The sequence below is a fragment of the Parvibaculum sp. genome, from assembly GCF_045863935.1.
Taxonomy (GTDB): Bacteria; Pseudomonadota; Alphaproteobacteria; order Parvibaculales; family Parvibaculaceae; genus Parvibaculum.
This window is the reverse complement of sequence record NZ_BTVP01000027.1, coordinates 1-54,084: the sequence shown is the minus strand read 5'-3', so window position 1 is coordinate 54,084 and position 54,084 is coordinate 1. Positions and strand designations below refer to the sequence as shown.

Sequence of the window (54,084 nt, the reverse complement as noted above, 5' to 3'; positions counted from 1 at the left end):
TCAAATGGTCACGAGACTCTACTTCCGACTGGATGAAACTTGGGGCGCAGGTCATTCCGAATGGCTACAGAGTCTACTCTGAGTCACCAAGCAAACACCAAACGATCAGAGAAAAGAATTGGCCCGGCAGCCTTCACGCCGTCGCCTCTGTATCCGCATCCAGGCGCGTGCTGTCGTAGGGAAACTAACGCCCTCCTCCGTCCTGACATTCAAGACCCCGGCTCTCGCCGGGGCAGGCGTGGATGGCCCGCATGAAGCGGGCCATGACGGTGTTGGGTGGTATTGGGCGGCGTTGGTGGCGTGGGGTTGCGGAAGCGCGGGGGTGTGGAGGCGCGCGGCTCGCGCAACCGGTCAGCGGCGGTGCGCGTCCGGCCATGACGGATGAGGGAATGGCTGGAGGGCAGCCGGGGAAAAGGATTTTGTGAAGAGGGACGGCGCGCTGGCGCGCCTTCTGGATTGCCGGGTTCCCGGCTTTCGCCGGGACAGGCAAGCCCGGCAATGACGTGTTGGGGAGAGGCCGGAGCGTGAGCGGTTTTTGCGGCGGGTGGCGCGCCCCCTCACCTGCCCTTCGGGCGTTCGAGGCTCGAAAAGGTTCCCGGCCTGCGCCGGGACAGGCCCCCGGACCTTTTCGCTCGCTGGCGCGAACCGCCTCTCACCCTCAGAGCTTGAAGACGCGGCGGGCGGTGCCGGAGAGGAAGGCTTCCGTTTGCGCCGCGTCGAGGCCGAGGTCGCCGAGGCGGGCGAGGCATTTTTTCGGCGAGAGCATGGGCCAGTTGGTGCCGAACATGACGCGGGAGGCGCCCACCGTCTTCATGTAATCGACAAAGGCGGGCGGCAGCCTGTGCACCGCGTAGGCGGACGTGTCGACATGGAAGTTGCGGAACTTGACCGTCAGCGTGGTGAGTTCGTCGATCCAGGGAAAGCCGACATGGCCGCCGACGACAGTGAGCTCCGGGAAGTCGAGCAGCACGTCTTCGAGATAGGGAATGAGGCGGCCAGTCTCGGAGCGGAGCAGCGGGCCCGTGTGGCCGATCTGCGTGCAGAGCGGCACGCCGAGCTCGACGCAGGCGGCATAGAGCGGGTAGTAGCGCCGGTCGTTGGGCGGCAGGTCCCAGAGCCAGGGAACGATCCGTACACCGACGAAATGCTCGCCGTCCACCCAGCGGCGGATTTCGCGGGCGGCTTCCGCCGGGTTCCTGATGTCGGCGCTCGCAAGGCCGCGAAAGCGCGCGGGCGCGGCCTCGATCTGCGCGGCGACTTCTTCATTGGTGATGAGCGCGCCCTGCGGCCCGTACCAGGCGGCGATGAGCGAGATGTCGACATCGGCCGCGTCCATCGCCGCGACCGTCCGTTCGACGCTCGGCACGAGGGGCTTGTCCTCCTGCCCCGTCCAGCGCAGCAGCGTGGCGAGCCATGGCTGCGCGGCCATGCGCGGCGTTGTAAGCTGTGCCCAGACATCGATCGCACCCATGGGGGCTCCCTTTCAGGTTTTCGGCCGGGACATGCCGGCTGGAAATTGATACACTAGTGTAGTATTTAGGGAGGCGGCGAAGGGCTGTCAACCCGCGAAGCAGAAGGCCAGGGGCACATGCCGGCGAAAGACGAACGCTTTTTCTTTCTCGTCCAGACGGCGGCGCATCGCCTGAAAACCGTGGCCGACCGGGCGATGCTGGAGGGGGGCGGGCTGACGACGGCGCAGACGGCCGTCATGGCGATCATCTGCGGCGAGGGGCCGCTGTCGCAGCGCGAGATCGCCGATCGCCTGAAGCAGCGCGAAAGCGCCGTGGGCGCGATGGCCGAGCGGCTGCTGAAGGCGGGCTATATCGCGCGGACGCGCTCGGCAACCGACAAGCGGGCCTGGCTGCTCGAGGCGACGCCGGCCGGGCGGCGCGCCTTCGCCTCGCTGGGCGCGGCCTTCGCGCGCGTCAACGCGGCGCTCGACGAGGCCTTTCCGGGCAAGGACATGGCGCGCGCGGCGAAGGGCTTGCGGAGGTTGATCGAGCTGCTGGAGGAAGACGGGGCGGAGTGAGTTACGCGATGCCCTGGAGGAGCGCCGTGACGATAGCTTTTTCGCGCGGCTCGCCCGTGACCTTGTCGCGGCCCGGCACGAGATTGCCCTCGATCCGCATGGAGACATAGCCATGCACCATCGACCAGAGCGCGATGGCGCGGCTGTGCGGGTCGAGCGCGTCCGATCCGTGGGCGGAGAGTTCGGCGATGAGGCGGTTATAGATCGCGTCCATGGATTGCTGGAGGGCGGCGTCCTGGCCGTCGAGCGCGTCCCAGCGCCAGATCAGCCTGTAGCGGTTGGGCGAGGCGAGGCCGAAGCGCAGCACCGCATCGGCAAAGACGCTGAGCCGCGCCTCGAGCCCCCCGCCCGCGCGGGCGAGCCGCCGCGCGATCTCGCGGGCGAGATCCTCGAAGATGCGGGCGGCGAGCGCGGTGAGGAGCGCCCTGCGGTCGGCGAAGTGATTGGCGGGCGCGGCATGGGTGACGCCGGCGCGGCGCGCCACCGCGCGAATGGTGACGCCCCCGGCGCCCTCCTCGTCGAGCAGCGCGAAGGCCGCCTCGATAAGCGCCTCCTTCAGGTTGCCGTGGTGATAGGGGATTTCGCGCGGGCCGCGGGGCGATCTTGACACTGTCTATATTTCCCTCATATTGACACCGTCAATATAACCGCAGTGGCCGCCCGCCGCCAGCATGGGAGAGAGAAATGCCCGCCCGCCTTCTGATGACCGCCGGAATTCTCGTTTTCGGCCTGCTGATCCCGATCCTGGAAGTGAACGCGACGCATCTCTTCAACCCGGACTGGCCGCAGCATGCGCGCTTCCACGACGGCTGGCAGCTGATCACGAACTCGTCGCTCGCGGTGCTCTGCCTCTGGCTCGTCTGGGGGCGCGGCCAGATCGCGCTGCCCGCGCTGATCGGCACCTGCGTGATGGGCGGCGTCGTCCTCGCGCATGCGCTGGGCGATCTCTATGAGGGCTATGCGACTTATGAAGGCGGCACGGAGCTGACACTTCTGGGGCTGCCCGCCGCCGTCGCCATTCCGCTCGCCGCCGTCATCATGTTCGCGGCGGCCGCCCTGCTGGAGCGGCGGAAGGCCTAGCGGCAGCCGCCCCGGTCGGCGCAGCATTCGCGCATCAGGAAACCGAGCGTGTGATCCATGACCGCCATATCGGCGTGGCAGATGAGCGTCGTGCCATGACGCTCCTGGACGACGAGGCCGACCTCGATGAGGCGGCGCAGATGGAAGGAAAGCGTCGAACGCGGAATGTCGACCGCTTCCTGCAACTCGCCGACGGAACGCCCCTCGGGTCCGGCCCGCACCAGCACGCGATAGACGGCGAGCCGGACCGGCTGGCCGAGCGCTTCGAGGCAGGCCGCCGTGCGGTCGAGATCGGCGGTGTTCTTCATGTCGGCTTTTTTCGGAACCGCTTTCACCGCGGCATTTCTCGCATTCATGAGGTTGCTCCCGTCGTGGCGCAGGCACATGGTTCGTCCGCGCATCCCGCTTCCACGCAGCCCGCACCGGCGGAGGAGGCGCCGAGCCAGAGGATCGGCGCGAAGCCCGCGCCCTCCCCCCGGAAGCCCGTCACCTGACCGCCATAGAGACGCGCCGCCGCGAAGACCGGCTCGAAACCATGCGTCCAGACGCGGATGTCCGCCTTGTGCGCGGCAAGCCCGGCCGCAAGCCGCAGGGCGCGCTGCGAGGGCTCGGCGAAACGCTGCGCGAGATAGCCCTCGCCCACGATCTCGCACCACTTCTTGCGCGTGATCTTGTCGCCGCGATAGACGCCGCGCGACGCATAGCCTTGCGCCGGCTTGAAAACATAGTCGCGGCGGGCCTCCCACAGGCGGTCGGCATTGCCGCAATCGACGGGTTCGGTATGGGGAACGGTATCGAGCACCAGCGCCGCATCGACGCCCGCTTCCCCGGCCAGCGCCGTAACGGCCTCGGCGTCGCTGAGCGCAACCAGCAGATGCTTGTCGGCAAAGGCGCGGTAGACATCGGGGTTCGGCGCGACCACAACCTCGCCCGCTTCCCATGCCTCAAGCAGCGGCGCACTCGCCGCCTCGCGCAAATGGAAATCGACGAGCCGGTTGTAGACCATGTCGATGGGACCGCGCGGGCCGAGAAGCGCCCCGCCCTCGCGGCGAAGATCCACGCGGTCGAGAATATCGACCTCGATGCCGCGCGCTTCGAGCGCCACTGCGCAAAGCCGCATGTCGAGATAGAGCGCCTGCGTCTCCGGCGCCTCGTCGACGATGGCGACGCGGCGCAGCGCGCGTCCGGGACGGAGCCGCGCGAAGGCCTCGATCAGCATGTCTTCCGGCGCAAAACCGTTCGCAGGCCCGCCAGGCGCGACGGCATCGAGAAGGAGCGGCTGCAGGAAGGCGCCGCCCGCATTGGTGTTGACCTCGATGAGCTTCGGGCCGGAGGCGGAGAGATGAAAATCGAAACTGTTACAGGCACCGGCGGCGAGAAGCGCCTCGCGGTCGAAGGCGCGCTGCCCGGCGCGGGCCCGCGTGGCGGCCATGGCCACAAGCAGCGCACCGACGGCACGAATGCGCGCGAAGAGATCCTCGCGCATCGAAACCGGCAGGAACATCGGCTGCCCGGCGGAAAGCGCCTCGAGTTCACCCGCCGCCCATGGCGCTTCAGCCGCACCAAGCCGCGCGGCGGCCGCCGCCTCAAGCGCGGGCCGCTCCAGCGGGAGACAGAAGCAGTCCTCGTTGAGCTGCGAGATGGCGGCGAGATCGATCGGCTGCATGGGGCACTCTGACTATATAACCAGAATTACCGTTATATAGACTTGGCCCGGCCGCCCGGCAAGGCCATCGCGAAGAAATTTGCAGATAACTCTGGAAACACACCTGCTCCAACCACCTGATGACGGTGCGTTGTGGGTCGAAGTTTCATTCCTTGAGCCGCAAGACAGAAGCCAAGCACCACAAGGTCAAGGGGAGCGTCAGCCAATTGCACACTACATCTTGCGCGAATGCTTGACGCTGCAGAACAAATCGGGAATCAATGGAGAAGTTGCGGAAATGGCCGGGATTAGGGCCCCGACCATTTCCCCTCGCAAAGCGTTAGGAGCGCCAGCGAGGCTGTACCTCGAATGTGTACACGCGAATCTGCGATGAATCGGGGGAACAGGTCAATACGGCGCTCCACTCACACAGATGGAGGCCAAAATGGCTTATCCCGGATACCCCTTCATTCCCGTTGACGAGCAGACCAAGCGTGCTGTCTGGAACAAGGGGATTGTGGTTCCCAACTACGACCCAAACAGCATCCGCAAAGACATCTGCGGAAACTGGATGGTGTACGACGAGCACGGCGGTGAAGGCGACTACGGATGGGAAATTGACCACATCTACCCGCGAGCACGCGGAGGAGGGTCTACGCTCGACAACCTTCAGCCACTTTGGTGGCGCAACAACAGACGCAAGGGCGACAACTACCCTTGGTCTTGCTGACGCGGTGGCTCGGCGGCGACTTTGAGGTAGTCAATGCCTCCTATCTCAGAGATCGCCGTCGGCCCACATCGGCTCGACGTAAAAACCGTTGAACACCAGATGCTCAGCCACACGCCGATGCTGACTCCATCTGTCCATTTGACCAATGGGTAAAGTGGAGACAAAGGCGGAATCACACATTCTTTCTCTCCCATGTTTCAAGGGGATGTATGTGCAACATTCTGCAATCTGAGAATGTGTGCGTAGCTACGATAGAGAAGTACGAAGAAACAAGGAGAGGCTAAAATCTCTTGGCCTCGACAACGTCGAATCTACCTGTAGAGCGACTGTCGACTCAACGTGCAGAACAAGTAGCCATGACATCGAAAGACACAGGAGTGTATGAGGACCGACTTCTCCTCTATGCAGATATCCTAGGTTGGAAAGCAGAAATATGTTGCGGTGATGGAGCGAGAGCTCTTCGTGCCATTCAAGAAATTCATCAGTCCTCGCGATTTTTGATGGAGAACGACAAAAACGAACTCATTCAGGGAGAGAAGGATGGAAAATTCAAAGTCAATCCCATGGCATTGGACGTCCAGTTCGGCGCCTTCTCCGATCACTTTCTCATTTCCATGCCTGCCGATTTCCATGGTCGCATTCTCGACGCAGCTTCGAATTTGATCGTCGCGCTTCTGCGACACGGTTTCCTTGTGCGCGGCGCAGTTGTACTCGGTAAACTACACCACCGAGACAGCGCTGTTTTCGGACCAGCCCTACTCGAAGCAATACAAATAGAAGAAAGAGAAGCAATTTATCCACGCATTCTGATCACAGACTCCGCACGAGAACTATGCGAGCAGAACATTTCCGATCCCAAACATCTGCCAATGATTGTGGATCAGAAGGACTCTTTTGTAGTCAATCCATTCGATCTTGGAACATCCGGCCCAGATGAGATCGTTGCGTCCATCGTCGATCTCAATTTCTCGTTTGGTGACATCAAAGCGATGCTCAACCAGCAAATCAAAAACCTCTCACAACAGAGCAATACGGCCGCTGTCGAGAAGTGGCGATATTTCAAGGATTTCATCGAGGGTAAAGTTCTTGCGACCTCAGATGTGTTGAAGCGCAAGTGGGAAGAAGCCTGAAGTGAACTGCTACGTAAGCCTTACGTAAGGCTGGAAAAATGCTTCACCATGCGGATATGCGGCGGCACGCCATGCGAGGTGGCGATCTTCGGCACATTCGTCTCGGCGAGGCGTTCGAGCCCCATGCGTTCGTAGAAACGCACCGCCGGGTTGATCGCCGCGACGTCGAGATGGAGCGAGACGCAGCCGGCAGCCTTCGCGCGCTCGAAGCAATCGAGGAGAAGCTTCTCGCCGATGCCGCGCCCGCGCGCTTCCGGATGCGCGGAAAGGAACAGGAGATACCAGGCATCTTCCGGCACCTCGGGAAAGAGCCATGGGATGTGCCCGGCGACGCTTGGCAGATGGGCGAGAAGTTCGGGCGTTCCCAACTCGGCCATCGCGATCATGCCGGTGCCGAACTCGGTGGCGTAGAGCGGCTGCGGGAAGCCGAGCGCGATGCCCGCAAGATGACCCTCGCTCATCGCCGCCCTGGCATGAACATGCGAGAAAGCGCCGCCCTCGCGCATCCACAGATTGGACGTGATCCGCAGATAGGTGTCGAAGTCGCAATTGTAGAGACAGTCGAAGACGTAGGAGCCGGTGTCGTAGATGAGGCGGGCGGCAAGCTCGGGCTCGATGGGCCTTGCCTGTTCCAGCACGATATTGTCCGCGGTCATCGGCGTCATCGGTCTCACTCCCTCTATTTCTGCCGTCGGGCTTTTTGTTGGGCGCGAGACTAGCACGGAGGGCGGCGGGAGGACGCAGGCGCGGCGCGGGACCGATTGCCGCGCCCGAAAGAGAACACGGGGGAGCCTTGCGGGGCTCCCCCGGCCTTCAACGGCCACCCAGGGGTGTGCGTCCGGGTAGACGCCTGAAGCGGCCGTCAGATCGCGGACGGGACGCCTGCGCCGACGAGCTTCAGCAGCCCTTGCCCTGGTAGAAGGCGGTGAGAACCTGGAGGCGGATATCCGCCTGCTGCGCCTGCTGCTCCGCTGCCTGCTTTTGCTGCTGGGCGAGCGAGCTTGCCGCGCCGGTCGCCTGGAGACCGCCGATCCCGAAGCCGCCGAAATGCATGCCGACGGACTGCGCAATGCCGAGGCCGACATCGGCGACCTGCGCCGTGGTGGAGCTGGAACTGGCATCCGCGATGATCTGCTGCTGCTGCGCGATTTCGGCGGCGAGCTGCTCGCAGCTCTTCTGGGCGTCAGGCACGCCCGCGGCGGCGCCCGTCGCTGTCTGCGCGGCTGCGGCGTGAGCGAAGATCTGGCCTGCAACCGCGAACCATACGCATGCGGTTTTCATGTTCATTGGAAACCCCTCCGGGTCGGGACCCGGCACCCCATGTCCGGATCTTCATGGAGGAGTCCTAGCGGGCGCGAGGGGCCGCCAGAATAGTGCAAATGGACCAAAGGTGATGGCGGGACGCGCGTCAGCCCTCAAGCAGGCGCGCGAAAATTTCCTCGTGGCGCCTGTTGACGAAGCAGTGCCCGTCGCCGGGGAACGTCCGGATTTCGGCGGGAGCGAGACCGATTTCGGCGAGGCGGCGCTTCATCTCGCCCAGCGGCACGACGCCATCCTCCTCGCCATGCCAGACGAGGACGGGCGCCGTGAGGCCGGTGAGGTCGAGCGAAACACCATCGATATAGAGCTGCGACTCGCGCAAGAGTCCTGCATAGGTATGCGCAACGGTTTCCATGGTGCTGCGGATCATCGCCGCCTCGAGCGACGGCGTCGCGCGAATGAGGGCGACATCGGCGGGCGACGGCTCGAAGAACTTGTAGACGAGCGGCCGGATGAAATTGCGCGACATCTTCGCGCGCAGGATGAAGAGCGTCGAGTCGAGCAGCCAGGGATAGCGTTTGAGATTGTTGAAGAAGGCGCCAAGCATGCCGACCTGCTTCTTCGCGTTTTTCCGGGCGTCTTCCGGAACGCCGAGACGCGCCGAGGCAAGCAGGAGCAGTTCGACGCGGCTCCCGAGCCGCGCCGCGCAGGCAAGCGCGAAAGGCGACGCGGAGGAGCGCGCGGTGAGCCGGAAACGGTCGAGCCCGAGCGCATCGGCGAAGTGCTCGAGGTCGCGCGCGAAACTCTCGAAGGTGAGGTCCGGATCGGCGGTGGACGCGCCCGTGCCCGGCCGCTCGACCACGATATAGCGAAGTCCCGCGCGCTTCGCCGCTTCCGCTTCGGCCGGCCAGAGCCAGGAGCTGCTGACGGAACTCGGCAGGAGAATGACGGGAACGCCGTCACGCGCACCGTAGTCGCGATACGCAAGTCGCCGTCCGTCCGGCAGAGCGGTGAAGGAGAGCGGCACCTCGCCCGGCTCGGCAGGAACGGCGCTCTCGCTCGCGTCGCCGGGCGCGCGCATATAGGCCGCAAGCTGCGAGAGTTCCGTCAGGTGACGGATCAGATCGCCCTGCCGGTTGACCCCGAGTTTTTCGAAGACGCTCTTGATCTGGTTGCGCGCCGTGTTGACGGAAATGTTGAGCTTCGCCGCCGCTTCCTTGAGCGCGAGCCCGTCGCGCAGCGCAGCCGCGAGCCGCGCCTCCGCCGGTGTGAGGCCGAAGGTCTCGCGATACATCCGCATCGCATCGCCGGCGGCCTCGCGGGACGGCGCAACGAAGGCGACGGCGCCGCGCCGCGCGGAGGCCGGAAGATCGAGCCGTCGGCGCAATACCTCCGGGAGGTTCTCCCCCGCGAGGAGATAGCCGAAGACGGCCTCCTCGCCATCCTCAAGCACAAGGCGGAGCAGCACGGGGCCGCCCGCGCCCGCGGCAACGGTGGAAGCGAGCGCACGAAAGCGCGCGGCGTTTTCGGGATCGGTAAAGGAAAGCAGGCTGCCCGGAGCGAGCGTCCGGCAGAGCGGCGCGAGCATCTCCGCCGCCGCGGGCGAGATGTCGAGAAGGCGGAAGTCTCGCCCGACGATCATGTGGCACCAGGTGGGGCCCGTTTCCGGCTCGGGCCGCGCCTCGTGCAGGCGCTGCGCGAGATCCTGCGCGCGGGTGAGATGCGTGCGCATGCCGTCCGCAAGCGGCGCGATATCGGCGCCCGCACCGATCTCGTCGAGAAGGGAGTTCATCTCCTCCCAGTTTTCGGGATCGGTGGCATAGCCGTAGATCGCGTCGAGCGCGACCGCGAGATCGGGACGCGGCGCCTCGCCACGCGCCGCGCCAACCGCGCGGGCTCCATCGTCAATGACTGATTCCGGCCCGGACACACTCAACCCCTGAATACAACCGCCGGCGCAATGTTAGGACGGATGGGACAGGAGACGAAGCCGCAAATGGCGGCCGCGCTCAGATCATGCCGAGCGCGCTCATATAGAGGTCGAGGATCGCTTCCTGTTCCTGGCGTTCGGCCTTGTCCTGCTTGCGCAGGCGGATCACCTGACGCAGCGTCTTGGTGTCGAAGCCGTTGCCCTTCGCTTCCGCGTAGACTTCCTTGATGTCGTTCGCGATCGCCGCTTTTTCTTCCTCGAGGCGCTCGATGCGCTCGACGACGGACCTGAGCTGGTCCTGTGCGACACCACCCGTATTCGCAGGCGTATTGCCGTCCGCCATGTTGCGCCACTCCACTTACTGAAAATTGCCGTGAGGGGCGCGACGATAGAGGCGCGCGCCCGGCCCGGCAATATGCGAGGGGCAAGAAAGCTGTGGATAGAGATGTGAATGAACGGTGGACGGTTCCGGATCAGCCGTGGCTTTTCTTTTGCGCCGCCTCGAAAGCCGCCATCTGCGCGGGCGTCGCTTCCGCCTGGTGCTTCTTCTTCCATTCGGCGAAAGGTTCGCCATAAATGAATTCGCGCGCCTCGTCCTTCGAGACCTCGATGCCCTTTTCTTCCGCCGCTTCCCGGTACCAGTCCGCGAGGCAGTTGCGGCAGAAGCCGGCGAGGATCATGAGGTCGATGTTCTGAACGTCGGTGCGGGCGCGCAAATGGCCGGCGAGACGGCGGAAGGCCGCCGCCTCGAGTTCGGTCTGCGTGGTCTTGTCCATTTGAACCTCCTTCAATTTTCCGGCGATATGGGGAGCGAGGGATCGGCATGCGAGCCGAAGAAGCGGATGTCGCGAAGTCCCGGCAGCGACGCGGCGCGGACGAGATGACGGGCGTAGCGCGATGCCCACTCGGCCTGCCCCTCCTCGCTCTCGATCAGGTCCTGCCGGATTTCGATGAGCACATGCGGAAGCCCGTGCAGCGTTGCGTGGGCGTACATGCAGTCGTTCCTGAGGCGGCCCGTATAGGGCTCGTTGTCGCCGGCGGTGAGGCCTTCCGCGCGCAATGCGGCCAGCAGCGGCCGGACGAGACGGTCGTCGCGGTCCCACAGGAGACCCGTTTCCCAGGGCCGCACGAAAGAGCGCCAGCGCGGCGTGAAGCTGTGGACCGAGACGATGACGGGCACGATGCCTTGCGTCCGCGCGCGGGCGATCAGTCTTTCGATTTCCGCGTGATAGGGCGCGTGGAAGCGGGCGATGCGGCGCGCGAATTCCTGCGGGTTCCGGTGCGGGTCGACATCACGATTGCCGGGAACGATGGCGCCGTCCGAGAGTTTCATGACGATGGTCGGGTCGTCCTCGCCGCGATTGAGGTCGATCAGGAGCCGCGAGAAGCGGCCGAGCACGGCGGGCGCGGCAAGGGCCGCGGCGAGACGGCGGGCGACGCCGGCGGCGCCGATGTCGAAGGCAATGTGGCGCTCGAACTCCCGCGCGGGCAGGCCGAGCGTGCCGTATCCGGGCGGCAAGGCGTTCGAGGCATGGTCGCACACGACGATGAAATCCGCCCGCGCTTGCGGATCGACAAGCTCGAAAGGCGGAAGATCGCCGGATACGGGGTTTGGCATATCGTGCATCGGCGCACTATACCTGAGGCATGGCAGGGAACGACCCCGAAACAAGGGCGATACTGAAGCGCCTCTACGAAGCGGCGGTGCGCGACGCCATGCCCGAACATTGCCTGCCGCCGCACCTGCCCGTGCCGCCCGCGCCGGAGCAGGGACGGCTCGTCATCTTCGCCATCGGCAAGGCGGCCGCCTCCATGGCGGCGGCGGCGGAGGACTGGTACGACCGCCACCATCCGGGCACGCATATCGAGGGGCTGGCGCTGACGCGCTATGGCCATGGCCGCCCGGCGCGGCATGTGGAGGTGCTGGAGGCGGGCCACCCGGTTCCCGATGCGGCGGGCGAGGCGGCCTCGAAGCGGCTGCTCAGGCTTGCCGAATGGGTGGGGCCGGAAGACCTCGCGCTGGTGCTCCTGTCGGGCGGCGGCTCGGCGCTCACCGTGCAGCCGATGCTCGGGCTCACGCTCGACGATGAAATTTTCCTCACCCGCGCGCTGCTCGCATCCGGCAAGCCCATCGGCGACATCAATTGCGTGCGCAAGCACATCTCGCGCATCAAGGGCGGCAGGCTCGCCGGGACGATCCATCCCGCGCGCTCGGTGACGCTGGCGATTTCCGACGTGGCGGGCGACAACCCGAGCACCATCGCGTCGGGCCCGACCGTGCCCGATACGACGGCGAAAGCCCGTGTGATGGCCGTGCTCGACAGCCTGCGCCCGCCCATCCCGGCCGGCCTGCGCGAGCGGATCGCCGCACTTCCCGAAACGCCGAAACCCGGCGCGGAAATATTCGCCCATGCGGCCTACAAGCTCGTCGCGAGCGGCACGGGATCGCTCGGCGCGGCGGCGGCTATCGCGCGCGAGGAAGGCTATGAGCCTCTTCCGCTCGGTTGCGCGATCGAGGGCGAGGCACGCGACCTCGCGGAGACGCATGCGAGCCTCGCCCTTGCCGCACGCGCCGAGGGGCGCAAGGTTGCCATCATTTCGGGCGGCGAAGCGGCCGTGACCTTCGGCGAGGGTGAACCCGGACGAGGCGGCCCGAACCAGGAATATGCGCTGGCGCTCGCCATCGCGCTTCAGGGCGCGGCGGACATCTCCGCGCTGGCCGCCGACACGGACGGCATCGACGGCGGCTCGGGCGCGGCGGACGATCCGGCGGGCGCCATCGTCACGCCGTCGACACTTGCCCGCGCCGGAGAGAAGGGCCTCAATGCGCAGACCTTTCTCGACCGCCACGATTCGGGCACCTTCTTCGCCGGGCTCGGCGACCTGGTGAGAACGGGCCCGAGTTACACGAATGTGAACGATTTCAGAATAATACTGGTAGATCAATGACTTAGAGACTTAAGTGCTCCCTATGTGCTCAAAATATCGCCATTTATTTTACATAATACAAAGAAATGATCGAAGGATTGGGGGTAAGACGGTGGTGTGGTTCGCGATAGGCGCCTCTCTGGGCGCACTCCAGCTTGCGGTATCGCTAGCAAGGCATCCTTTACATGGAGGGCATCCGGTCCAAGGGTTCGTGGCAGCGGCAGTTTTAGGAGCTGCCGTTTATGGCACCGTTCTGTGGCTGATCTTCAGCTAGCCTCCCATCTGAGGCACTACTCTCAACACCAACTTTTTGGCCGCAAGCCATACGTCGGAGCGACAGAAAAAGCCATGTTGAGATTTCTAAGAAGGAGAAAGCTTCGGATGCGAGCCATACAGTATTTGGGCAAACATCCTGAGGATGAACCAGCGGTCAAAGCTATCCTGATAGGAATTGAAGCTTTCGAAATTTCCTGCGCACGCGAAGCGGCGGAAATAACAGGAGGCCGTCCCCTCTCAGACGAGGAGTGGCATAAGTACGGCCCGCGATGGGAACGCGCCTGGGACTTCATTGCCCTTGGAGCAACTTGGCTGTGACAATGATGCCGCGAACCGCATTCGCAGTTGCTCTTTCAGGTGCGCTCTATGCGTGTGGCCAGATTAAGTAGGTAATTTGAGTCCTTTAAAATCAAAGACCTACCGAAAGTGGGCGCGCGCACATTTTCTCATATCTGCTTACTTAGCTAGCCGACAAAATTTCTCTACAGAATCAACGCACATTCGATAATCAATCAGTTATCCGTGATTCTAGGGTGGCGAAAAGTGAACGATTTCCGGGTCATACTCGTCGACGGACCAGACGCCCCGAGCGATAACGATAGCGTACCCGACAAAGACAGGAGCTCTCCCCTTTGACCCGCCGCCGCAACGTCAAGATCATTGCAACGCTTGGCCCCGCTTCCGACAATCCCGACATGATCCGCAAGCTCTTCGATGCGGGCGCGGACGTGTTCCGGCTCAACATGAGCCATCTCGACCACAAGAACCTGAAGCGGGTACACGCCGCCGTGCGGCAGGTGGAGCGCGAGGTGGAACGTCCGATCGGCATTCTCGCCGATCTGCAAGGGCCGAAGCTCAGGATCGGCGAGATGAAGGACGGCAGCGCCATGCTCGACAAGGGCGCGCGCTTCCGCCTCGACACCTCGCAGAAGGCGGGCGACGCCTCGCGCGCCTATCTCCCTCACCCGGCGATCTTCGACGCGGTGAGCGCGGGACAGACGCTTCTTCTCGACGACGGCAAGATCCGCCTCGCCGTGAAAGGCAAGGGCCGCGACCATATCGACACGGAAGTCGTGGTGGGCGGCAAGCTTTCGAGCCGCAAGGGCGTGAGCCTTCCCGACACGCTGCTGCCCCTGACGGCGCTGACGGAAAAGGACCGGAGCGACCTCGACGCGGCGCTCGACCTCGGCGTCGACTGGGTGGCGCTTTCCTTCGTGCAGCGCCCGGACGACGTCGCCGAAGTGCGCAAGATCGCGCGCGGCCGCGCGGCCGTTCTCGCCAAGATCGAGAAGCCGCAGGCGCTCGAACATCTGGAAGGTATTCTCGAAATATCGGACGCGATCATGGTCGCCCGCGGCGATCTCGGCGTGGAGCTTCCGCTCGAACAGGTGCCGGGCTGGCAGAAGCGGCTGACGCGCGCGGCGCGCCGGACGGGCAAGCCCGTGGTCGTCGCCACGCAGATGCTCGAAAGCATGATCTCCTCGCCGACACCGACGCGCGCCGAAGTGTCCGACGTCGCGACCGCCGTCTTCGAGGGCGCCGATGCGATCATGCTTTCGGCCGAATCGGCAGCGGGAGAATTCCCGATCGAGGCGGTGGCGATGATGGACCGTGTTGCGCAATCGGTCGAAAGCGATCCGACCTATCCCGGCATCATCTATTCGCAGCGCACGGAGCCGGAAGCGACGGGCGCCGACGCGATTGCGGCAGCGGCGCATTCCGTCGCCGACACGCTGAACGCGGCGGCCATCGTCTGCTGGACGAATTCCGGCTCGACGGGCCTTCGCGTCGCCCGCGAACGCCCGCTCTTTCCGATCGTCGTGCTGACGCCCGTCAAGGCGACGGCGCGCCGCCTCGCCCTCGTCTGGGGGTTGCATTGCGTGCTGACGGAGGACGCGACCGATCTCGAAGATCTCGCGGAGCGCGCCTGCCGCATTGCCTATCGCGAAGGTTTCGCCCAGCCCGGCAAGCGCATCGTCGTGACGGCGGGCGTGCCGCTCGGCACACCGGGCGCGACGAACATGCTGCGCGTGGCATTCGTGGGCAGGCACGAGGAATAGGCGCTACGCCGCCGCTTCCGGCCTCTCGACGCGACCGTCTTCGTGGATCGTCGTCTCACCCGCGCGGGGACGCTCGCCGCGCGCGAGACGGAGAACGGCGTCCACGACCGCGTCGCGCCGCGCATAATGCGGCATGTGGCCCGTACCCCTGAGCTTGACGAGTTCCGAGCCCGCGACCGCACTGTGAAACGCATAGGAATGAAGCTTCGGCGAAACGGTATGGTCCGCATTGCCGGTGACGACGATGGTCGGCACCGAAATCTCGCCATAGCGCATGCTCTGCCGGGCGAGATGCCCCTTGAGGTTCGCCGTATCCTCGCTGTTGGCGCGGAACTCGGACGGACGGAAGAGAAGCGGCAGCGCGATCGCCTCCGCATATCCTTCCGGCGCCTTGTCGGGATGGAAGTTCGCCGCCACTCCCTTCGGCATCAGCACCCGCCCTCCCGGAACGATCATGGTACGGATGAAAACGGCACCGATGAGAGGTGTGCGCACGACCGAATGATACCAGGCAATGCCGCCCGGCCAGGGATAGAGCGCGCCGGAAAGCGGCAGCAGGCCGGAAATGCCTCGCGGTTCGGCAAGCGCCCAGGCTGCGGCGACAGAGGCGCCCCAGCTATGCCCGGCCACGACCGGCTTTTCGATGCCGAGCTTTGCCGTGGCTTGCGCGATGGCGCGCGCCTGCACGGCGGGATCGGCAATGTCGGGACGCTTTCCGCGTTCGCTCCAGCCATGTCCCGGCCTGTCAAAGGCGACGACAAGCGTCTCGCGCGAGAGCGGCCCGGCAAGCCCCTCCACCATGTCGCGGAGGTTGCCGCTCGCCCCGTGAATGAGAACGACGGGCGCGACACCTTCGCGCCGCTCGCCGCAGGTGAGATAGTGGAGCCGCAACCCTTCGAATTCGCCGTCAAGCGCGATGAACTCGCCGGATGGCGGCCAGGTCGAGCCCGCCCATGCCGCCGCGCGCGCCGAATAGACGAGAAGCGAACCGAGGAAGAGAACGAGAAGGATGAAGGCCGTCAAATGCCCCTCCCCTCCACTTCGAGTTCGAGCGGCGCGATGCGCTCCTTGCCGTTCAGGAGCTGCGGGTTGATCGCGAGCGCCTTGCGATAGGCGTCGAGCGCGCCCTTCTTGTCGCCAAGCTCCTCAAGAATGACGCCGAGCCCCGCCAGTGCCTCGAAGTGGCGCGGTTCGAGGCGCAACACATGCTCGATGTCGCGCAACGCGCGCGCATAATCCTCACGAATGTAATGGACGGTGGCGCGCTTGTTCCAGCCTTCCGCAAAACCCGGCGCCAGCGTCACCACCTCGTCGAAATAGAAATAGGCGCGGTCGAAATCGTCCTCGCGCAGCGCATCGAGGCCGCGGCTCATCAGGAGATCGATGCTCGGGCTGCCGCTTTCGAGCCAGACGCTCTGGATCGCGCTTTCGAGCGCACGGCCCGCCACTTCGTCGCGCGCCCCGGCAAGTTCGCCGTAGAGTTTGTCGAGAAGGGCCCGGCGTGCCTCCACCTGCCCTTCGGACAAGAGGGGCGTCCCCGACGGCGGCAGTTCAGCGCCAGGCGGTGCGGCGCGAGCCGCCGTCGCCAGAAGCAGAAGACAAAGAAGGACCCGCGGGATCATGGGCGGATGATAGCGCCTGGCAGGCGGCGAACCAAATGACGTCCCGCTTTCATCCGTCCATATCCCGATAGGCGCAGCCTTCGAAACTCGCGATGAAATCGGGGCCGAAAACGGAGGACGGCGTCTGGAAGCCGGACTTCGCCTCGCCGGCGAGCACGCGCCCCACGATCTCGAGGCTCGTCATCGCGGTGAGCGTATAGCCCTCGGGCGTCGACAGGCGCGACTGCACATGCTCTCCCTGCGCATTGACGGCTTCGCCGAACAGTATGGAATAACCCTGACGTCGCTCGGCATCGCTCGGACCCTCCGGCTGCAACCCGATGCGCTTCTTGAGCGCCCGCTGGATCGATCCGCGGGCCATCACCCAGCGCGCGATGCGGCCCATCTTCGCCATCTGCTCGAATTGCGGATTGCTTTCGAAATAGACCGTGATGTCGGGAATATGCGTCGAATGCCAGGCAGTCGACACATCGCCCCAGCCGACCGCGATGGCGGGCTTCGCGCCCTTGCCGAAATCGATCTCGCGGCGCGGCGTCTTCCTCGCGGTGACGATGCGCCCGTCGCGGCGGATGCGCGTGCCCTTGCCGATGCTCTCGATGCCGGTCTTCGCCGTGCCATGCGACATCCGGCCAAGGCCTGAAATGCCGAGGGTGAGTTCGCTCGCGTCCGGCAGCCGCGCCTTCATGTGGGCGGCAAGGCAATCGCTCGGCACCACGTCGAAGCCGACGCCGGGCATGAGCATGACGCCCGCCTTCTTAGCCTCCTCGTCGCGCCGGGCGCAGGCCTCGAAGACGTCGATCTCGCCGGTGATGTCGAGGTAATGCGTGCCGGTGCGCAGACAGGCATCGACCATCGGCTTCGAGGTCTGGGAGAAGGGCCCGGCGATGTGGAGAACGGCATCGGCCTGCGCCAGGCCCGCATCGAGCGCGTCGGGATCGTCGAGCGAAATCGCCTGATATTCGAAGCCATGCTGGGCGGCGATCGACTTGAGCCGGGCCTCGTTGCGCCCGGCGAGCAGCGGGTTCAGCCCCTGCGCCTTCGCGGTGCGGGCGATGAGTTTCCCCGTATACCCCGTGGCCCCGTAAATCATGAAGCGGTCGCTCATGGCCTGCCTTTCAGTGAGATCGGTCGGTCCAGCCCCTCCCCGTGCACCGGGCGGGAGAAACGCATATTAACCCCGGGAGCGAGGACGAAGGCAAATGCCCCGGGGAAAGCTCCCCGGGACACAAAAAAGGCCGCTGCCCGGAGGCAGCGGCCTGAATTTTCTCAAGCTGACGCACGCAAAGGCGTGCCCCTCGCTCAGCCCTGGCGGGCCTTGAAGCGCGGGTTGGTCTTGTTGATGATGTAGATGCGGCCCTTGCGGCGGACGAGGCGATTGTCCCGATGCCGGCCACGCAGCGATTTCAACGAGTTACGGATCTTCATGGTTCAACCTCGGCTCGGGCTCCTGCGGATCGGCGCAATGAATGCGCCCCGCCTCCGGCCCGATGCCGGAACGCCCTTGAATGTTGGCGCGGAACCTAAGGGGCGCCCCTGCCCCTGTCAACCGGGAAAGCCCTCCGAACCGGGGGATTCCCGCCCTCCCCCGGGGGGCCCCGCTTTATCCGCTATAGGCATTCTCCTCCACTTTGTTACGCTTCCAGAAAAGCGAATTTTACGTAACCGGCCAAACCTCGCGGCCAGCCTTCGGGAACCCACGACTTGACGCCTCCTTTCAAGGCCTGCAAAGCCGACACGACGAACATGCGCCGGACGAACACTTTGCTCGTCGCGGTCGCCTTCGTCATGCTGATGGGCGCAGGCTTGGCCTCGTTGCTCCTTGCGGCGCGTGCCCAGCAAAACGCGGCGGCGGTGGCGGACACCATCGGCACGCGCGTGGAATTCCACACGATCTTCAGCCTGATCCAGGATACCGAGACGGGGCAGCGCGGCTTCCTGCTCACCCGCGACCCCGCCTATCTCGATCCCTACTACTCGGCGCGGCTCGAAATCGAACGCAAGCTGGCCGCGCTCGAGCAGCGCGTCGCGGACAGGCCGGTCCAACTGCAGAATGTGAAGGCGCTCCACGATGTCGCCCGCAAGCGGATCGAAATTCTCGATCGCACCATCGCGCGCGCGGGAACCGGCGATTTCGAGGGTGCCATCGCGGAAGTGGGTAACAATCGCGGCCAGGTGCTCATGGACGAGGGCCGCAGCATCGTTGTGCGCGCCCTGGACGAAGAGATGGCGGTCCTCGTCGGGCGCGAGGGCACGATGGCAAACTCGTACGCGCTGCTCTCCGCTTCGATCATCGGCGCCATTGCGGCAGCTCTCGTGCTCGCCATCCTCTCGATCAGGCTGACGCTCCGCGCCTTTGCCACCATGGCGTCTCGCAAGGAGGAGCTGGCCCGGCTGAACGAGGAACTGGAAGCGCGCGTCCAGGAGCGTACGCGCGAACTCGAAAAGGCGCGCGAGATGGCCGAAGCCGAGGCAGGCCGCGCGGAATATGAACGTGGCCGCGTGGAACTGCTGCTGCGCGAGGTGACGCATCGCGTCGGCAACAATCTCGCCATGGTGTCGTCGCTTCTGCGAATGCAGCAGGCGAAGCTCGACGACGAAGGCGCACGCGCCGCGCTCGAAACCGCACGGGGACGCATCCAGACGATCAGCACCGCGCAGCGCCGCTTGCGCCTCGACGACGATCTTCAGTCGACACGGGCCGATATCCTCCTCGAGGCAGTAGTCTCGGATCTCGCCGATGCGGGCCTCGACGACAGCGCGATCGTTCTTTCCGGCAATTTCGAGCCGCTGACAGTGGCGTCCCGAGACGCCACAACCCTCGCGGTCGTACTGGGAGAGCTTGTATCCAACGCCATCAAGCATGCCTTCGAGGGACGGGACAGCGGCACGATCTCCGTCTCCTTCGCCGTGACCGGCGGCGTCCCGGTGATGGCCGTCGAGGACGACGGCATCGGCTTCGACGAAGCGGAGGACGCCGCGGCGCGCCGGTCAGGGCTCGGCTCGATGATCATCGAGAATCTCTCCCGGCAATATGGCGGCGAAATAAGACGGTGGAAGAACGAGGCCGGCGGCACGTCGATCCATATTCTGTTGCCGCGGCTGAAGGTCCTGAGAGACGAGAAGAAGGCGGCGGGACGCGGGTAGCAACGGCGTCTCCCGGTTCAGCCAAGGGCAACCGCTTCCCGGGGGTCAGGCGCCTTCCTCCAGGCGCCTCTGCCCGAGGTGTGAACGCAGCCCTTTTCCCAAGGCCGAAATCGGGATAGACCATGCCCGGAACAAAAATGGCGCAGGCGTCATCTTTGCTCCCGATTCTGCAGAAAACCTGGCGTTTCCAGCAAGACCCGGCCAGGCGAAACCGATGGCGTGCGACATGGCGTATGAGAAGCCCGAAGAGAATTACCTGACCGAGCCGGCCGTGCGGACGATCCCCGACGAGGATGTGATCCGCCACCGGCCGCAATGGTTCCGCGAGGCATTGGCAGCGCCCCATGAGAGCCGTCGCCTGACCGTGGACGGCACGAGCATCCACTATCTCTATTGGGGGAACGGCGATACGAACCGGCCCGGCCTCCTCTTCGTGCATGGCAACGGCGCGCATGCGCACTGGTTCTCCTTCATCGCGCCGCTGCTCACCCAGCATTTCAACGTCGCCTCGATGGATCTCGGCGGCATGGGCGACAGCGACTGGCGCATGGATTATTCGCGCGACACCTTTGCCCGCGAAATCGGCGAAGTGGCGCTCGCGGCGGGGCTCGGCCCGAAGCCCGTGATCGTCGGCCATTCCTTCGGCGCCTTCGTCTCGCTGATCGCGGCGAAGCACTATGGCGAGCAACTCGGCGGGCTCATCCTCTGCGATTTCACCGTGCGTCCCGCCGACGACGCGCATGAGTGGTTCCTGAACGGCCCGGAGCGACGCGCAACGAAAATCTACAACAGCTTCGACGAGGCAAAATCGCGCTTCCGCCTCGCGCCGCTGCAACCCTGCGCCAACGGTTTCATCCTCGACTATATCGGCCCTCTGAGCCTGCGCGAGGTGAAGGCCGGCGAGACGCGCGGCAAGCGGACCTTCGAGGAAAGCGGCTGGACCTGGAAATTCGATCATTCGATTTTCAATGGCCTGCGCATGGGCAGCGACCATGCCGGCATCTATGCGAACCTTGCCTGCAAGGGAGCCACGATGTTCGGTCTCGAAAGCAAGGATTACGAACCGGAGAAACTCGACTTCCTTCGCCGCCTTGCGCCGGAAAAACCTGCCTTCACGATTCCCGGCGCCCAGCACCACATCATGCTGGACCAGCCACAGGCCTTCGCTACGGCGGTGGGCGCAGTCATGGCGCAGTGGCATGCCGAGGGCGCACTCGGGTGACGCTCACCGTCACGCTGGCCTTGCTGGCGGCAAGCCTCGCGGCGGCGGGATTCCTGACCTTGCTCGAACGGCGTCCCGCCGAGCTTGGGAAAGTGCGCCTGCTGCCGACGACGCCTCTCATTTTCCTGTCGATCCTTATCGCCGTCGTCATGCTCGTTCATCTGGTGAACCTGATGGGCGTCCACACGGGCAACCGCTCCTTTTGAACCCGGCGGGTTCCCGCTACGATCCTCGTCAGGCCACGGATAGACGGAACCCGCCGATGAGCATGTCGCAACCGCGCCCCCTGCTGCCCTACTTCTGGCTGGTCTTCGCCCTGTCGATACCCTTCTGGGTCCTTGGCTATTTTGCCGACAGCCTTTCCGATCTGATCCCGATCGACCTGCCCGTGAGCGCGCTGATGGCCTTCCTGCCGGCGACAGCCGCGCTCATTCTGGTCTGGCGCGAAGACGGGCGGGCCGCCGCGCGCGATTTCCTCAAGCGTTCATTCGACTATCGCCGTATTCCAGGCGCGGGCTGGTATGCAGTGGCGTTGCTGTTCATGCCGGTCACGCTCTTCCTCGCCTGGTTCGCTATGACGCTTGCAGGCGCGCCGCTTCCCGAACCGCATCTGCCGTTCATTGCCCTTCCGGTCTTTTTCGTGATGTTCTTCGCGGCCGGCCTCGGCGAGGAACTTGGCTGGCAAGCTTTTGCTTTCGACCGCATGCCCGAACGGTGGAGTGCGCTCACGGCCGCACTCATCATCGGCATTATCTGGGTCGTGTGGCACCTCATTCCCTATTTTCAGCTCGACCGCGGCATCGACTGGATCGCATGGCATTGCGGGGTCACGCTGCTGCTGCGGATCGTTACCGTCTGGCTCTATGTGAATGGCGGGCGCAGCGTCTTCATCGCGGCGCTCTTCCACGCAATGAGCAATGTCGCCTTCTTCATGTTCCCGAACTACGGCTCGCACTACGACCCGGCTTATTTCTTCTGGATCGTCGCGGCGGCGGTGGGCGCAATTCTCCTGCTCGGGGGATCGTCGCTGACGCGCGCACGCCGGTAGAACGGCGGCGGGGCTCAGTGCAGCCCGATCTCTTCCTCGTCTTCATCGACCATGCTGGCATCGGCGCCGCGCAGCGTCTTCAGCACAGGATGGAAGACCGCGAAGGCGAGGATCAGCACCATGAGTGCGATGCCGAGCATGAACGGTGCGGCATGCAGCAGATAGAAGAGCGGAATGCCGATGGCCGGGTTGAGGATATGTCCCGTCGCCGCCGTGGAGCCGATGAGACCGGCGACCGCGCCCTGATCCTTCAGCGAGACCGAGAGCGAGGCGCCCGCCGAAAGGCCCGAGCGCAGGAAGCCGAAACCGAGGCCCGCCAGCGCCAGCGCCGAGACGAGCACGCCATAGGAGCCGCCGAAAACAAGCATCGCGAAGGAGACGATCATCGTGATCGCCCCCCAGCGCAGCAGGAACTGCACCGGCAGGTCGAAGCGCTGGATAAGGCCGAGTTGGGCGACGAGCGTCGCCATGGCCATGGCCATCATGCCGACGCTGACAAGCTGCGTCGCCTCCGAACCCTGCAAGCCGAGTTCGGCCATCAGGTAGAAGGCGAAAAGCTGCATCATGATCGACTGGCTGAGGCTGAGCACCACGCCGATGACGAGCCAGGGCAGAACATTCGGCGCGCGCCAGTTGAGCGCCGCGCGCTGCTCCTGCTTTTCGCTGAGAAGTTTTTTCGGCCGCGTGCGCTCGGGAAGCAATACCCAGATCGCAACCGCGCTGACGAAAGCGAGAAGCCCGACGGCAAAGAACGGCGCCAGGATGTGGATTTCCGCGAAGGCGGCGGCGACGCCCGGCCCCACCACCGTGCCGAGGCCGAAGGCCGCGCCGATCTGGGCAATCGAACCCGCGCGCTCTGCCCGTGTCGTGCGGTCGGCGACATAGGCCTGCGAGGCGGGCATGGCGCCCGAGCCGAAAATACCGAAGATCGCCCGCGCGCCCATCACGAGCGGAAACATCAGCGCAATCGAAATCCACTGCTGGTACCCGGCGAGCAGCACGACGCCGACCAGCGAAGTGGAAATCGCGAAGCCGAAAACCCCGATAAGAATAACAGGCTTTCGTCCCATGACATCGCTGCGCCGCCCCCAGAAGGTGCTGGTGAGCACCCAGAGCGCGGCGGAGAGCGAGAAGATCATCGTCGTCTCGAATTCGCTCATGCCGAGATCGGCGGCGATGGGCGGCAGCACGGCGAAGACGAGCGTCTGCCCCATGCCGACGGACAGGAGACAAACGAAAAGAATGAGAAAGGCGCGCTTGCGCTCCTGCGGCGTCGTCCGGCGCGGAGAATCCTCCGGTGCGGGCGGCGGGGCCTGCACCGGCGCAGCGTTTGCCACTGTGCTTGTTTCGTCGTCAACGGGCATGGAATGGGGCGCCTTCCCGGAATCGGTCCCTCTTGCGGGAACTGCCCCTCCTTTACGTGAAACGAACGGCGCTTTCCAGCCCGGCCCTTGCGGAATTTAGTCGGCAGCCGCCCGCAAGGGCAGCACGCGGCGCGGGCGGTGTTTCTCATAGATCGACCGGACCCACAGGGTACCCGGATGATCGGCCCATTCGGCGAGCCAAGCCTCGATCCGCGCCGGACGCGGCCTGGGCAGTTCCATGTCGGGATGGGACGGGCCGCAGGCCGGCGCGAGGAGCGCCGCGGCCGCGAGGTCGGCAATGCTGAAATGCTCGCCGACGAGGTAGCCGCCAGGCCCCGCCTGGGTCGCCACCCTGTCGAGAGCGGCGCGTATCGTGTGCCGCGCCGTGCCGAGATGCTCGCTGTCGATCTTCATCATATGGCGCATCGCCGGGCGGATGGCTGGCTGCATCGCGCGATAGGCGAGCCGTGTGAGGAGCGGCTTTTCCGACGCGAAAAGACGGCAGAGATAGGCCGGCTCCAGCAACAGCTCCGCAAAGAGCGCGCGGCGCACGGCCGGCGCCACGTCTTCGTCGAAATAGGCCTGAAGATCGAGCGCGGCCCGGCGCTGCACGGGATCGGCCGGATAGAGCGGCGGCTCGGGATACTGCCCCTCCAGCACATCGATGATCTCGGCGGAGCCCGCGACCACCACACCGCCGACCCGCAACACCGGCGTCGCCGATGTCCCCGCCAGCTTCCGCAGCGCCGTCATGTGCGGCCCCGGCAGATAGGAAATGCGTCTGTGCGGCACGTTCTTGAAGTCGAGCGCCCAGCGGACCTTTTCGTTGTAATGCGAATAGGGGAACTGATGCAGTTCAAGCCGCTCGTTGTCGTCGCTCATGGTCCGGCCTCCGGGCTGAGCGCCCATTATGCCACCGGCCTGTCCAGAATGACCTAACGAAATGCTCGCCAAAGGGGAGGCATTTGACAGGGCGGGTGCGCCAGCGGCCTACTCCCCGAAACGATATTGGAAATGAATACCGGGAGGAAACCGTGGAACTCGCATTCGGTGCGGCAGACGCCGCCTTTCGCGACGAGGTGCGGACGTTTCTCGACGAGAAGCTGACGCCGGAACTGCGCGCCGTCGGCCGCCGCATGACAAGCGTCTATGCCGATTACGACACGACCATGGCCTGGCACCGGGCACTCTACGAAAAGGGATGGGTGGCGCCCGCCTGGCCGGTCGAGCATGGCGGCTGCGACTGGAGCGTGATCCAGCATTACATTTTTTCGAGCGAACTTTCGGCGGCAGGCGCACCGCCTCTCTCGCCGATGGGGCTTGGCATGTGCGGCCCGGTGCTGATCGGCTATGGCACGCCCGAACAGAAGGCGTACTACCTGCCGCGCATCCTCTCCGGCGAGGATTTCTGGTGTCAGGGATATTCGGAACCGGGCTCGGGCTCCGACCTTGCGAGCCTGCAGATGAGCGCGCGAGAAGACGGCGACGACTTCGTCTGCAACGGCCAGAAAATCTGGACGACGCATGCCAATTACGCGAACCGCATCTTCAATCTCGTACGAACCTCGAAGGAGGATATTCCCCAGCGCGGCATCACCTTCGTCCTGATCGACATGGACGCGCCTGGCGTAAAGGTGGAACCGCTCGTCATGCTCTCCGGCGAGCACATCCAGAACCAGATTTTCTTCACCGATGTGCGCGTGCCGAAGAAGAATGTCGTCGGCAAGGTCGGCGAAGGCTGGACGGTCGCGAAATATCTCATGCAGTTCGAGCGCGGCGGACATGCCTATGCGCCGGGGCTGCATACGCGGCTCGACCGCATCCGCAGCATGGCGAGCGAGGAAGCGGGCGACGGCAGTGGGCGCCTGATCGGCGACGAGAGCTTCGCGCGCAAGATCGCCGAAGCCGCCGCCGAAATCACCGCGCTCGAATATACCGAGCACCGCATCATGTCGGCGTTGAGCCATGGCGATGCGCCCGGCGCGGAAAGTTCGCTTCTGAAGACGCGCGGCACGGAACTGAGCCAGCGCCTGACGGAACTCGCCCTTGAAGCCGTGGCGCATTACGCGCTGCCGTTCCAGCCGCACGCGACGGCGCCGGGCGGGCCGGTGCCGGACGCCCCTCTCGTCACGCCGAACGAGACGCCGGTCGGGCCGGATTATTCCTGGGCGGTAACGCCCAAATACCTCAACGACCGCGCGGGCTCGATCTATGCGGGCACGAACGAGATCCAGCGCAACATCATGGCGAAGGCCGTGCTCGGGCTCTGACCGCCGCTAGAAGCGGAAAGTCGTCCGGAGCGCCGCCCCCACATAGTCGCTTCGCTCCATCTCGAGTCGCGACGGACCCACGCCGTCGCGCGTCACGACCGGCGTATTGCCGATCGATCCGGCGAACGCATCGATATCGAACTGGATGGGCGACCTTGCCCCGACGGTGACGCCGGCATTCACCGTGTAGCTGAGCGTCGTGTCGTCATTCGACAATCGCATCGTCTGCCGGCCGAAGCCGGTAAAGTCGAGACTGTCCGAGCCGCTCGCATCGTTGAACTCGACGGAGGCGGTTACACCGGCGCGCAGCATGACCGGCGAGCCAACCACCGGCTTCACGACCTGCACGCCCGCGATCGGCCCCCAGGACTTGGTATCCACGTCCGTATTGTATTCGAAGTCGCGGGCAAATCCCGGGATGGACCCACCGAAGCGCTGGCGGAAATCGCTGCTCGTATAGCGCAGACCGAGATAGGGGAAGGTGCCGAGACCCGGATCGTCATCGTCGAAATCATCGTCGCACCAGTATTCGCCCATGAGCTTCGCGTAGAAGTCGTCGCTGTCATATTCGAGCCGGTAGGACGAGGAGGTCACGACGTTGAGGCCGCCTGCGGTCGGCAGTGAGAATCCCGCCCCGAAAGGTCCGTCGCCGGTACCGGGAATGAGAAGCGAGGCGCCCATCGGATCGAAGGCGCCGGTGTTGCGGTCCGCTTCGAGACTCGTCCGCGTGTAGCCGAACTGGACCCGCATCCGCCCTGCCCCCAGCATGGCGCGCTCAAGGTCGAACCCGCCGCCGAGCTTCTGGACGCTTGCCGTTTCGTCGTCCTCGAAATGGTAGCCGTTGTTGAGGTTCGGAATGCCGCCGAGTTCGGTTCCGAGGAAGCGATAACTCGGCAGTCCGACCCTCATGCCACCGATACCGCCCTCGACGGAGGCGCCGAATTCCGGCTGATACCCCACCACCCTCTTGCGGCAATCGGGGTTTTCGGGAAGCCGGATCAGCGCCTCATGCATGTATTTGATGCGTTCATCCTCATACGGATCGCGTCCGGCTTCTCGCAGCGCGTTGGCTTCGGCGGTCGCACCATCCAATAATTGCTTGCGGTAGCGGCGATAACGCTCCCTGTGATCGTCGCGCGCTTCGCCGCCTTGCGCGCACCAGTCTCGCTCGCGTTCGATCTGGGCGACAAGCTCCTCTGGGCTGTAGCTCGGCGGCGCGAGGTCGCCCGCAGGTCCGGGCGGCAGCTCGTCCAGTATGGATTCGTCGCTCTCGGCCGCCGTCTGGAGTTGGAGACTGGACGGCGTGATGGCCGGGTCGTAGTCGGGATCGATAAACATCTGGCAGCCTGGCAGCATCAGCGCCGACACCGCCAAAAGCAGCCAGAAACAAAGCCTTGCCGCGCCGCGGCCCGCGAAAACCTCACCCGTCATGACACCCCTCCGACGCCCGCGCGCCTCGGCCCAGCGCCGACGCGACGCCTCACGATAGGGAGCGAGCAAGCCCGGAAATCATCAAAATTGGTGATGCGGGAAAGATTTGCCGACATACTAGATAGCGGGACCGTCCGGCTGCCATTGGCAATCCGGCACGAGGGGAGTTGCTCATGACGGCGCGCACCATCGACATACCCGCTATGCCTTTGCCGCCGCGTGCACGCCCGGCGGCACGGCTTTCCTTCCGCGGGTGGCTGTTCAACCTCGTCTTCAACGCCGTCAGCCGGCGCATGATGCGCAAATCGCACGGCACAGCCGCAAGCTTCGACCTCGCCGATGCACGCGAGAAACTTCGGAGCGGAGAAAGCCGGATGACCACGCCTCCCCCGGGAATGCAGGTGACGCGGGCCGAGGCTCCCGTTTCCGCCGACTGGGTTGGCGTCCCGGAATCGGAAGAGGACCGCATCATCCTCTTCGTGCATAGCGGCTCCTTCATCTTCGGACAGTCAAAACTCCATCGGTCGCTGGCGGCACGCGTCTGCGCGATGAGCCGCGCAAGGGCTCTGGCCGTCGACTACCGCATCGCGCCCGAGAACCCGTTTCCTGCCGCCGTCGAGGACGTGGCCGACGCCTATGAATGGCTGCTCGATCAAGGCTGCGCGCCCGACCGCATCCAGTTTCTCGGCGACAGCGCCGGTGGCGGCATTTCGCTCGGCGCGCTGCTCAAGCTGCGTGAACGCGGCGCACCGATGCCTGCGGCGATGACGCTGCTCGCGCCCTGGGCCGATCTCACTCTTTCGGGCAGGTCGATCCTCACCAACGCGCACAAGGCGACGATCACCAACAATATCGAGATTCTGATGATCAGCCGTGAGCTCTATCTGCAGGGGCACACACCCGCAGACCCGATTGCCTCGCCCGTCTTTGCCGATCTCTCCGGTCTCCCTCCCGCCCTTATTCAGGCCAGTACGGCGGACGTGCTGCTGGACGACTCCGTCCGTTTGGAGGATGGATTGCATCGCGCCGGCGTGGAGGTGGAACTCAGCCTTTACCCGCCGATGCCTCATGGCTGGCAAAGGTTGAGCGCGCTGCTCCCCGAGTCGAGACACGCGGTGTCGGAAATCGGGGATTACATCAATCGGAACTTCGGGCGGAACCATCCGCGCGAGCCGGAACCGGCGCAGGGAGAACACCATGTCTGAGAACGGCGATCGAGGCAGGCTTTACGCAGGCGCGCTCGGACATGACAGCCGCGAGGTGCGGCGCCGCATCGAAGAGATCAAGGACTGGGCAAGGCGAAACGGCAACGAGTTCGTCGAAAGAATGCTCGTCGTGAATCCGCGTCTCGAATGGACGATTCCACAGACAGGCCGCGATCCTCTTCCGGAGGACTATGAGTACGCTCTCGGCTTTACAAGGGCAGAAGCCGAGATCGCCGTGCTCTTCGTTCTCGGGCACAGCATTGCCGGGATCGCGAAGGAGCGCGGCTGCAGCGTCAACACCGTGCGCACGCAGTTCGCCCATATCAAGGACAAGCTCGGCAAGAACACCCAGACGGACGTGCTGCGCGAGCTGATGAAGGTCTAGCCGCGCCGCAGCCTGCGTATGCCGAGGAACGAAAGCCAGACAAGGCCGCCGAGAACACCCGCCGCGACAAACGCAGCGGCTATAAGCTGCCCTCGCATGTCGTGCAAACGATTGATGGTGAGCTGTTTCATCTGTTCATAGCCCGCCGGAACTTCGAGCGCGCCAACCGACGCGGCGTAACTTTCGTATTCCCGCATCATCAGCGCGAAACGCTCGGGCTCGGCATCCTTCATATCTTTCGTCTCGCCCGGATCTTCCGCAAGGTTGTAGAGATACCATTCGGTATCGCCATAGGGCGGCAGGTTGCGCATGAGTTTGTAGCCGTCGCGGAAGAGCGCGACATTGCCCGCCGCCTCCATGCCGACCGCATCCTCGTCCGAATAGGGAGAGGCTGCTTCCCCGCGCAGCACCGGCAGAAGCGAACGCCCCGTCATCTCCTTCACCTCTCTGCCCGCGAACTCGCGCGCCGGAGAAACGCCCGCAAGGTCGAGGATCGTCGGTGCGATATCGGTGATGAAGCTGAAGCCGTCAAGCCTGGCGGCGGCAACACCCTCGCCCGCGACGATGAACGGCACACGAACGCCGCCCTCGCCCGCATAGAGCTTGAAGAAGGAGCCGGGCGCGCCGCCCGCATTCGCGAATTCCGGGCCGATAAAGGCAAAGGTGCCCTTCTCGCCCAGCCTGTCGAGATCGCGGCTGTAGCCGGCCCACCAGAGCCATTGCGCGAAACCCGGCGTCGCCAGCGGATCGTTCGGCTCGGGGCCATTGTCCGAAAGAACGAAAAAGATCGTGTTGCCGTAGTCGCCGGTCTGCTTCAGATGCTCCACGAAGCGCCCGACATGATGATCCATCGCTTCGAGCATGCCCGCATGAACGGCCATGCTCATCGCCCGGATTTCCTTCTCCTTGGCCGTCAGCGCGTCCCATTCCTTGAGCCCCTCCGGCATGGGGCCGAGCGCGGCATCCCCTGGCACGAGCCCGCGCTCCGCCACGCCCTCGAACCGCGATTGCCGCAGCGCATGCCAGCCCTTGTCGTAGACGCCGATATATTTGTCGACGAACGCGCGCGGCGCCTGCACCGGGATGTGATTGGCCTGAAAGGCGAGATAGGAGAAGAAGGGACGCTCGTCTGCCTCGTTCTCATCGAGATATTCGATGGTCTTGTCGACGATGAATTGCGAGGAATAGAAGTCCTCCGGCAGGTCGGCGGGTTCGCCATCCTCGAACCACGGCGCATCGTCGTAGATCGGCAGATAGGGCCGCTTCTCCCAATTGTCCGCACCCGACGCATCGAGCGCGAAGGAGCGGTCGAAACCATGCGCTGGCGGCAGCATGTTCGGCTCTTCATGGCCGAGATGCCATTTGCCCGCCATCGTCGTGCGGTAACCCGCCGCCTGAAGCCGGCTCGCCACCGTGACGACATCGTCCGCGAGATGACCGAGATAGCCGGGCTTGCCGCGATGCTCGAAGGGAAGGGATTCCGGCAGATTGCCGACGCCAGCCAGATGACTGTCGACACCCGTCATCAGCATGGCGCGCGACGGCGCGCAGACCGGCGAGGCATGAAAATTCGAAAACAGCGCACCGCGCGCCGCCAGCACGTCGATGTTGGGCGTCGCGATCTCGCTGCCATAGGCGCCGAGTTCGCTGAAGCCGACATCGTCGATGAGGATGAGCACGATATTGGGCCGCGTTTCGTCCGCCTGTGCCGCCAGACCCGGCATGAGAAGAACGGCGGCAAGTGCCACAACATGTGCGAGCTTCATTTTCTCCTCCGGGAGGCTGCAGGCCGCACTTTATGACACGTTAAGTGCAATAATATCAAGGGCAGCGGAAGAACCCTTGCAGGGCGCGATCTGCCTGCTAACAATCCGGCATCGAAATCTTGTCTCCGGAGTTTGCCACATGACCCTCGACGAAGCGCTGAAGGCGCGGAAATCCGTGCGTGCCTTCAGGCCCGATCCCGTACCGCTCGACCTGCTCAAGGAAATTCTCGAACTTGCCCGGTGTTCGCCCTCCGGCACCAACATCCAGCCCTGGAAAGTGCATGTGGTGGCAGGCGAGACGCGCCGCCGCCTCGAAGAGGAAGTGCTCGCACATCGCGAAACGCGGCCAACCGATGCGAGCGCCGAATTTCCGCGCACGTCAAAGCGCAAGGAGCCCTACACCACGCGCATGCGCACGCTCGGCAAGGCGATGTATGGCCTTCTCGGCATTCCGAAGGGAGACGAAGCCGCGAACTGGCGGCAATGGGGCCGCAACTACCAGTTCTTCGACGCGCCGGTCGGTCTCATCTTCACGATCGACAAGGATCTCGACGCCATGAGCTTCATCGATATCGGCATCTTCATGCAGTCGATCATGCTGGCGGCGAAATCGCGCGGGCTCGACACCTGTTCGCAAGGCGCCTGGAACAGCTTCTGGAGTGTGACGCGGCGCGTCCTGAACGTGCCGGACGATGAATACATCGTCTGCGGCATGTCGCTCGGCTATGCGGACGAGACGGCGCCCGTGAACACGCTCGTCGCCGAACGCGAGCCGCTGGACAGCTTCGCGACGTTTCACGGCTTTGCGTGAGAAAGCTCAGAAGCGCGGGCGGCCAAGCGGATGAACGGGAGCCGCGCGGTCGCCCGTCATCGCCGCCTGCCCTGCCGGAAGCGACCGATTGAAATAGAAACCGTTCTGGATCACGACCATGGTCTGCCGGTTGCCGACGCCGCCGGTGAACCCCGCAAGTTCCACGGAGCCCGTGAGGTCCGCATCTCGCCGGGCGCAGCCGCATTCTTCTTCGGCCCAGGGGTCGACCCAGTGAGGGCCTGCCCCGCCCGCCAGCTCTTCGGGCGCCCAGGGATCGATCCAGCGCACTTCTTCCGCCGCCGCCGGCCCCGCAAGGCAAGCCAGAAACCCGGCCAGAATGAAAAGACGCGCGCCCATGACAACCCCGTCACTGTTTCATATTGAAACATAGGCCGGGAGATCGGCGGATTCAACGCCGCAAAGTCGCGGGATTCCGGGAGTTTGCCAAAATCCCCGTCGCGGCTATCCTCCCCGCCACAAGAAACCGACAAAAAGTCAGGGAGCACGACATGGCGGAATATAATCGCCCGCTACCCTTGCCGACGCCCGAGACCCAGCATTTCTGGGCCGGCTGCCGCGAGGGAGAACTGAGACTGCAACGCTGCACGAGTTGCAAGGAAAGCTATTTCCCACCCCGCCCCTTCTGTCCGGCCTGCAGCTCGCGCGAGGTCGAGGTCTACAAGGCCAGCGGCAAGGCAACGCTTTACAGCTACATCATCAACCATCGCCCGCGCCCCGATTTCGGCGACAAGCCGCATTCGATCGCGGTCGTCGAACTCGCCGAAGGGCCGCGCATGATGACGAACATCGTCGACTGCCCGCAAACGCCGGAAGCCCTCGTCCTCGACATGCCCCTCGAAGTGACCTTCGAGAAGGCGAACGACGAGATCAGCCTCCCGAAGTTCCGTCCCGCGAAAGGCTGAGTCGATGAAGCAGAAAACAGTAGCCGTCGTCGGCGCCGCCGAAACGACGGAAATGGGCAAGATCCCGAACACCTCGCAACTGATGCTGCATGCAGACGCCGCATTGAACGCGATGAGGGATGCGGGTCTCACCGCGAAAGATATCGACGGCATCGCGACGGCGGGCGACAGCCCGGTCGAGGTCGCGCATTATCTCGGCATCACGCCGACATGGGTCGACGGCACCAGCGTTGGCGGTTGTTCCTTCATGCTGCATGTCCGCCACGCGGCGGCGGCGATCAACGAAGGTCTCTGCAACACGGTGCTCATCACCCACGCGGAATCGGGCCGCTCGCGCGTCGGCGCGCGCCGCTTCAGCCGCGATCCGGCAAGCCAGCAGGGCCAGTTCGAAGTGCCCTACGGCATCACCAATCCGCCGACCATGTTCACCATTCCGGCGCTGCGCTACATGAAGCAATATGGCGTCACGGAAGAGGACATCGCCAATGTCGCCGTGGTGCAGCGCGAATGGGCGGGCATGAACCCGCGCGCCTCCTTCCGCGATCCGATCACGGTGGACGATGTCCTCAACTCGACGATGATCGCCTGGCCGTTCCGCCTTCTCATGTGCTGCCTGGTGACGGATGGCGGCGGCGCGCTGATCCTGACAAGCGCCGAGCGCGCGAAGGACTTCCCGCAGAAGCCCGTCTACATTCTCGGCACGGGCGAGAGCTGCGAGACGCCGATGATCAGCCAGATGGCTGACTTCACGACGTCCAGGGCCTTCCGCGTCTCCGGCAAGAAGGCTTTCGACGAGGCCGGCATCAAGCATTCCGATGTCGACCACCTGATGATCTACGATGCCTTCGCGCATCTGCCGGTCTACGGGCTCGAAGACCTCGGCTTCTGCGAGCGCGGCGAAGGCGCCGCCTTCATCCGCGAGGGCAAGACGCGGCCGGGCGGCATCCTGCCGCTCAACACCAATGGCGGCGGCCTCTCCTACATGCATTCGGGCATGTACGGCATGTATGCGTTGCAGGAGAGCGTGCGCCAGATGAGGGGCATCGCGCCCGCTCAGGTGCCGGGAGCGAAAATCTCCATCGCGCATGGCGTCGGCGGCATGTTCGCCGCATCCGGCACCATCGTCTTCTCGAACGAAGCGCCCTAGAGCAGATCACGATGGAACGGAATCGCTTTGCGATCCCGTTTCATCGTGAAAATCTGCTCGTCGCTTGTAGTCTGGACCGTTTTCCGAACCGGCAGGTGGTTCCCCCTGCCTGGAAAACGGTCTAGAGCGTTTTCAGGAAAAGTGCCTCCTTTGAAATTCAAGGTGGCGGTTTTCCGTCCGAAAACGCTCCAACAAACAAGAAGGAGGCCGGCATGGACCTTGCCAAACCCAGGATCGATGTCGGCCTCTTCACGACCAATCTCGAGCCCATGCTCGACTTCTGGCAGAACGAGATCGGACTGCCTTTCGACCACATGCTGCCGCTGGGCAACGGATTGCAGCAGCACCGCCACGACCTTCTGGGCTCGGTGCTCAAGATCAACCATTCGCGAAACGAGCTGCCGGCCGTGCCGCCTTCCGGCTACCGCGAATTGCTGATCGCACGCGAAGGATTGCTGGGGCCCAAGCGCCTCACCGATCCGGACGGCAACCGCGTGACGCTGGTCCCGCCAGGCGCCCACGGCATTGAGCGGATCGGCATCCGCCTCGGTGTGCGCGACGTGAACGCGCATCGGCGCTTCTATGCCGTGTCGCTCGGCCTGCCCGACGTGCCCGAACAGGGCGGCGGCAGCTTTCTCTGCGGCGACAGCGTCATTCTTTTCGAGAAGGCGGAAAACGCACAGCCCGACCCCGTCATGGAAGGGCCGGGCTGGCGCTACATCACGATCCAGATACGCAATGTCGACGAGGAACATGCCCGCATCCTCGCCGGCGGCGGCCGCGAGGGCCGCGCCCCGGCGACATTGGGCAAGGTCGCGCGCATCTCCTTCATCCGCGATCCCGACGGCAACTGGATCGAGATGTCGCAGCGCGCCTCGCTCGTCGGCGCGCTGGACTGACAACACTCCCCCGCTGCGCTAGACTGCACCGAACGGGCCCAGGGAGAAAACATGCTCAAGATCTATCACGCGAAAAACACGCGTTCCGTCCGCATCGTCTGGCTCTGCGAGGAGCTCGGCATTCCTTACGACCTGAAGACGCTCAACTTCTCGCCCGACGATCTTCAGTCCAAGGCCTACCTGGCCGTCCACCCGCTCGGCAAGGTGCCGTCCATCGACGATGACGGTCTCATCCTGAACGAGTCGGGCGCCATCGCGCAGTATCTCCTCGCAAAGCACGGGAAAGGCCGCCTCGAGCCCAAGCCCGGCACCGTGGATCATGGAAAGTATCTGTACTGGTTCCATTTTGCGGAGGCGACCTTCATGGTCCCCCTCGGCAACATCGCGCAGCACTCCTTCATCCGGCCGGAAGACAAGCGCATTCCGCAAGTGGCCGCCGAGGCGGTCGAGAGCGCGAAAAAGATGCTCGGCGTTCTCGAACAGGAACTGGCCGGCAAGGACTTCATCTGCGGCAAGGACTTCACCGCAGCCGACATCATGCTCGGTTACTCGCTGCTGCTCTGCAAGATGTTCGGCCTGCTGACCGGCGAATATCCCAATACAGGCGCATATTTCGCGCGGCTCGCCGCACGGCCCGCCTTCCAGAAGGCAACGGCCTGAACAGGGAACGAGGGAGGCTTTCATGGGATACAAGACCATTGATGTGAAGCCGGTTTCCGGCGCGCTCGGCGCGGAGATCGAGGGCGTTGACCTGTCGAAGGAGCTTTCGAACGAAACCTTCGACGACATTCACCAGGCCTTCCTCGACCATGTCGTGATCTTCTTTCGCGACCAGCACATAAGTCACGAACAGCACAAGGCGTTCGGCCGCCGTTTCGGCACGCTCAACATCCACCCTTACGTGAAGGGCATGAACGGGCATCCAGAGATCATGCAGATCGTGAAGGAGCCGGAAGACCGCATCAACTTCGGCGGCGGCTGGCACTCCGACATGTCGTTTCTGGAAGAGCCGGCGCTCGGCTCGATCCTCTATGCGAAGGAAGTGCCTCCCTATGGCGGCGACACGCTCTGGGCGAACCAGTATCTCGCTTACGAAACGCTGTCGGACGGCATGAAGAAGATGCTTGAAGGCCTGAAGGCCATCCATACGGCAAAAGGTGAATACAGCGAGCGCGGCGCCTCCGCGCAGCGGCGCAAATCGATGAACGTGACGGTCGCCGGCGATGACACGCCCTCCTTCGAGCATCCCGTCCTGCGCACCCATCCGGAGACGGGCCGCAAGGCCCTCTACGTCAATCCCGCCTTCACCGAGAAGTTTGTGGGCATGACGAAACGGGAAAGCCGCCCTCTCCTCGACTTCCTCTTCGAGCATTGCACGCAGGAACAATTCACCTGCCGCTTCCGCTGGACGAAAAACGCCATCGCCTTCTGGGACAACCGCGCCGCTCAGCATTTCGCGCTGAACGACTATCATGGTCACAGGCGTCACATGGAGCGCGTGACCGTGAACGGCGACCGTCCCTTCTGAAAAATGTCGTAACGAGCGGCTATGGGCGGGGATAAGATTTTTCGCAGCGCTGCGAAGCCCGGTTCAAATGCGGGATAAGTCGCGGCGGACGGAAACTGTGACGTTTCAATGACATTTCGATGACAGTCGAACCGCTTTATCCCCGCTTTCGCTCATCCGCTCCGTATACGGATCGCACCTATTCCGCCGGCACCTGTGAGCGGCGCGCGGCCTTCGCCGCGAGCCGGCGCTCGCGCCCACCGGCGATGATGAGGTAGACGGTCGGCACCACGAACAGTGTCAGCAGCGTACCGAAGCTGATGCCGCCGACGATGACATAGCCGATCGACCTGCGGCTCTCCGCACCTGCCCCGGAAGCCAGCGCCAGCGGCAAAGCGCCAAGCACCATGGCGCCCGTGGTCATGAGGATGGGACGCAAGCGAAGGCTCGCCGCTTCGACGACGGCGTCATAAACCGACATCCCCTTCTCGCGGAGTTGGTTCGAGAACTCGACGATCAGGATGCCGTGTTTGCTGATAAGGCCCACCAGCGTGATAAGCCCGACCTGACTGTAGATGTTGAGCGTCGTGTTTGTGAGGAAGAGCAGCATCAGCGCACCGGCAAGCGACAGCGGCACACTGACGAGAATGATGACGGGATCGATGAAGCTCTCGAACTGCGCCGCCAGCACGAGGTAGATGAAGAGCAGCGCCAGCACGAAAGTAACCGCAATGGTGCCGGAAGATTTCACGAACTCGCGAAGCTGACCGTTGAGATCGGTCTGCGCCGTCGCGGGAAGAAGCCGCTGCGCCGTATCGTCCAGGAAGGCGAGCGCTTCACCCATTGAATAGCCTGGAGAAAGCGATGCCGAAATGGTTGCCGAACGCAGCTGGTTGAAATGGTTGAGCGCGTTCGGCGCAACCGTTTCCCTCACGTCGATGAGGTTCGATAGCTGCACCATTTCACCCTTCCCGCCACTCACGTAAATGTCGCGAATATCGGTCGGTGTGCGGCGTTCGTCGTCGGCCACCTGAATGATGACGTCATACTGTTTGCCGCCTTGCTCGTAACGCGTCACCTGCCGCCCGCCAAGCAACGTTTCCAGCGTACGCCCGACAGTTGCGACGCTGATTCCGAGGTCCACCACCTTGTCGCGATTGACCTGGATATCGAGTTGCGGCTTTTGCAGCTTGAGGTTCGTATCCGGATTGACGAAACCCGGATGCTGCCGGATCTCATCCATCATCGCATTCACATAGCTTTCGAGTTCCTCATAGGTACCCGACGCCTGGATGACATATTCGACCGGCTGTGACCGGCCGCTCTGGCCGAGCGACGGCGGATTGACGGCGAAAGCCATGATGCCCGGTATCCGCCCGAGCTTCGGCTGCAGCTCGGCGACGATTTCCTGCTGCGAGCGGCTGCGCTCTCCCCAATGCACAAGGCGCGAGAAAGAGACGAGGTCGGTGATCTGCGGAAACCCGGAAACGACGAGGTATCCGGTCACTTCCGGAATATCGACAAGGAATGTTTCGATCTGCTTGGCATAACGTCGCGAAAACTCGAGCGTCGCGCCTTGCGGTGCCTGCCCGACGATGAGTAGCGTCCCGCGATCTTCGAACGGCGCCAGCTCCTGTCGCAACAACGAGAAGAGACCGACGCAGGAAAGGGCAACCGCCGCCGCAATGCCGACGATCAGCCCGCGACGGCCAAGCGCCTGGCCGAGCACACGCTTGTAGCCCGCATCGAGCGCATCCAGGCGCTCGCGCAGCCAGCGCTGAAGCCGGCTTTCCTTCGTTTCGTGGCGGAGCAGCTTCGAGCAGAGCATCGGCGTCAGCGTCAGCGCAATGAAGCCCGACACAACCACGGTTCCCGCCAGCGTGAGCGCGAATTCCAGAAAGAGCTTGCCCGTCCGCCCTTCGGCGAAGCCCACCGGCGCATAGACCGCGGCCAAAGTAAGCGTCATTGCAATGACGGCGAAGGTAATCTGCTTCGAGCCGTCGATCGCGGCCTGGAAAGGTGCTTTCCCTTCTTCGATGTGGCGATAGATGTTCTCGAGCATCACGATCGCATCGTCCACGACGAGGCCGATCGCCAGCACCATCGCCAGCAGCGTCAGCGTATTGATGCTGAAGCCGAGCATCAGCATGATGGCAAAGCTCGTGATCAGCGAAATCGGTATCGTGACGACCGGAATGAATGACGCCCGGAGCGTCCGCAGGAAGACGAAGATCACGAGAACGACGAGGATGACCGCCTCGAAGATCGTCTCATAGACCGAGTTGATCGATTCAGCGATGAAGATGGATGTATCGTAGCCGACGAAGGATGCCATGCCGATGGGCAGCGTCGGCGCAAGATCGTCCAGCGCCTTTCGAACATTCGCGGCCACCTCCAGCGGGTTGGCCGTTGCCTGCTTGATCACGCCCAGCGAGATCGAGGTCTCGCCATTATAGGTTGCCGACCGGCGCTCGTCTGCGGCCGCCACCTCGACGCGCGCCACCTGGTTGAGACGCACCTGAAAACCGTCCGTCTCTTTCACGACGATGTTGCCGAATTCCTCCGGAGTCTGGAGCGCGGTCTTTGCCAGCACCGTGAATTCGCGGTCGATACTCTCGATGCGGCCCGAAGGAATTTCTGCGTTCTGCGCACGCACCGCATTCTCGACATCCTGCACCGTGAGGCTGTAGGCCGCGAGCCGCGAGCGGTCGACCCAGATGCGCATCGAATATTCGCGTCCGCCGAAAATCGTCACCTGCGCGACGCCCGGCTGATTTTGCAGCCGGTCGGTAACGATGCGGTCGAGATAGTCGGTGATTTCCAGCCCCGACATGCGATCGCTCTTGAAGGCGATGTACATGATGGGCTGCGCATCCGCCTCAACCTTGGCGATGATGGGTTCGTCGATCTCGTCCGGCAGATTTCCCCGTGCACGGCCGACACGATCGCGCACGTCGCTCGCCGCGACATCGGGGTCGGTCTCCAGCGTGAAGCGAGCCGTCACCTGGCTTTCCTCGGCGCGGCTCGTGGAGGAGAGAACCTCGATGCCTTCGATGCCTGCCATCGAATCTTCGAGCGGTTGCGTCACTTCACGTTCGATGACGGAGGCGCTCGCACCGCGATAGGTTGTCGTCACCGTCACGACGGGCTCGTCGATCTCCGGATATTCGCGCACGGAAAGGCGGTCATACGAGACGAGACCGATCAGCATCAGGATAAGGCTTACGACCGTCGCAAAAACCGGGCGACGGATGAAGAGCTCGGAAATGTTCACGTCTCTTTTCCCTGCCTATTCGGCTGCGGCATCGTCGCCCGCCTGGGGCGACCCGATTTTCGCATCTTCGCCGTTCGCAACTTCAACCGGCGCACCGTTCTGAACCTTGAGCTGGCCGCTCACGATGACCGTATCGCCGCCCTCGACGCCTGCCAGGATTTCGACTTCGCCCGGCACGCGCGTACCGATCGTCACAGGGCTCATCTTCGCGTGCCCGTCGACAACGATGAAGACGGCCCTGTCGCCGGTCGGCGTGGTCACAATCGCAGCTTCCGGCAGCATGATCGAGCGGCGCGTATCGGTGACGATCTCGACACGGCCGAAAAGACCGGGCCGGAGCTTTCCATCGACATTCCGGATGATCGCGCGAACGCTGAGCGCCCGCCCCTCGACGCTCACCACAGGGTCGAGTGCGCTGATGACACCGGTATAAACCTGCTCAGGCAACGCATCGAAGACGACGTTCACTTCCTGCCCTTTTCCGACCTCGGTCAGGAAGACTTCGGACACACGAAAATCGATGCGAAGATTGTCCACATCGGCAAGCGTGGTGATCGCCTGTCCGGCGGTCACATACTCGCCGAGGCTCACCTGCCGCAATCCGATGATGCCGCTGAACGGCGCCGTGATGGTCGCCTTGTGCAGCGCCGTCTCCGCCGCGGCGACTTCCGCTTCCGCCGACTTGAAATCGTTGAGCGCCTCGTCGCGCGCGCGTGCCGTGCCCGAACCTTGCTTCAGCAACTGCTCCGCACGCTGGTAGTTCGCACGCGTCAGCGTCAACCGCGCCTCGGCCTGCATAAGCCGCGCTGTCAGGTCCTTGTCGTCCAGCGTGATGATGAGGTCGCCTTTTTCGACGCGCTCGCCATCCTCGAAGTCGATGCTTGTGACGATACCGGTAATCTCGGGGCGCACGGTGATCGCCTGGTCGGCCTGCAGCGTACCGAGCGCAGAGACCTGAAGATTGACATCCCTTTTTTGAGCCTCAACCGCTTCGACCACGGGCGCCGGCCAACCGCCCTGCTGTCCCTGTCCCAGGACAACGCCGTAAAGCCTGTAGACGAACAGCACCGCGAGCGCTGCCAGAAGAACGGCGCCGAGAACGATCAGCATGCTGCGGGGAGAAAGCGTCTTCAGGGACTGGATATCGAACTTCATGAATATCGCTCTTGAGGCTGCAACCTGTCGGACGGCCCATGCGCCTGCCAGCCGGCGCATTGCGCAAGGAAACAGGTGGGCGGCGTGGATGGTCTGGAATAGGCCATTTACCGGGGCGCGAAAATGGCAATTTGCCAGCATGTCCCCAACGACACGGCAAAAAACGGCCGTGCCGGAACAACTTCGGGTGATCGGAAATGGATGGCAATGGTGGGCGTGACAGGGATTGAACCTGTGACCCCTTCGATGTCAACGAAGTGCTCTCCCGCTGAGCTACACGCCCATTGCCACGGGGAGGGTCCGGACGCCTCAGGCGTCCGCCGGACGCAAGCGACCGGAGGCCGTTCGTATATCTAGGATGAACCGCAAAGACAAGCCGGAAACGGCGGTTTGGGGTCGGGTGAGAGAGGCTCTCAGGCAGCCGCCATCAGGCGGTCGACTTCGGCCACGAGGTCGCGCAGATGGAAGGGCTTGGAAAGCACCTTCGCCTCACGGGGGGTAGCGACCTCCGGATTGAGGGCGACGGCGGCAAATCCCGTGATGAACATGATCTTGAGCGTCGGATCGAGCTCCGCCGCAAGCCGGGCAAGCTCGATTCCGTCCATCTCCGGCATCACGATATCCGTCAGCAGAATGTCGAATACGTCTTCCTTGAGGCAGCCATGGGCCTCGTCGCCCTTCCCGCAGGGCACGACATCGTGTCCCGCGTTCTCAAGCGCCTTGGCCAGAAACCTGCGCATGGATTCATCGTCTTCCGCAAGGAGAATTCGTGCCATTTGCCCAGCCCGATAATCGTCAGATTGCCCATTTTTCGCGGTTTCGTCGCAGCCCCGGCCGCCCGCGAATCCATGAAGGAACACTAGGACGCGAAGAGTAAACAGGATGTGAAGCCCCAAGGGAATGACACCCATTCCGGCTCCAATTTTGATGCCTGTGGTTCCAGCGCACACCGTGCTGGCTGAACCGGAACACCTTTAATTCGCCGCCCTGTCGCTCCTCGCGCTACAGGCGTGCTATGGTTTCCGGCGTGCGCTCCGGCGCAGAAAGAAAATGGTGACAAGGCAGGCAGCGACCCCGTCCGATGGATCTGGCCCCCGAGACAACCGCAGATGACACGACGCCCGGCGGCGCGGCTTTTGGGGGCGATGAAGCCGGTCTTTTCGAGCAGCCGATTATCGTCGAACGGCCCGCCACGCAGCAGATTCCTTTCGTCTTCAGTTCGCCCCATAGCGGCCGCTACTATCCGGAATCCTTTGTGAAGGGCTCGAATCTCGACCCGGTCACACTGCGCCGCTCGGAGGATTGTTTCGTCGAGGAGATTTTCGGCGGAGCCGTGGCCCTTGGCGCCCCCCTCCTGCAGGCCCGGTTCCCCCGCGCCTATCTCGACGCAAACCGCGAGCCTTACGAGCTCGATCCCACCATGTTTGCCGAGCCGCTGCCGCCACACGTCAACACGCGCTCGCTTCGCGTGGCTGGGGGCCTCGGCACCATTGCGCGGGTCGTCGCCGATTCGGCGGAGATCTACCGCGAGCCCCTCGCCTATGCCGTTGCCGAACAGCGTATCGCGCATCTCTACATGCCGTTCCACGAAACGCTCAGGGAACTCCTGGAACAGACGCTCAAGACCTTCGGTTGTGCCGTCCTGATCGACTGCCACTCCATGCCCTCCGTCGGCGGCCCCGCGGATGAAGACAGCGGCTTCGACCGGCCCGATATCGTGCTCGGAGATCGCTATGGCACGTCCTGTGCCGCAGCGGTCACGGCCGAGGCCGAACGCATCCTGAAACGCCTCGGCTACAGCGTTGTCCGCAACAATCCTTACGCAGGCGGCTTCAACACCGAGCACTATGGCCGCCCCGCACAAGGCCTCCACGCCCTGCAGATCGAACTCAACCGCGCGCTCTACATGGACGAACTGCGGCTTGAGCGATCGAGAAATTTCATGCGGGTACGCGCCGACATGGCGGCCTTCGCCGCCGAAATGGCCGAGCGCGACTGGTCGGCCCTCGGAGCCGGCATGCGTGGGGCTGCCTTCTGAAAATCCAGGTTTTTCAAGGATGTCCCGGCAACGGGACAAAAAAAGGGGCCCTGGCGAACCAGGGCCCAAGTTTAGGGAGGAAACGCCCAGGAAGGGCTACGGCAAAGGGAGAAAGTCTCAACCAATGCCGCGATGCACAAGATGACATTGCGCTGCACACAAATCAAGGCCGAAACCGGAAATTTTTGCGCAGCGCAGCAAAAAATTTTTGCGCCTAAGTTATTGGCATAAAGCGCTTTCTTTAGACATTTGCGTTGCGGGAATAGCCAAAATGTGCGGCGCAACACCGCACCCGGAACACCATCCACCCGCTAGGCGCCAGCCGCCCGGAAAGCTTCCTGCGCCCGTTCGCAAGCGGCGCCATCTCCTATTTCTCCGAAATCGCCGCGCAGAGCCTTCAGCGCATTCCTTTCCCGGCCGATCTCGGAGGCCGTGCGCACCCCGAACCGCCGCAGGATCGGCACCGGAGGGCACCAGCCCTGGGTCGCATGCTGAAAGAGGAAGCCGCTGACGAGCGCCGGCAGGAAGAGCCACTTGCGGCTTGCCGTCGCCCCGAGGGCAACGCCAGCAAGCGTGATCGAAGCAGCGTTCGCCTCCAGCGTGCGTTCGATATCCCATTCCCGGTCGAGTTCCTCCAGCCGGACGTCAATCTCCTTCGGATGCTCCGCGAAATAACTCACCCTGCTCTCCGATTCCCTGCGGATCCGGTCATTGATTTCATCCGCCGTATGGGCCGAAACACGCTCCGTGGTCGCTTCCATGTCCGAAACTCCTTGGTCGTTAACGTTGAAGAACCAACCGATCCGCCCGTCTCACGGTTCCCGCGATAAATCAAAAAGCGTCATCCAAAAGGTTTTTTAAGGTCTTACGGCGAAGATGGCCCCGTTATCGACTGCTGGAACGGGGTTTATGGCTAAGTATCGCGACGATCGCTCACCGGCGGCACGACGCTTCATTCTCGGCGCCGCCGCCTTCGGCATGCTGGCGCTGGCGACGGGCGCCTATGCTGCGCAGAGCCCCGAACCGGTCATGGCCGGCAACGCGGACCCCTCGACGCTCTGCGAGGACGCCGCGATCCACCATGAACACATGAACGGCCTGCCCCGCGCACTTCTGGCCGCCGTCGCCATGGCCGAATCCGGCCGCTATGACCGCACGACGCGCAAGGCGCGCGCCTGGCCCTGGACGATCAACGCAGAAGGCCGCGCCTATTATTTCAAGACGAAGGCCGAAGCCGTCGCGACGACGCGGCGCCTTCTCGCCAGCGGCATGCGTTCGATCGATGTCGGCTGCATGCAGGTGAACCTTCGCTACCACCCCGATGCCTTCGCGAGCCTCGAAGACGGCTTCGATCCGATGACGAATGTCGCTTACGGCGCCGACTTTCTGATGCGCCTGCACGACCGCTCGGGTTCATGGCCGGAAGCCGTCGCGAATTATCATTCGCAGACCGAAGCGCGCGGCGACCGCTATTTCGCCCGCGTGATCCGCATCTGGCAGAACGAGCGCGAGCGCGTCGTGAACCGTACAGTTGCCGCGCTCCAGCCGAAGATCGATTTGACGGGTGTCTTGAAACCCGCCATCGGCCATGGCGTCGAAGTCGTTCCCGCACAGGAAGAGACGATCGCCGCTATCGCATATCGCCCGGCGCCCAAGGTGCTCGACACGATACCGGAACAGAGCGTGCGCGAAACGGCGAGCGCGGCCGTCGGCCTCAGACTCTCGATCGCCGAAGGCGATGTCGAAACGGAAATCGCGGCGACCGGCAGACCGGCACCGCGTGTGCTCGAGCCGATGCCTGCTTCGGCCAGCCCGACACTTGTCGCGGAAGCGTCACTGCCCGGCGCGTAGGATCGAGCGACTAAAGGGCACCACAGCGGGGGGATACGAATGTTCGGCACGGCATTGAAGGATCTCGCTGAGGCGCTCAACAATTCCGCGCTCTGGCAGATCGTCGACATTCTCTCGGCCCTCTTCATCATGGGCATCGGCTGCGTGGTGCTCGCCATTGTCGCACTTTACGTCATCGACAGCACCCAGACGAAGCACGCCGTGCGCCGCAACTATCCGGTGATCGGCCGCTTCCGTTACATATTCGAAGCGCTCGGAGAATATTTTCGGCAGTACTTCTTTGCGATGGATCGCGAAGAGCTTCCCTTCAACCGTGCACAGCGCGCCTGGGTCTACCGCGCAGCGAAAGGCGTCGATACCACGGTCGCCTTCGGTTCCACGCGCGACCTCCGTCCGGCAGGCACCGTCACCTTCGCGAACTGCCCCTTCCCGCCGCTCGACGAAAACGCCGCCGACACGGCCATTGTAGAAATCGGCTCTTATGCGCGCATTCCGTACCGTACCGCATCGATCTACAATATTTCCGGCATGAGCTTCGGCGCGATCTCGAAGCCGGCCGTGCTGGCCCTCTCCAACGGCGCGCGCATGGCGGGCGTCTGGCTCAACACCGGCGAAGGTGGGCTCTCTCCATTCCATCTTGAGGGTGGCGCCGACATCGTCTTCCAGATCGGCACCGCGAAATATGGCTGCCGCGACGAAACCGGCGCCTTGTCCGACGACAAACTCAGGGCGCTCGCCGCCATCGAACAAATCCGCATGTTCGAAATCAAGCTCAGTCAGGGTGCAAAGCCCGGCAAGGGCGGCATCCTGCCCGGAGCGAAAGTAACCGGAGAAATCGCGAGCATTCGCGGCATTCCGGAAGGAACGGACTCGATCAGCCCGAACCGTCATCCGGAAGTCGAAAACATTTCCGACTTGCTCGATTTCGTCAGCCATGTACGCGATATCACGGGAAAGCCCGTCGGCTTCAAGCTCGTCCTTGGCGCCTACGACTGGCTCGACGATCTCTGCGAGGAGATCAACGCGCGCGGGATCGAGAACGCACCCGACTTTATCACAGTGGACAGCGCGGACGGCGGCACCGGCGCTGCACCCATGCCGCTCATCGACTATGTGGGGTTGCCGATCTGGGAAAGCCTGCCAATGCTGTGCGATGCGCTGGAGCGTCACAAGCTGAAGTCGCGCATCCGCGTCAACGCCAGCGGAAAGCTCATCACTCCGGCGGAAGTCGCATGGGCGCTTTGCGTCGGCGCGGACTTTGTGTGCTCCGCCCGCGGCTACATGTTTGCACTTGGATGCATCCAGGCGCTCCAGTGCAACAAGAATACTTGTCCGACAGGCATCACCACGCACAATAAGCGTCTGCAGCGCGGGCTTGATGTCACAGACAAGGCTGAACGTGTTCGTCGTTATGCGGAACGCGTGAAACAGGAAGTCTGCGTCATCGCGCATTCCTGCGGCGTGACGGAGCCGCGCAGGCTGAAGCGTACCCATGCGCGCATCATGGGCCCCGAAGGCGTGTCGCTTTCGCTTGAAGACTACTACGCACGATGGAACACGCTTTCGGAGCTGCCTTCGCGCAACGGCATCGGCCGTCCGCGCTTCGAAGGCAAGGCCGACGCCGCCTAACCGGGAACCACCATCCTCAGGAACTGCGTACCGCGCTCGATGGTCTGGGGCAGAAATCCGCGATCGTCGCCGTCCACCTCGACGGCAAGACCCTCCGGACCCTGAACGTCGATGCGGCGCGCCGGCAGAACCTCGACGCTTGAAAGACGCGGCACCATCCCGAGCCCCAGCGCCGCGAGATAAACGGCGAAGGCGAAACGCGAAGGCTTCTTGAACAAGAAGAGCGTGAGTCCCGGATGCGTTATGTCGGCATCGGGTGCAAGCACGAAAGGTCCAGCGTAGTGGCGGCCATTGGTAACGATGGCCCAGGCGGCGCGCTTCTCGCGGCCGTCCACGACGAGACGGATGTCGTGCGCAGGCCCGCGCACCCATGCCTTGAGCCCCGACCAGATGAAAGCGCCCTTACCCCATAGACGCTTCAGCTTCGGGTCGATGCCGTGGACGATCTCACCATCGAAGCCGATGCCGACCATCATGAGAAAAATCTCGTTCTGGACGAGACCCGTCCCGATGAGCTCCGCCGGACCGCCGAGCAGCATCGACGCCACATCCTCCGCCCTCTGAGGAAGTCCGATCTCGATAGCCAGAACATTCGCCGTGCCGAGCGGCACGATGCCGAGCGGCACGCCCTGCCCGAGCAATCCGCGCGCGATTTCGTTGATCGTGCCATCGCCGCCTGCGGCCACAATGACATCCGCATGGCCCGCGCGGGCGGCAGCGCGAGCGAGCTGCGTCGCATGACCCGCGGCCTCGGTAAGCTCGATCGTCACATCTGCACCGGCAGCGCGCAAGCGCCCGACGACGTCATCCAGCAGGTGACGCTTACGCTTGCCGGCGGTCGGATTGAGGATGATGTGAATGAAGCGGCGAAGCGCCAAAGCGGGGATATCCGGAGGCTGTTGTCACACGAATGTCATCGAAACGTCACATACCGCCGCGACGACGGTGCCCGATTAGCCGAGAAAAGTAATCCCCGGTCAACCGCGATCCTCGATCCGGTCGAGAATCGCGATGGCGGCAGCCGAAAGGATGAAGGCGATCGCCATGGTGACGATGGTGTGGGAAAGATAATGTTGTCCCCGGGCCATCTGGTAGATGCCGAGTGCCCAACCGCCCGTGAGTCCCGGCATCAGATAGCGCCAGGAAAGGCGCGCATGGACGGGCGCCATGACACGGGCTCCGAGAAGACCGAAACCGGCAGCGGCATGTCCCGCCGGCCAGCAGCGCAGATGCTCATTGAGCGGAACGAGAGCGAAGAGGCGATCCCAGATCGCCACATGCGGATAGGGACCAGCAAAGACCGTTTCCTGCACCGGACAGGAGACGCCCGTCGAGTTCTTGATGGCGCCGACGAGAAGCGCCGTCAGCCCGAGAACGAGGAGACCGGCGAGGAACCGCGTGTCGAAGGATTGCCAGCGCTTCGTGAAGCCGCGCCATGCAAGCCAGAGAAGCGAGACGACGCTGGCGGCGACGAGGAATATTTTCGGACCGCGATAGAGAAGCCAGTAAGCCGCGCCCCTGTCGTCCGGCGGGAAGAACCATGCGTCCGCCGCCGCATCGAAGAAGGGCATCGCGAGCCGGAGATCGAGCGCATGCACGGGGGGCCAGAGCGTCAGCACCGCGATGGCGGCAAGAGACAGGGAGACTTCCGGCGAGCGCAGAAAGCCGCGGCGCGAGGCGTCGGCCAAAGTGTCGCTCACGGGCGGGCCGTCTGGTCTGGGGCGGGTGAGCCCGCCACGTGAGCTATGGTCGCGCCTGGACGACAGGACGCGAACACATCGAGATCGGCCTGATAGACCTCGGTGCGGACACCGAACATCCCAAGCACGGAATGGAAGAGATTGTCGTGACTATAGGCCGCGTCCGCCCCATCGCGGACGCAAGCCATGTCGAGCGCGGATGCCGCTCGATATCCGCGCGAGGCCCAGAACAGCATGGGCACATGCTTCTGCGTGTCGGGCGCAAACGCGTAGGGCATGCCATGCAGGTACATGCCGCCCTCGCCGAGCGATTCGCCGTGGTCCGACGCATAGAGGAAAGCGGTATTGAAACGGTCCGACGCCCCGGCAAGCACGTCGATCACTTCCGACAGGAAGCGATCCGTATAGAGGATCGAGTTGTCATAGGTGTTGACGATCTCCTCTCGCGAGCAGGACTGAAGCTGGTTCGTGTCGCAAGTCGGCGCGAAGACGCGGTAGTCGCCGGTATAGCGCTTGAAATAGGACGGACCGTGACTGCCGATCTGGTGCAGCACGACGACAAGGTCGCGGTCGTTTGCCGCGAGCGCGTCCCGAAGCTGTTCGACCAGAAGATCGTCCAGACAATCTCCGCCGTCGCAGTACTGCTTGTCGTTGAGGCTCCAGGTGGTCTCGGTCGGCACGCGCGCGCAAACGCCCTTGCAGCTTGAATTGTTTTCGAGCCAGAGCACGTCGACATCGGCGCGGACGAGGATGTCGAGCAGGTTCTCGCGCGATTGCGCCTTCGTCACCGAATAATGCGACCGGTCGAGGTCGGAAAACATGCAGGGCACGGATTCGGCCGTCGACGTGCCGCAGGAACGCACTTCGCCGAAGCTTACCACGCCGCGCTTTTCAAGTTCAGGGTTGGTGTCTCGTCCATAGCCATTGAGCGAGAAATGATCGGCGCGCGCCGTCTCGCCGACGACAAACACCAGGACGGTCTTCTTGCTATCCGTGCTTATCGGTATCGGCCCGCGATCCACCCGCGCCGCGATGCGCTCGAACGGCGCCGTCATTCCCTCGGGAATGGCCGTCGCATAGCGCACGGAAGCGTATATGGCGGCGGAAGGATTGATCATGAAGCGCACTTCGCGGTGCCCGCGCACCAGAACCGCATAATCCTGGAAGAAGACCGCCGCGACGAGGCCGACAAGGGCAAGGCTGCCGAGAACCGTGGCGCCGCGGAAGAGAACCTCGCGCCGCCAGCCCGACAGGCGAAGCGGAACGGCGATGATGGCAAGCGACGGAAGAATGCCGAACAGGGCCATGTGGACCAGAAAGCCCAGGTTCATCAGGTCGCCGACTTCCCGCGTATCCGTCTCGATCACATTGGCGATCATGGTCCGGTCCATCAACGCGCCATAGGCGGAGGCGAAGTAGGAAACGGCGGCCGCAGTGACAACGACAAGGATGAGAACGGGCTTCAACAGGCGCGGAAAGGCGAAGGGCTGCAACACGAGGTTGAAGGCGATGCCGAGGAAAAGGCCTATCGAGCCCAGAAAGACCAGATCCTTCAGCGAGCGGCCCGGCCACCAGCCGAGCACCGCCGACCACAATTGCGCATTGTAGAAGAGCACGAGCAAGGCCGAGACGGCGAGCGTCAATACCAGCGGATGCACGGGTGGCAACCGCAGCAGGCCGAACCGTTGCAGAAGGGCCTTGGACAGGGTCGAAAGAGGCATACGGGTTCCTGACGGCAGTTCACGCGCGACGGCGTTCATGCGCTTGGCGGGCTCCATTTCCCGGCCCGCTCTGTGGAATCCACCGGAACCTACTTACAGGAAGCTTACAGGGAGTAGGGTGCGACCTTTTTAGGCAGGCGAAGGGTAAAGACCGCCCCCCGGCCCGGCTCCCGGCCGACGTCGATACCGCCGCCATGAACGGCGGCAATGCGCTGGGCGATGGACAGGCCAAGGCCGGCACCATTATAGGCGCCCGGCTTTATGCGCACGAAACGCTCGAAAATCCGCCCCGCGTCGGCGGGAGGGACGCCCGGTCCGCCGTCGATGACGGCGAGGCTCGCGTCCGCCCCCACCCTGATCTCGACGCTCGTGCCGCGGGGCGTATGGGCAAGCGCGTTTTCGACCAGATTGCGAAGGGCGAGCGCCAGGAAGTCGCCATTCCCGCGGACCGGAACGGGACCGCCCTCGCCCGTGAGTTCGATGGACTTGCCCGCGGCGAGCGCCTGGGGCCCCAACTGCTGCGCGACCGACAGGGCGACGCCATGCAGGTCCGCCTCCTCGCCCGGCCGCAACACCAGATTGTCCACCTGCGCGAGGCGGAGAAGCTGCGAAACGAGGCGCTCGATGTCGCCGAGCTCCTCGATCAGCTGAGGGACTTCATCGAGGCTCGAAAGCGTTTCGATATTCGCCTTGAGTACGGCAAGCGGCGTGCGCAGCTCATGGGCGGCATTGGCCGTGAACTCGCGCTCGCGCCTGTATCCCGCCTCAATGCGCTGGAGCGAGCTGTTCACCGCCTGCACGAGGGGCACGATCTCGGAGGGGATGTCTTCTTCCGGCAGGCGCCGGTCGAGCGACGTTGGCCCGATGTTCCTTGCCTGGAAGGAGAGCTGCCTCACAGGCGCGAGCGACTGGCGGACCGTCCACACCGTGACGGCGACGATGCCAAGGACGAGCACCACCAAAAAGGCCCATGACCGCTCGAGGAACTCTGCGACAAGGGAGTCGGCAAGCACGTCGGGATGGGCGGAGCCCTGCGCGACCTGAAGGTAGAGCGGCGGCTGCGCGCCCGCGAGACGCACCGTGATGCCGTAATAGGAACCGCGGCCCGTGAAGTCGATATGGCTGAAATAGGGATCCCCTCCCGCCGCAGGAAGAGGCGCAAGCGGCTGGCGGATGTCATGCGATGCAGCAAGCACGCGGCTTTCCGCGTCGACGATGAGATAGACATATTGACGATCGGGATGGCTGTAGCCTTCCTCAAGCGCTTCGGGCAGGGAGACAAGGGGACGGCCGCCGGCTGCGATGCTTATGTAGGAAGCAACATCGGCAGCCTGGGCCTCGAGTGCCCGGTCGCGCAGCGAATCCCGCTCGGTCAGATACTGAACCTTCAGGATCACGAGCAGCAGCAGAAAGCTCACTGCCACGATTGTAAGCACGCGCCGTGTGAGGCGCGCGGTCAGCGACGGCGAGGCAATGTTGCGGAGGCGCTTCATGCGGCGGGGCTCAACAGATAGCCGATGCCGCGCAGCGTATGAACCTCGACATCGGCTCCCGCTTCGCCAAGGCGCTTGCGCAGGCGATGGATCGCAACCTCGATGCTGTTCGAGGAAACCTCGTCCCCGAAGGCATAGAGGCTTTCCTCGATCGCGTCCTTCGGCACGACGCGGCCCTGGCGGCGAAGCAGGATTTCGAGAAGGTCGGTTTCGCGACGGGAAAAGGCAGCGGTCACGCCGCCGATCGAAACCTCCCGAGCGACCGTGTCGAAGGAGACATTTCCCGCAACGAGCATGCGGCCGAGCGCCTGCCCCGGACGACGCAGAAGGGCGCGGAGCCGCGCGACGAGCTCCTCCATCGCGAAGGGCTTGAGGAGGTAATCGTCCGCCCCGGCGTTGAGGCCTTCGACACGGGCCTCGAGCGCATCGCGCGCCGTCAGCACGAGGACCGGCAGCTCGCTTCCCGACCGCCGGAGAGCGGCGAGAAACTCGAGCCCGTCCCCGTCGGGCAGACCGAGGTCGAGAATGGCGATGTCGTAGCGCGCGGTGCCGAGAGCCGCCTGCGCGCCTTCGAGGTCATGGCAGATGTCGGCCGCAAAGCCTGCCTTTTCGCAGCCCTTGGCGACAAGTGCCGCAAGGCGGCGGTTATCCTCGACGATCAGAATGCGCATGAAAACAATCTAGCACAGGAAAAGAACCGTCTGCACAAGGACTTAGCAGGCGAAACGCCGCACGGGGCCGGCCGGTCACTGTCACATAAGTGTCATCGTAACGTCACGATACCTTGTTGCAGCGCACCCATACTCCCGGCGTGACAGAAGACAGGAAAACGATTCGCAGAACCCGCGCAGCTCGAGATTGGCGCGATGAAAGATCGGGCACATGACATTGTTCGATAGCAGCTTGTTCGACAAGTCCCGCGAGCCCGCGGACGGCCTGCCCGCCCTCCCCGCCGCCAGGGCCGCGAAGAAGGCCCGCAAGGAGGCCGCCCGCGCAAAGGCCAGGCGGAACGGCCTCGACGAAAGATTGCTGGGGCCCCGCCCGAAGCACCGCAGGCAGCACAGAACGCTCTTCCTCTCCGACATTCATCTGGGAACGCCGGGCTGCAAGGCCGAGCTCCTGCTCGACTTCCTGCGCCACAACGACGCCGAGACCTTCTACCTCGTCGGCGACATCATCGACGGATGGCGCATCAAGCGCTCCTGGTACTGGAACGCGGCACATAACGCGGTGGTGCAGGAGCTGCTGCGCAAGGCGCGCAAGGGCGCGGCCATCATCTATGTGCCCGGCAACCACGACGAGGCGCTGCGCGACTACACCGGCCTCAACTTCGGCGGCGTCGACGTGATCGGCGAAGCGATCCACGAGACGGCGGACGGGCGGCAATTCCTCGTCATCCATGGCGACCAGTTCGACAGCGTCGTGAAATACGCCAAGTGGCTCGCCCATCTCGGCGACCGCGCCTACGGGATCGCGCTCGCGCTCAACAACTGGCTGCACGAAATCCGCCGCTTCTTCGGCCTGTCCTACTGGTCGCTCTCGGCCTACCTGAAAAACCGGGTGAAGAACGCGGTCGAATATATTTCGAGCTACGAACAGGCCGTCGCCCGCGAAGCGCGAGAACGCGGCGTGGACGGCGTGATCTGCGGCCATATCCACCATGCGGAAATCCGCGACTTCGACGGCGTGCTCTACTGCAACGACGGCGACTGGGTGGAAAGCTGCACGTCGCTCTCCGAGGACGAAACGGGCGCGCTCACCCTCATCACCTGGCAGACCTTCTCCTGGAACACGGAACTCGCAAACGGCGAGACCGAACCGGCCGAGGAAGAGGACATGCCCCAAACGGTGCCAACGGCTGCCTGACATGCCCCATACATCGGAACCTCTTCCCTCCACGCCCCGCAAGAAGCGCCGCGTGGCAAGGCTTCTCGGACGCCTGCGCGGGCGCCCGCTGCCGCGCGATGTCGGCCGCTTCTGCGAGACGCTGCGCATCGTCATCGTGTCCGACGCCGCACCGCCGCAGGTGAACGGCGTGGTGCGCACGCTGCAGCAGCTTACCCAGAACCTCACCTCGCTCGGCCATGAGGTGACCTTCATCACGCCCGACCTCTTCACCACCGTGCCGATGCCGAGCTATCCCGAAATCAGGCTCGCGCTCCTTCCCGGCCGCAAGGTCGCGCGGCTGATCAAGGAAGCGAACCCGAACGCGATCCACATTGCGACGGAAGGGCCGCTGGGCATGTCGGCGCGCCGTTTCTGCATTCGCAAAGGCATTCCCTTTTCCACATCGTTCCACACGCGCTTCGCCGAATATCTCAACGCACGCACCGGCATTCCGCTCTCATGGGGCTATGCGTTTCTCCGGCGCTTCCATGCGAAGTCGACGGCGCTGATGGTGGCGACGCCTTCGCTGCAAGCGGAACTGCGGGAACGCGGTTTCGGCGAGCCGGTGATCTGGTCGCGCGGCGTCGACACGGAACTCTACAAGCCCCGGCCCGATCTCGCGGACCAGCACCCGATGGGGCTCGCGCGCCCGGTCTGGCTCAATGTCGGGCGCGTGGCGGTCGAAAAGAATATCGAGGCCTTCCTCGAACTCGATCTGCCGGGCACCAAGATGGTGGTGGGCGACGGACCGCGCCTCGACTACCTGAAGAAGAAGTTTCCCGACGCGCATTTCGCCGGCCCCCTCTTCGGCGAGGAACTGGCAGAAGCCTATGCGGCGGCTGATGTCTTCGTGTTTCCGAGCAGGACCGACACGTTCGGCCTCGTGCTGATCGAGGCGATGGCGGCGGGAACGCCCGTCGCAGGCTACCCCGTGCAGGGACCGGGCGACGTGCTCGCCTTCACAGCCGATGGCGCGAAGGCCGGCGCGCTGGACGAAGACCTGAAGACCGCCTGCATGGCGGCGCTGCGCCTCGACCGCAAGGATGCCCGTGCCTATGCCATGATTTTCGCCTGGGACGCATGCGCAAGGCAGTTCATTTCGAACCTCGCGCTGGAGGAGATGCCGGTGGAGGAAGAGGTGACCCGCGAACTGGCGGCGGCGACGGCGACGGCGTAGTCCCTCCTCCCGTTTCACGTCATGGCCCGGCTTGTCCGGGCCACCCACGCCTGCCCCGGCGAAAGCCGGGGTCTTTGGCAAAGTGCAATCAAGGAAGACGTGGATGACCCGCATGAAGCCACTGCTGTCCGGTTTAAATTTTCCCGGTCTGGTTCAAGCTTTTGATTTTGCGAGCGAAACGCCTGTTCGCCAGCACTCGGGACTCGGAACCGCGAAATTGAGTTTACTGGATCACCCGGATGTTCCGATCGGCTCCGAATTCAGAAAGCCGGGCCGTTTTCAAAACCCAAAGCCGTCATGGCCCGCTTTATGCGGGCCATCCACGTCTTTGTGGCACGGAAGGCAGG

Annotated in this window: 53 protein-coding genes and 1 tRNA gene; 25 read left to right on the top strand and 29 right to left on the bottom strand. The window is 63.8% G+C overall.

Annotated features, from left to right (window positions below; translation table 11 throughout):
- Window positions 1–658: 658 nt before the first annotated feature.
- Window positions 659–1,471, bottom strand: coding sequence for an amidohydrolase family protein (locus tag ACKUUH_RS12215; protein WP_407950196.1), 813 nt, complete (start codon window positions 1,469–1,471; stop codon window positions 659–661).
- A 117-nt stretch (window positions 1,472–1,588) separates the two neighbouring features.
- On the opposite strand from ACKUUH_RS12215, the gene ACKUUH_RS12210 reads away from it, so the two are divergent.
- Window positions 1,589–2,029, top strand: coding sequence for a MarR family winged helix-turn-helix transcriptional regulator (locus ACKUUH_RS12210; RefSeq protein WP_407950195.1), 441 nt, complete (start codon window positions 1,589–1,591; stop codon window positions 2,027–2,029).
- A gap of 1 nt (window position 2,030) precedes the next feature.
- On the opposite strand, the gene ACKUUH_RS12205 is transcribed toward ACKUUH_RS12210, so the two are convergent.
- A complete protein-coding gene (locus ACKUUH_RS12205) occupies window positions 2,031–2,639 on the bottom strand; it encodes a TetR/AcrR family transcriptional regulator (protein ID WP_407950194.1) in 609 nt (202 codons plus the stop codon).
- A gap of 74 nt (window positions 2,640–2,713) precedes the next feature.
- On the opposite strand from ACKUUH_RS12205, the gene ACKUUH_RS12200 reads away from it, so the two are divergent.
- Window positions 2,714–3,109 (top strand): hypothetical protein, encoded by a 396-nt coding sequence (locus ACKUUH_RS12200; RefSeq protein WP_407950193.1) that lies wholly within the window; start codon window positions 2,714–2,716, stop codon window positions 3,107–3,109.
- On the opposite strand, the gene ACKUUH_RS12195 is transcribed toward ACKUUH_RS12200, so the two are convergent.
- Together ACKUUH_RS12195 and ACKUUH_RS12190 are read right to left on the bottom strand one after the other, a co-directional pair.
- The gene (locus tag ACKUUH_RS12195) at window positions 3,106–3,465 is read right to left on the bottom strand and encodes an ArsR/SmtB family transcription factor (RefSeq protein WP_407950192.1); all 360 of its coding nucleotides are present in this window, start codon (window positions 3,463–3,465) and stop codon (window positions 3,106–3,108) included. The two genes, ACKUUH_RS12200 and ACKUUH_RS12195, sit on opposite strands and share 4 nt — an antisense overlap.
- Window positions 3,462–4,775, bottom strand: coding sequence for a hypothetical protein (locus ACKUUH_RS12190; RefSeq protein WP_407950191.1), 1,314 nt, complete (start codon window positions 4,773–4,775; stop codon window positions 3,462–3,464). Before ACKUUH_RS12190 ends, ACKUUH_RS12195 begins: the two co-directional genes overlap by 4 nt.
- A gap of 424 nt (window positions 4,776–5,199) precedes the next feature.
- Here ACKUUH_RS12190 and ACKUUH_RS12185 point away from each other — a divergent pair, with 424 nt between their 5' ends.
- Both ACKUUH_RS12185 and ACKUUH_RS12180 read left to right on the top strand, forming a co-directional pair.
- Complete coding sequence (locus ACKUUH_RS12185) at window positions 5,200–5,484, top strand: HNH endonuclease (RefSeq protein ID WP_407950190.1); 285 nt, start codon at window positions 5,200–5,202, stop codon at window positions 5,482–5,484.
- Window positions 5,485–5,840: 356 nt separating this feature from the next.
- Window positions 5,841–6,614 (top strand): hypothetical protein, encoded by a 774-nt coding sequence (locus tag ACKUUH_RS12180; RefSeq protein WP_407950189.1) that lies wholly within the window; start codon window positions 5,841–5,843, stop codon window positions 6,612–6,614.
- A 20-nt stretch (window positions 6,615–6,634) separates the two neighbouring features.
- Here the strand turns inward: ACKUUH_RS12180 and ACKUUH_RS12175 are convergent, their stop codons facing one another.
- The 6 genes from ACKUUH_RS12175 to ACKUUH_RS12150 form a co-directional block, all read right to left on the bottom strand.
- Window positions 6,635–7,279 carry a GNAT family N-acetyltransferase gene (locus ACKUUH_RS12175; RefSeq protein WP_407950188.1) on the bottom strand — a complete coding sequence of 215 codons (645 nt, stop codon included), beginning with the start codon at window positions 7,277–7,279 and terminating at the stop codon, window positions 6,635–6,637.
- A gap of 232 nt (window positions 7,280–7,511) precedes the next feature.
- Window positions 7,512–7,901 (bottom strand): hypothetical protein, encoded by a 390-nt coding sequence (locus ACKUUH_RS12170; RefSeq protein ID WP_407950187.1) that lies wholly within the window; start codon window positions 7,899–7,901, stop codon window positions 7,512–7,514.
- A gap of 121 nt (window positions 7,902–8,022) precedes the next feature.
- Entirely contained in the window at window positions 8,023–9,804 is a 1,782-nt protein-coding gene (locus tag ACKUUH_RS12165) for an alpha/beta fold hydrolase (protein ID WP_407950186.1), read from the bottom strand.
- A 79-nt stretch (window positions 9,805–9,883) separates the two neighbouring features.
- Window positions 9,884–10,147: a DUF2312 domain-containing protein gene (locus tag ACKUUH_RS12160; protein ID WP_293215585.1), complete on the bottom strand. Its 264-nt coding sequence runs from the start codon at window positions 10,145–10,147 to the stop codon at window positions 9,884–9,886.
- A 130-nt stretch (window positions 10,148–10,277) separates the two neighbouring features.
- A complete protein-coding gene (locus ACKUUH_RS12155; RefSeq protein WP_407950185.1) occupies window positions 10,278–10,580 on the bottom strand; it encodes a DUF1244 domain-containing protein in 303 nt (100 codons plus the stop codon).
- Window positions 10,581–10,591: 11 nt separating this feature from the next.
- Window positions 10,592–11,422 (bottom strand): N-formylglutamate amidohydrolase, encoded by an 831-nt coding sequence (locus ACKUUH_RS12150; RefSeq protein WP_407950184.1) that lies wholly within the window; start codon window positions 11,420–11,422, stop codon window positions 10,592–10,594.
- A gap of 29 nt (window positions 11,423–11,451) precedes the next feature.
- Between ACKUUH_RS12150 and ACKUUH_RS12145 the strand changes: the two genes are divergently transcribed.
- Both ACKUUH_RS12145 and pyk read left to right on the top strand, forming a co-directional pair.
- Window positions 11,452–12,753 (top strand): glycerate kinase, encoded by a 1,302-nt coding sequence (locus tag ACKUUH_RS12145; RefSeq protein ID WP_407950183.1) that lies wholly within the window; start codon window positions 11,452–11,454, stop codon window positions 12,751–12,753.
- Window positions 12,754–13,640: 887 nt separating this feature from the next.
- Window positions 13,641–15,068 (top strand): pyruvate kinase, encoded by a 1,428-nt coding sequence (pyk, locus tag ACKUUH_RS12140; protein ID WP_407950182.1) that lies wholly within the window; start codon window positions 13,641–13,643, stop codon window positions 15,066–15,068.
- Window positions 15,069–15,071: 3 nt separating this feature from the next.
- On the opposite strand, the gene ACKUUH_RS12135 is transcribed toward pyk, so the two are convergent.
- The 4 genes from ACKUUH_RS12135 to ykgO all read right to left on the bottom strand — a co-directional run bounded on the left by ACKUUH_RS12135 (window position 15,072) and on the right by ykgO (window position 18,115).
- Window positions 15,072–16,091 carry an alpha/beta fold hydrolase gene (locus ACKUUH_RS12135; protein WP_407950181.1) on the bottom strand — a complete coding sequence of 340 codons (1,020 nt, stop codon included), beginning with the start codon at window positions 16,089–16,091 and terminating at the stop codon, window positions 15,072–15,074.
- Window positions 16,088–16,594: a tetratricopeptide repeat protein gene (locus ACKUUH_RS12130; protein ID WP_407950180.1), complete on the bottom strand. Its 507-nt coding sequence runs from the start codon at window positions 16,592–16,594 to the stop codon at window positions 16,088–16,090. Before ACKUUH_RS12130 ends, ACKUUH_RS12135 begins: the two co-directional genes overlap by 4 nt.
- A gap of 145 nt (window positions 16,595–16,739) precedes the next feature.
- Window positions 16,740–17,795: a saccharopine dehydrogenase family protein gene (locus ACKUUH_RS12125; RefSeq protein ID WP_407950179.1), complete on the bottom strand. Its 1,056-nt coding sequence runs from the start codon at window positions 17,793–17,795 to the stop codon at window positions 16,740–16,742.
- A 194-nt stretch (window positions 17,796–17,989) separates the two neighbouring features.
- Window positions 17,990–18,115 carry a type B 50S ribosomal protein L36 gene (gene ykgO / locus ACKUUH_RS12120; RefSeq protein ID WP_322311350.1) on the bottom strand — a complete coding sequence of 42 codons (126 nt, stop codon included), beginning with the start codon at window positions 18,113–18,115 and terminating at the stop codon, window positions 17,990–17,992.
- 276 nt (window positions 18,116–18,391) lie between these two features.
- Here ykgO and ACKUUH_RS12115 point away from each other — a divergent pair, with 276 nt between their 5' ends.
- From ACKUUH_RS12115 to ACKUUH_RS12100, 4 genes are all read left to right on the top strand, one after another.
- Window positions 18,392–19,834, top strand: a complete 1,443-nt coding sequence (locus tag ACKUUH_RS12115; RefSeq protein ID WP_407950178.1) for a sensor histidine kinase — start codon at window positions 18,392–18,394, stop codon at window positions 19,832–19,834.
- Between the two features lie 226 nt (window positions 19,835–20,060).
- On the top strand, window positions 20,061–21,056 hold the full coding sequence (locus ACKUUH_RS12110; RefSeq protein ID WP_407950177.1) for an alpha/beta fold hydrolase: 996 nt from the start codon (window positions 20,061–20,063) through the stop codon (window positions 21,054–21,056).
- Window positions 21,053–21,262, top strand: coding sequence for a hypothetical protein (locus tag ACKUUH_RS12105; protein WP_407950176.1), 210 nt, complete (start codon window positions 21,053–21,055; stop codon window positions 21,260–21,262). The genes ACKUUH_RS12110 and ACKUUH_RS12105 overlap by 4 nt, the downstream gene beginning before the upstream one ends.
- A 56-nt stretch (window positions 21,263–21,318) precedes the next feature.
- Complete coding sequence (locus ACKUUH_RS12100; protein WP_407950175.1) at window positions 21,319–22,104, top strand: CPBP family intramembrane glutamic endopeptidase; 786 nt, start codon at window positions 21,319–21,321, stop codon at window positions 22,102–22,104.
- Between the two features lie 14 nt (window positions 22,105–22,118).
- On the opposite strand, the gene ACKUUH_RS12095 is transcribed toward ACKUUH_RS12100, so the two are convergent.
- Window positions 22,119–23,468 carry an MFS transporter gene (locus ACKUUH_RS12095; RefSeq protein WP_407950174.1) on the bottom strand — a complete coding sequence of 450 codons (1,350 nt, stop codon included), beginning with the start codon at window positions 23,466–23,468 and terminating at the stop codon, window positions 22,119–22,121.
- Between the two features lie 96 nt (window positions 23,469–23,564).
- Window positions 23,565–24,350, bottom strand: coding sequence for a glutathione S-transferase family protein (locus ACKUUH_RS12090; RefSeq protein ID WP_407950173.1), 786 nt, complete (start codon window positions 24,348–24,350; stop codon window positions 23,565–23,567).
- A 152-nt stretch (window positions 24,351–24,502) separates the two neighbouring features.
- Here ACKUUH_RS12090 and ACKUUH_RS12085 point away from each other — a divergent pair, with 152 nt between their 5' ends.
- Window positions 24,503–25,738: an acyl-CoA dehydrogenase family protein gene (locus ACKUUH_RS12085; RefSeq protein ID WP_407950172.1), complete on the top strand. Its 1,236-nt coding sequence runs from the start codon at window positions 24,503–24,505 to the stop codon at window positions 25,736–25,738.
- A gap of 6 nt (window positions 25,739–25,744) precedes the next feature.
- On the opposite strand, the gene ACKUUH_RS12080 is transcribed toward ACKUUH_RS12085, so the two are convergent.
- Entirely contained in the window at window positions 25,745–27,169 is a 1,425-nt protein-coding gene (locus ACKUUH_RS12080) for a hypothetical protein (protein WP_407950171.1), read from the bottom strand.
- Window positions 27,170–27,342: 173 nt separating this feature from the next.
- On the opposite strand from ACKUUH_RS12080, the gene ACKUUH_RS12075 reads away from it, so the two are divergent.
- The gene (locus ACKUUH_RS12075) at window positions 27,343–28,374 is read left to right on the top strand and encodes an alpha/beta hydrolase (protein WP_407950170.1); all 1,032 of its coding nucleotides are present in this window, start codon (window positions 27,343–27,345) and stop codon (window positions 28,372–28,374) included.
- Entirely contained in the window at window positions 28,367–28,759 is a 393-nt protein-coding gene (locus ACKUUH_RS12070; RefSeq protein WP_407950169.1) for a helix-turn-helix transcriptional regulator, read from the top strand. The genes ACKUUH_RS12075 and ACKUUH_RS12070 overlap by 8 nt, the downstream gene beginning before the upstream one ends.
- Here ACKUUH_RS12070 and ACKUUH_RS12065 read toward each other — a convergent pair.
- A complete protein-coding gene (locus ACKUUH_RS12065; RefSeq protein WP_407950168.1) occupies window positions 28,756–30,525 on the bottom strand; it encodes an arylsulfatase in 1,770 nt (589 codons plus the stop codon). The genes ACKUUH_RS12070 and ACKUUH_RS12065 overlap by 4 nt on opposite strands.
- Before the next feature lie 139 nt (window positions 30,526–30,664).
- Between ACKUUH_RS12065 and ACKUUH_RS12060 the strand changes: the two genes are divergently transcribed.
- Window positions 30,665–31,336, top strand: coding sequence for a nitroreductase (locus ACKUUH_RS12060; protein WP_407950167.1), 672 nt, complete (start codon window positions 30,665–30,667; stop codon window positions 31,334–31,336).
- 6 nt (window positions 31,337–31,342) lie between these two features.
- Here ACKUUH_RS12060 and ACKUUH_RS12055 read toward each other — a convergent pair whose 3' ends face one another.
- Window positions 31,343–31,693 carry a hypothetical protein gene (locus ACKUUH_RS12055; protein ID WP_407950166.1) on the bottom strand — a complete coding sequence of 117 codons (351 nt, stop codon included), beginning with the start codon at window positions 31,691–31,693 and terminating at the stop codon, window positions 31,343–31,345.
- A gap of 152 nt (window positions 31,694–31,845) precedes the next feature.
- On the opposite strand from ACKUUH_RS12055, the gene ACKUUH_RS12050 reads away from it, so the two are divergent.
- From ACKUUH_RS12050 to ACKUUH_RS12030, 5 genes are all read left to right on the top strand, one after another.
- Window positions 31,846–32,259: an OB-fold domain-containing protein gene (locus ACKUUH_RS12050; RefSeq protein ID WP_322311360.1), complete on the top strand. Its 414-nt coding sequence runs from the start codon at window positions 31,846–31,848 to the stop codon at window positions 32,257–32,259.
- 4 nt (window positions 32,260–32,263) lie between these two features.
- Complete coding sequence (locus ACKUUH_RS12045; protein ID WP_407950165.1) at window positions 32,264–33,406, top strand: thiolase C-terminal domain-containing protein; 1,143 nt, start codon at window positions 32,264–32,266, stop codon at window positions 33,404–33,406.
- A 212-nt stretch (window positions 33,407–33,618) separates the two neighbouring features.
- Window positions 33,619–34,305 carry a VOC family protein gene (locus tag ACKUUH_RS12040; protein WP_407950164.1) on the top strand — a complete coding sequence of 229 codons (687 nt, stop codon included), beginning with the start codon at window positions 33,619–33,621 and terminating at the stop codon, window positions 34,303–34,305.
- 51 nt (window positions 34,306–34,356) lie between these two features.
- Window positions 34,357–34,965 (top strand): glutathione S-transferase family protein, encoded by a 609-nt coding sequence (locus ACKUUH_RS12035; protein WP_407950163.1) that lies wholly within the window; start codon window positions 34,357–34,359, stop codon window positions 34,963–34,965.
- Window positions 34,966–34,987: 22 nt separating this feature from the next.
- On the top strand, window positions 34,988–35,833 hold the full coding sequence (locus ACKUUH_RS12030) for a TauD/TfdA dioxygenase family protein (protein ID WP_407950162.1): 846 nt from the start codon (window positions 34,988–34,990) through the stop codon (window positions 35,831–35,833).
- 178 nt (window positions 35,834–36,011) lie between these two features.
- On the opposite strand, the gene ACKUUH_RS12025 is transcribed toward ACKUUH_RS12030, so the two are convergent.
- The 4 genes from ACKUUH_RS12025 to cpdR all read right to left on the bottom strand — a co-directional run bounded on the left by ACKUUH_RS12025 (window position 36,012) and on the right by cpdR (window position 41,017).
- The gene (locus ACKUUH_RS12025; RefSeq protein WP_407950161.1) at window positions 36,012–39,086 is read right to left on the bottom strand and encodes an efflux RND transporter permease subunit; all 3,075 of its coding nucleotides are present in this window, start codon (window positions 39,084–39,086) and stop codon (window positions 36,012–36,014) included.
- Between the two features lie 15 nt (window positions 39,087–39,101).
- Entirely contained in the window at window positions 39,102–40,241 is a 1,140-nt protein-coding gene (locus ACKUUH_RS12020; RefSeq protein WP_407950160.1) for an efflux RND transporter periplasmic adaptor subunit, read from the bottom strand.
- A gap of 208 nt (window positions 40,242–40,449) precedes the next feature.
- A tRNA-Val gene (locus ACKUUH_RS12015) sits at window positions 40,450–40,524 on the bottom strand.
- 130 nt (window positions 40,525–40,654) lie between these two features.
- Entirely contained in the window at window positions 40,655–41,017 is a 363-nt protein-coding gene (gene cpdR, locus ACKUUH_RS12010; RefSeq protein WP_407950159.1) for a cell cycle two-component system response regulator CpdR, read from the bottom strand.
- Window positions 41,018–41,322: 305 nt separating this feature from the next.
- Between cpdR and ACKUUH_RS12005 the strand changes: the two genes are divergently transcribed.
- Entirely contained in the window at window positions 41,323–42,279 is a 957-nt protein-coding gene (locus tag ACKUUH_RS12005) for an N-formylglutamate amidohydrolase (RefSeq protein WP_407950158.1), read from the top strand.
- A gap of 311 nt (window positions 42,280–42,590) precedes the next feature.
- Here ACKUUH_RS12005 and ACKUUH_RS12000 read toward each other — a convergent pair whose 3' ends face one another.
- Window positions 42,591–43,040 carry a DUF2892 domain-containing protein gene (locus tag ACKUUH_RS12000; protein WP_407950157.1) on the bottom strand — a complete coding sequence of 150 codons (450 nt, stop codon included), beginning with the start codon at window positions 43,038–43,040 and terminating at the stop codon, window positions 42,591–42,593.
- A gap of 148 nt (window positions 43,041–43,188) precedes the next feature.
- On the opposite strand from ACKUUH_RS12000, the gene ACKUUH_RS11995 reads away from it, so the two are divergent.
- Both ACKUUH_RS11995 and ACKUUH_RS11990 read left to right on the top strand, forming a co-directional pair.
- Window positions 43,189–44,130, top strand: coding sequence for a lytic transglycosylase domain-containing protein (locus ACKUUH_RS11995; protein WP_407950156.1), 942 nt, complete (start codon window positions 43,189–43,191; stop codon window positions 44,128–44,130).
- Between the two features lie 39 nt (window positions 44,131–44,169).
- Complete coding sequence (locus tag ACKUUH_RS11990; protein ID WP_407950155.1) at window positions 44,170–45,759, top strand: FMN-binding glutamate synthase family protein; 1,590 nt, start codon at window positions 44,170–44,172, stop codon at window positions 45,757–45,759.
- Here ACKUUH_RS11990 and ACKUUH_RS11985 read toward each other — a convergent pair.
- The 5 genes from ACKUUH_RS11985 to ACKUUH_RS11965 form a co-directional block, all read right to left on the bottom strand.
- A complete protein-coding gene (locus tag ACKUUH_RS11985; protein ID WP_407950154.1) occupies window positions 45,756–46,637 on the bottom strand; it encodes a diacylglycerol/lipid kinase family protein in 882 nt (293 codons plus the stop codon). The two genes, ACKUUH_RS11990 and ACKUUH_RS11985, sit on opposite strands and share 4 nt — an antisense overlap.
- A 99-nt stretch (window positions 46,638–46,736) precedes the next feature.
- Window positions 46,737–47,459 (bottom strand): phosphatase PAP2 family protein, encoded by a 723-nt coding sequence (locus tag ACKUUH_RS11980; RefSeq protein WP_407950153.1) that lies wholly within the window; start codon window positions 47,457–47,459, stop codon window positions 46,737–46,739.
- Complete coding sequence (locus ACKUUH_RS11975; protein ID WP_407950152.1) at window positions 47,456–49,180, bottom strand: phosphoethanolamine transferase; 1,725 nt, start codon at window positions 49,178–49,180, stop codon at window positions 47,456–47,458. Before ACKUUH_RS11975 ends, ACKUUH_RS11980 begins: the two co-directional genes overlap by 4 nt.
- A 104-nt stretch (window positions 49,181–49,284) precedes the next feature.
- Window positions 49,285–50,673: an ATP-binding protein gene (locus ACKUUH_RS11970; RefSeq protein ID WP_407950151.1), complete on the bottom strand. Its 1,389-nt coding sequence runs from the start codon at window positions 50,671–50,673 to the stop codon at window positions 49,285–49,287.
- Window positions 50,670–51,344 (bottom strand): response regulator, encoded by a 675-nt coding sequence (locus tag ACKUUH_RS11965; RefSeq protein WP_407950150.1) that lies wholly within the window; start codon window positions 51,342–51,344, stop codon window positions 50,670–50,672. The genes ACKUUH_RS11970 and ACKUUH_RS11965 overlap by 4 nt, the downstream gene beginning before the upstream one ends.
- Window positions 51,345–51,555: 211 nt before the next feature.
- Here ACKUUH_RS11965 and ACKUUH_RS11960 point away from each other — a divergent pair, with 211 nt between their 5' ends.
- The 3 genes from ACKUUH_RS11960 to ACKUUH_RS11950 form a co-directional block, all read left to right on the top strand.
- Window positions 51,556–52,539: a UDP-2,3-diacylglucosamine diphosphatase gene (locus ACKUUH_RS11960; protein WP_407950149.1), complete on the top strand. Its 984-nt coding sequence runs from the start codon at window positions 51,556–51,558 to the stop codon at window positions 52,537–52,539.
- 121 nt (window positions 52,540–52,660) lie between these two features.
- On the top strand, window positions 52,661–53,737 hold the full coding sequence (locus tag ACKUUH_RS11955) for a glycosyltransferase family 4 protein (RefSeq protein WP_407950197.1): 1,077 nt from the start codon (window positions 52,661–52,663) through the stop codon (window positions 53,735–53,737).
- Window positions 53,738–53,840: 103 nt separating this feature from the next.
- Window positions 53,841–54,084 (top strand): hypothetical protein (locus ACKUUH_RS11950; protein WP_407950148.1); only part of this gene is annotated, 244 nt, incomplete at its 3' end.

Coding starts and splice junctions, on each gene's coding strand:
- ACKUUH_RS12215 (WP_407950196.1), bottom strand. CDS start 1,471: ATGGGTGCGATCGATGTCTGGGCACAGCTTACAACGCCGCGCATGGCC.
- ACKUUH_RS12210 (WP_407950195.1), top strand. CDS start 1,589: ATGCCGGCGAAAGACGAACGCTTTTTCTTTCTCGTCCAGACGGCGGCG.
- ACKUUH_RS12200 (WP_407950193.1), top strand. CDS start 2,714: ATGCCCGCCCGCCTTCTGATGACCGCCGGAATTCTCGTTTTCGGCCTG.
- ACKUUH_RS12195 (WP_407950192.1), bottom strand. CDS start 3,465: ATGAATGCGAGAAATGCCGCGGTGAAAGCGGTTCCGAAAAAAGCCGAC.
- ACKUUH_RS12190 (WP_407950191.1), bottom strand. CDS start 4,775: ATGCAGCCGATCGATCTCGCCGCCATCTCGCAGCTCAACGAGGACTGC.
- ACKUUH_RS12185 (WP_407950190.1), top strand. CDS start 5,200: ATGGCTTATCCCGGATACCCCTTCATTCCCGTTGACGAGCAGACCAAG.
- ACKUUH_RS12180 (WP_407950189.1), top strand. CDS start 5,841: ATGACATCGAAAGACACAGGAGTGTATGAGGACCGACTTCTCCTCTAT.
- ACKUUH_RS12175 (WP_407950188.1), bottom strand. CDS start 7,279: ATGACGCCGATGACCGCGGACAATATCGTGCTGGAACAGGCAAGGCCC.
- ACKUUH_RS12170 (WP_407950187.1), bottom strand. CDS start 7,901: ATGAACATGAAAACCGCATGCGTATGGTTCGCGGTTGCAGGCCAGATC.
- ACKUUH_RS12160 (WP_293215585.1), bottom strand. CDS start 10,147: ATGGCGGACGGCAATACGCCTGCGAATACGGGTGGTGTCGCACAGGAC.
- ACKUUH_RS12155 (WP_407950185.1), bottom strand. CDS start 10,580: ATGGACAAGACCACGCAGACCGAACTCGAGGCGGCGGCCTTCCGCCGT.
- ACKUUH_RS12150 (WP_407950184.1), bottom strand. CDS start 11,422: ATGCCAAACCCCGTATCCGGCGATCTTCCGCCTTTCGAGCTTGTCGAT.
- ACKUUH_RS12145 (WP_407950183.1), top strand. CDS start 11,452: ATGGCAGGGAACGACCCCGAAACAAGGGCGATACTGAAGCGCCTCTAC.
- ACKUUH_RS12125 (WP_407950179.1), bottom strand. CDS start 17,795: ATGAGCGACCGCTTCATGATTTACGGGGCCACGGGGTATACGGGGAAA.
- ykgO (WP_322311350.1), bottom strand. CDS start 18,115: ATGAAGATCCGTAACTCGTTGAAATCGCTGCGTGGCCGGCATCGGGAC.
- ACKUUH_RS12110 (WP_407950177.1), top strand. CDS start 20,061: ATGGCGTATGAGAAGCCCGAAGAGAATTACCTGACCGAGCCGGCCGTG.
- ACKUUH_RS12100 (WP_407950175.1), top strand. CDS start 21,319: ATGAGCATGTCGCAACCGCGCCCCCTGCTGCCCTACTTCTGGCTGGTC.
- ACKUUH_RS12095 (WP_407950174.1), bottom strand. CDS start 23,468: ATGCCCGTTGACGACGAAACAAGCACAGTGGCAAACGCTGCGCCGGTG.
- ACKUUH_RS12090 (WP_407950173.1), bottom strand. CDS start 24,350: ATGAGCGACGACAACGAGCGGCTTGAACTGCATCAGTTCCCCTATTCG.
- ACKUUH_RS12080 (WP_407950171.1), bottom strand. CDS start 27,169: ATGACGGGTGAGGTTTTCGCGGGCCGCGGCGCGGCAAGGCTTTGTTTC.
- ACKUUH_RS12075 (WP_407950170.1), top strand. CDS start 27,343: ATGACGGCGCGCACCATCGACATACCCGCTATGCCTTTGCCGCCGCGT.
- ACKUUH_RS12070 (WP_407950169.1), top strand. CDS start 28,367: ATGTCTGAGAACGGCGATCGAGGCAGGCTTTACGCAGGCGCGCTCGGA.
- ACKUUH_RS12065 (WP_407950168.1), bottom strand. CDS start 30,525: ATGAAGCTCGCACATGTTGTGGCACTTGCCGCCGTTCTTCTCATGCCG.
- ACKUUH_RS12060 (WP_407950167.1), top strand. CDS start 30,665: ATGACCCTCGACGAAGCGCTGAAGGCGCGGAAATCCGTGCGTGCCTTC.
- ACKUUH_RS12055 (WP_407950166.1), bottom strand. CDS start 31,693: ATGGGCGCGCGTCTTTTCATTCTGGCCGGGTTTCTGGCTTGCCTTGCG.
- ACKUUH_RS12050 (WP_322311360.1), top strand. CDS start 31,846: ATGGCGGAATATAATCGCCCGCTACCCTTGCCGACGCCCGAGACCCAG.
- ACKUUH_RS12045 (WP_407950165.1), top strand. CDS start 32,264: ATGAAGCAGAAAACAGTAGCCGTCGTCGGCGCCGCCGAAACGACGGAA.
- ACKUUH_RS12040 (WP_407950164.1), top strand. CDS start 33,619: ATGGACCTTGCCAAACCCAGGATCGATGTCGGCCTCTTCACGACCAAT.
- ACKUUH_RS12035 (WP_407950163.1), top strand. CDS start 34,357: ATGCTCAAGATCTATCACGCGAAAAACACGCGTTCCGTCCGCATCGTC.
- ACKUUH_RS12030 (WP_407950162.1), top strand. CDS start 34,988: ATGGGATACAAGACCATTGATGTGAAGCCGGTTTCCGGCGCGCTCGGC.
- ACKUUH_RS12020 (WP_407950160.1), bottom strand. CDS start 40,241: ATGAAGTTCGATATCCAGTCCCTGAAGACGCTTTCTCCCCGCAGCATG.
- cpdR (WP_407950159.1), bottom strand. CDS start 41,017: ATGGCACGAATTCTCCTTGCGGAAGACGATGAATCCATGCGCAGGTTT.
- ACKUUH_RS12005 (WP_407950158.1), top strand. CDS start 41,323: ATGGATCTGGCCCCCGAGACAACCGCAGATGACACGACGCCCGGCGGC.
- ACKUUH_RS12000 (WP_407950157.1), bottom strand. CDS start 43,040: ATGGAAGCGACCACGGAGCGTGTTTCGGCCCATACGGCGGATGAAATC.
- ACKUUH_RS11995 (WP_407950156.1), top strand. CDS start 43,189: ATGGCTAAGTATCGCGACGATCGCTCACCGGCGGCACGACGCTTCATT.
- ACKUUH_RS11990 (WP_407950155.1), top strand. CDS start 44,170: ATGTTCGGCACGGCATTGAAGGATCTCGCTGAGGCGCTCAACAATTCC.
- ACKUUH_RS11975 (WP_407950152.1), bottom strand. CDS start 49,180: ATGCCTCTTTCGACCCTGTCCAAGGCCCTTCTGCAACGGTTCGGCCTG.
- ACKUUH_RS11970 (WP_407950151.1), bottom strand. CDS start 50,673: ATGAAGCGCCTCCGCAACATTGCCTCGCCGTCGCTGACCGCGCGCCTC.
- ACKUUH_RS11965 (WP_407950150.1), bottom strand. CDS start 51,344: ATGCGCATTCTGATCGTCGAGGATAACCGCCGCCTTGCGGCACTTGTC.
- ACKUUH_RS11960 (WP_407950149.1), top strand. CDS start 51,556: ATGACATTGTTCGATAGCAGCTTGTTCGACAAGTCCCGCGAGCCCGCG.